Here is a 55,409-nt window from a genome sequence, read left to right as displayed (position 1 = left end):
CGCGTGTGTCTCGCACCCTGCGCGCACGTACCCCGACGGCGCGGTCGCCGGCAACCTCATCGGCTTCGTCGGCTCCGACGGCACGCCGCTCGAGAGCCTCGAGCAGTCGCAGAACGCCTGCCTCGCGGCGACCGACGGCACGCGGACGTACGAGAAGGGCAAGGACGGCGTCGTCATCCCGGGCACCGAGCTGGAGACGCCCGCGACGGACGGCGGCACGCTGCAGCTGACGATCGACCGCGACCTGCAGTGGTACATGCAGCAGCTCATCGCCGAGCAGACGCAGACGATGGCCGCGCAGCGCGGTGCGATCCTCGTCTACGAGGTGAAGACCGGCAAGGTGCGCGCGGCCGCCGAGTATCCGACCGTCGACCCCAACGACTTCGAGGCCGCAGCGGTGAAGGATCGCACGAGCAGCATCTTCACCGACTGGTTCGAACCCGGATCGACTTTCAAGGGCCTCACCGCGGCGACGGTCATCGATGCCGGGGGGCAGACACCGACCTCGACCGTGGTCGCCTCCAGCCTCGAGAACTTCGACGGGGGCGCGCGCGTGCGCGACTCGTTCCAGCACCCGGCCTACACCTACACGCTCACCGGCGTGCTCATCGACTCCTCGAACGCGGGCATCTCGAAGTTCAGCCAGAAGGTGGACAAGCAGACGCGCTACGACTACTTCAAGAGGTTCGGCATCGGCGACGGCACGGCCTCGGGGTATCCCGGTGAGGGCCAAGGCCTCATCTACCCCGCGGACCAGTGGGGCGCGCAGACCACCCTCAACACCTCGTTCGGCCAGGGCGTCACGACCACCATGCCCGAGCTCGCGCGCGCGTACGGCGCGATCGTGAACGGCGGCGTGAAGATGCCGCTGCAGATCATCGAGTCGTGCACCAAAGCGGACGGCACCGTCGTCGAGCCCGAGGTGGCGGAGCCCGAACGGGTCATCAGCGAGGGCACCTCCGCGCAGATGCGCGAGATGCTCGAGAACGTGTTCCTGCAGGCGCCCTACGCCAAGACGGTCGCCATCCCCGGCTACCGCCTCGGCGGCAAGACGGGTACCGGTGAGAAGAGCGACGGCCAGGGCAACTACAAGGCCGGCGTGTACTACACGACGATGGTCGGCTTCGCGCCCGCCGACGACCCCCAGTACGTCGTCGTCGTCACCCTCGACGAGCCGACGAAGGTAACATCGTCTGCGGCCAACGCGACCGCGTTCCAGAAGGCCATGACCCAGGTTCTCAAGACCTACCGCGTCATGCCCTCGACGACGTCGCCGGAGCTGCTGCCCAAGTTCGGGTAGTGTCCCGAGCTTCCGGAGTTCCCCACATGATCGCGCTCAACATCGCCCAGATCGCCCACGCCGTTTCGGGCGAAGTGCACCTCGAGAACGGCGACACCCTCGACACCGTCGTGTCGGGGGCCGTCGACACCGACTCCCGCCTCATCGAACCCGGCGGCGTCTTCGTCGCGAAGCCGGGCGAAGAGACCGACGGGCACCTGTTCGTCGACGCGGCCGTCGAGAGGGGCGCCGCCCTGGCCCTCGTCGAGCGGCGGGTCGAGGCATCCGTCACCCAGATCCTCGTGCCCGACGTCGTCGAGGCGATCGCCGCCCTCGCACGCGAGGTGGTGAAGACGGTGAAGGATGCCGGAGACCTGCGCGTCGTCGGCATCACCGGGTCGAACGGCAAGACGACGACGAAGAACCTGCTCGCCCGGATCCTCGAGGGCGAGGGTGAGACCGTCTCGCCGAAGGCGTCGTTCAACAACGAGGTCGGCGCGCCCCTCACGATGCTTCGCGTCACCGGCACCACGAAGTACCTCGTGAGCGAGTTCGGCGCGAGCGCGCCCGGCGAGATCGCCCGCCTCGCCGGACTCGTCGACCCCGAGGTCGGCGTCGTGCTGATGGTCGGTATGGCGCACGCGGGCGGCTTCGGCGGGATCGAGGCGACCTTCCACGCGAAGTCGGAGCTCGTGCGCGCGTTGAGCGCCGGGGGAGTGGCGGTGCTCAACGCCGACGACGCGCGCGTCGCCGCGATGGCGCCCATCGCCGCCGAGCAGGGCGCGAGCGTGCGCTGGTTCGGCCGCGGTCCCACCGCCACGGATGTGCGCGCCGACGACGTCGTGGTCACGGCATCCGGAACCTCGTTCACGGTGACCGCCGACGGCGTCTCGCTGCCGCTGCGCCTGCGGGTGCTGGGCGAGCATCATGTCATGAACGCGCTGGCGGCGATCGCCGCCGCGACGACCTTCGGGGTCTCGCTCGCCGACGCCGTCGCGCGCCTGGAGACCGTCGAGATCGCCGAGCGGTGGCGCATGCAGCCCCTCGGCTCGGAGCGCGTGCGCATCATCAACGACGCCTACAACGCCAGCCCCGACTCGATGGCGGCGGCTCTGCGCACCCTCGCGCAGATCACCGGCCCCGATGAGCGCACCGTCGCCGTGCTCGGCGCGATGAGCGAGCTCGGCGAGTACGCCGAGGAGGAGCACGACCGGGTCGGCCTGCTCGCAGTGAGACTCGGCATCCAGCGCATCGTCGTCGTGGGCGACCCGGCACGCCGTATGTTCCTCGAGGCCGTCGCACAGGGCTCGTGGGACAACGAGGCCGTCTTCTTCTCGACCGCCGACGAGGCGTTCGACTATCTGCAGGGTGAGCTGCGCGACGGCGACCGCGTGCTGGTGAAGTCGTCGAACTCCGCCGGGCTCCGGTTCCTCGGCGATCGTCTGGGAGAATCGTTCTCGTGAGATCACTCCTTACCGCGGCGGCGATCTCGCTGGCATTCACCCTCTTCCTCACTCCCGTGTTCCTGCGGCTCTTCCGCAAGTGGGGCTGGGGTCAGGTGATCCGGACACCGGAAGACATCCGCAACCCCAACCACCAGACCAAGCGCGGCACGCCCACGATGGGCGGCACGATCTTCATCGTCGGCACGATCGTCGGCTACCTGGTCGGGTGCTACGTCGGCAACAACCCGCCGACCGTCTCGGGCCTGCTCGTGATCTGGATGATGGTCGGGCTCGGCGCCGTCGGCTTCATCGACGACTACATGAAGGTGCGCCAGCAGAAGTTCATGGGCCTGAGCGGCTGGCGCAAGGTCGCCGGTCAGGTCGCGGTCACCGTGCCATTCGGCATCGTCGCGCTGAACTTCCCCAACCAGTTCGACCAGACCCCCGCCTCGCCGTACATCTCGGTGTTCCGCGACGTGCCGGCCCTGGGCTTCATGACGCTCGGGCTCATCATCGGCTGGATCCTTTACCTCGCGTGGATCACGTTCATCGGCGTCGCCTTCTCCAACAGCACGAACGTGACCGACGGCCTCGACGGCATGGCCGCCGGCGCGGCGATCTTCGTCGTCGGCGCCTACAGCCTCATCGCCTTCTGGCAGTTCAATCAGGCGTGCTGGGGCGGCGACGCCCTCGCGGCGGCGGCGAAGGCCGCGTGCTACCCGACGCGTGATCCGTTCGACCTCGCGATCATCTCGGCGTCCTTCGTGGGCGCGCTCGTCGGCTTCCTGTGGTGGAACGCCCCCAAGGCCAAGGTCTTCATGGGGGACGTGGGATCGATGGCCATCGGCGGCGTCATCGCCGCGATGGCGATCCTCACCCGCACCGAGCTGCTCGCCGTGCTGGTCGCCGGCGTCTTCATCATCGGCCCCGGCTCGGTGATCCTGCAGCGCCTCTACTTCAAGATCACGCGCGGCAAGCGCCTGTTCCTCATGAGCCCGTTCCACCACCACCTCGAGCTGCGAGGGTGGTCGGAGGTCACGATCGTCGTGCGCATGTGGATCATCGCCGGCCTCCTGGCGGTGTCGGGCGTCGGATTCTTCTACGTCGAATGGCTCTCTCGCACATGACCTCGGACCGCCTCCGCGCCCTCACCAGCTGGAACGCCGACTGGAAGGGCCTGCGGGTCGCCGTGCTCGGCCTGTCGGTCACCGGCTTCTCCGTCGCCGACACCCTCGCCGAGCTCGGCGCCGACGTTCTCGTCGTGACCGAGAAGGCCGACGAGGAGTACGAGCGCCTCCTGCCCGTCATCGGCGCACGCCTGTGGACCGGCTCGTTGGATTCGCCTCCCGCCGAGCTCATCGAGTTCGCGCCCGAGGTCGTCGTGGCGTCGCCCGGCTTCGCGCCGAGGCATCCGCTCATCGCGTGGGCGCGCGAGAACGACATCGCGCTGTGGGGCGACGTCGAGCTCGCGTGGCGCGTGCGCGACAAGGTGGTGAGGGCCGACGGCAGACCCGCCGACTGGATCCTCATCACCGGCACCAACGGCAAGACCACCACCACGCGGCTGACGGCGACCATGCTCGTCGCGGGCGGCGTGCGCGCAGCTCCCGTCGGCAACATCGGCACGCCGGTGCTCGACGCGGTGCGCGACCCTGACGGCTTCGACGCACTCGTGGTCGAGCTGTCGAGCCACCAGCTCTGGTACCTCGGACTGCAGGACTCGCCCGACCCGCTGTCGCCGCACGCGGCCGTGTGCCTCAACCTCGCCGACGACCACCTCGAGTGGCACGGCTCGTTCGAGGAGTACCGCGCGGCGAAGGCGCACGTGTACGACAACACGCGCGTCGCGTGCGTCTACAACAAGGCGGATGCGGCCACCCAGGCGATGGTCGAGGACGCCGAGGTCGTCGAGGGCGCCCGCGCCATCGGCTTCGACCTGGGCGTGCCCGGCCCGAGCGACCTCGGCGTCGTCGAGGGCATCGTCGTCGACCGCGCGTTCCTCGAGGACCGGCACAAGAGCGCCCTGGAGCTCACGACGGTCGAGGAGCTCGCCTCCCTCGGGCTCGCGGCGCCGCACATCGTCGCCAACATCCTGGCCGCGGCAGCGCTCGCACGGTCGCTGGATGTCGCGCCCACGGCGATCCGGGATGCGCTGCGCGGCTTCCGCCTGGACCCGCACCGCATCGAGGTCGTCGCGCGCCACGAGGGCGTCACCTGGGTCGACGACTCCAAGGCCACCAACCCCCACGCCGCGGCGTCGTCGCTCGCGGCGTATCCCGGCGCCGTGTGGGTCGTCGGGGGGTTGCTCAAGGGCGTCGACATCTCCGAGCTCGTCGCCGGACGCGGAGCGACCGCGAAGGCGGCGATCGTGATCGGCCTCGACCGCGCCGCGGTCGTCGCCGCGTTCGAGCGACACGCGCCGACGGTGCCGGTGTTCGAGGTGCACGCCGATGAGACTGAAGTGGTCATGGCGCAGGTCGTCGAACTGGCGGCAGGGGTGGCGCGTGACGGGGACGTTGTTCTTCTCGCTCCCGCTGCCGCATCCTTCGACCAGTTCGCATCGTACGCGGACCGCGGCCGCAGATTCGCTGCGGCGGTGAGGGATCGGATCGGAACGGAGGACCCGGGTGACCACGACGCAGCCACCGCGGGCCCGGACGACACGCCCCGCTCCGACGACGTCGGCGACGACGACGACCGAGGCTGACAGGCCCGCGCGACGCGGCCTCGCTGCTCGCGTGTCGCTCGGGCGCGTGTTCGCCCCCGTGCCGAGCGAGTTCCTGCTCATCGCCTCGACGACGCTGCTCCTGACGGTCTTCGGCCTCGTGATGGTGCTCTCGGCGACCTCCGCGACGGCGACGGCCGCCGGTGAGGCTCCGTGGGAGATGGTGCTCAAGCAGGTCGTGTTCGCGGTGATCGGCGTCCCGTTGATGTTCATCGCGAGCCGCCTGCCGGTGGCGTTCTGGAAGAAGATGGCGTGGCCGGCGCTCATCTTCGGCGTCGCGTTCCAGCTCCTGGTGTTCACGCCCCTCGGCCACGGCGCCGACGGGAACCGCAACTGGATCACGATCGCGGGTTTCCAGGCGCAGCCGTCGGAGTTCCTGAAGCTCGGTCTGGCGCTGTGGGTGGCATACGTCCTCTTCCGCAAGCGCACGCTGCTCACGAAGTGGCAGCACGTGTTCATCCCGCTCGTGCCGGTGGCAGGCCTCGCGATCGCGACGGTGCTGGCCGGCGACGACCTCGGCACGGCGATGATCCTCGTGCTCATCGTGCTGGGCGCCCTGTTCTTCTCGGGAGTGAAGCTGCGCATCTTCGTCCTGCCCGCGATCGCCGCGGCGGGCGCGGTCGCGTTCCTCGCGGTGACGAGCCCGGACCGCATGCGCCGGTTCATGAGCTTCCTCAACCCGAACTGCCTCGACGACTACTTCAACGACTGCTATCAGCCGCTGCACGGCATCTGGGGCCTTGCAAGCGGCGGGATCTTCGGTCTCGGCCTCGGCAACTCGCGCGAGAAGTACGACTGGCTGCCCGCGGCCGCGAACGACTACATCTTCGCGATCGTCGGTGAGGAGCTCGGCCTCATCGGCTGCGCCGTCGTGCTGGCCCTCTTCGCCCTGTTCGCCGTCGGCGCCTTCCATGTCATCCGCAAGACCGACGACCCGTTCGTGCGCATCGCCGCCGGCGGCATCACCGTGTGGATCGTCGGGCAGGCGCTGATCAACATCGGCGTCGTGCTGCGCGTCTTCCCGGTGCTCGGCGTGCCGCTGCCGTTCATGTCGCAGGGTGGCACCTCGCTGCTGTCGGTGCTGCTGGCGTGCGGGGTGCTGCTGGCGTTCGCGCGATCACTGCCGGCATCCGTCGCGCGACGTGAGGCCGCCATCGCCTCGGCGCGCGCGGCGCGAGAGCGCGCGAAGCTCCACGCCGTCCGCTGACGTCAGGGCTTCGGATCCGGGTTTGGGGCGCGATTTCTTCGTTGGGGCGGAGTTACTGCGCCCCAACGGAGAGAGTGCGCCCCAAACCCGTCGCGCCGGGCCGGATAGGCTCGGGGAGTGACGACGTACCTTCTTGCCGGCGGCGGCACCGCCGGACACGTCAACCCGCTCCTGGCTGTCGCCGACGCGCTGCGCGCCCGCGACCCCGAGGCCGAGGTGCTCGTGCTCGGCACCCGCGAGGGGCTCGAGGCGCGGCTCGTGCCCGAGCGCGGCTACGAGCTGCTGTTCGTCGACAAGGTGCCGTTCCCGCGCCGCCCGAACAAGGCGGCCGCCACGTTCCCGGCGCGCTTCCCCCGCGCGATCTCACAGGTGCGCGCACACATCGCACAGCGCGGCGTCGACGTGCTCGTCGGCTTCGGCGGCTACGCGTCGGCCCCGGCGTACGTCGCGGCACGGCGCGAGAACGTGCCGTTCGTCGTGCACGAGGCCAATGCCCGCCCGGGCCTCGCGAACGTGCTCGGCGCCCGCCGCGCGGCCGGTGTCGGCGTGGCCTTCGAGGGCACGCCACTCAAGCGCTCGAAGGTCGTGGGGATGCCGTTGCGTCGGGAGATCGTGGCGCTCGACCGCGCCGCGCTGCGCGACGAGGCGGCCGCGTACTTCGGACTCGATCCGGCGAAGCCGGTGCTCCTGGTCTTCGGCGGCTCGCTCGGCGCCCAGCGCCTGAACGCCGCCTTCGGCGAAGGGCACGGCGAGGGCTGGCGTGCCGTGCTCGACGCCGGCTGGCAGCTGCTGCACGTCACCGGCGAGCGCTCCGAGCTCGTCGACCCCGGCGCGCCGGGCTATGTCGTCCGCCGCTACGTCGACCGCATGGACCTCGCGTTCGCTCTCGCCGACTTCATCGTCTCGCGCGCCGGTTCGGCCACGGTCAGCGAGATCAGCGCACTGGGCATCCCGACCGCCTACGTGCCCTACGCCGTGGGCAACGGCGAGCAGGCGCTGAACGCCTCCTCTGCGGTCCGCGCCGGCGCGGCGATCCTGATCCCGGATGCGGAGTTCACGGGCGATCGCGTGCGGTCCGAGGTCGTGCCGCTCCTGGTCGATGAGACCCGCCGCGTGGCGATGGCGGCGGCCGCGACATCCGTCGGCACCCGCACCGGAACCGAGAACGTCGTCGCGATGATCGACGACGCGCTGCGCGACTGAGATGCGTGTCGTCGCGGCTCTGCTGAGCGCGCTGTGCGCACTGGCGCTGAGCGGTTGCACGGCCGGCCCGGGTGCGCCGAAAGGCGGGCCCACGCCGCAGGCGTTCCTCGGCCGCGAAGAGCTCCCGGCCTGCGGCACCGTCGAGCTCGATCAGGGCGAAGAGGTTCCGACCGGCGACATCGCGTGCCTCGAGGAGGCTTCCGTCGCCGGCGCGGAGCTGGCGGTGACCCGACCGACCACGGAGGGCGACCCGTTCACGGCGTACTACCGCGTGCTCCCTGGCGGCGGGTGGGAGATCTACACCGACATGACGCAGGATCGCTACGGCGAGGGCTGGTGGCTCGACGAGTGCCCCGACGCCCTCTCGATGACCCAGCTGGGGGAGTGCACCAGCACGCGGCTGTGATCAGGCTCCCGCGGTCGCGGACCCGGGCGCACGCAGCGCAGCAGTGACGACGGCGAGCGCCTCCTCGGCGTCGAGATGCAGGTCGCGAACCTGCGCGGCGAACGCCGCCGCGGCGCGCTGCAGCTGCTGACGGGCGGGGTCGGCGTCGAAAGCGACGAACGTGCCGTTGCGGCCGCGGGTCTCGATGATTCCGGATGCCTCGAGCTCGCGGTACGCGCGGGCGACCGTGCCCGGTGCGACACCCAGGTCTTCGGCGAGGCGGCGCACCGTGGGCAGCCGCGTGCCCGCGGCGAGTTCGCCGGACGCGACCGCGTCGACGAGCCCCGTGCGCAGCTGCTCGAACGGCGGGAGAGGGGAGGACGGGTCGATGACGATCATGCGGGTGCTCCTCCCGACGTGAGTGCCTCGAACGACATCTCGAACTCGCTGGTCATGACTTCGATTGTGTCGCCGTCTGTATCAATGTGTCAACACAAAGCAGTGCGTCGGCGCCGAGCGGCCCCAGCGTGCCGGGGCCGCGGCATCCGCCCGCCAACTTAGACTTGACCGGTCATGATCAGACCCGATCTCAGTCTTCCCATTCCCGACGACATCACGGCCGCCCATTTCATCGGAATCGGCGGATCCGGCATGTCGGGGCTCGCCCGCATGTATCTGGAGCGCGGGATCCGCGTCTCGGGATCCGACCGCGCCGACAGCACGGCGCTGCGCGAGCTCGCGGAGCTCGGCGCCACCGTCTACGTCGGGCACGACGCGTCGAACCTCGCCGACGATGTCGACACCGTCGTGCACACGGGCGCGATCTGGCCCGAGAACCCCGAGTTCGTGCTCGCCAAAGAGCGCGGGCTGCACGTCATACACCGGTCGCAGGCGCTGTACTGGCTGATCGGCGGGCGTCGGCTCGTCTCGGTCGCCGGTGCTCACGGCAAGACCACGTCGACCGGCATGATCGTCACCGCCCTCCGCGACCTGGGCGTCCAGCCGACCTTCGTGAACGGCGGCGTCATCGCCCAGTTGGGTGTGTCCAGCGGCAGCGGCTCGGACGAGCTCTTCGTCATCGAGGCCGACGAGTCCGACGGCACGTTCCTGCTGTACGACACGTCGATCGCGCTCATCACGAACGTCGATCCCGACCACCTCGACCACTGGGGCACCCGCGACGCGTTCTACGCCGCGTTCGCCCGGTTCGCGAACGAGGCGCGCGAGGCGGTCGTCATCTCGTCCGACGACGCGGGTGCGCAGCTCGTCGCCGCACAGCTCACCCACCGGCACGTCATCACCTTCGGCGAGGCCGCAGACGCGACGGTGCGCGTGAGCGACATCGTCACCGACGGACCCGTCTCGTTCCGCATCACGCACGACGGGGTCGCCGTCGACGCGCAGCTGCCGGTTCCCGGGGCCCACAATGCGATCAATGCCGCGGGCGCGGTCGCCGTGCTCCTCACGCTCGGCCACGCCCTCGAGCCCGCGGTCCGCGCGGTCGAGGGCTTCGCCGGCACCGTCCGCCGCTTCGAGCTGCACGGCGTCGAGCGGGGCGTCAGCGTCTTCGACGACTACGCCCACCACCCGACCGAGGTCGCCGCCGCCCTCGCCGCGGCTCGGTCGGTCGTCGGCGACGGACGCCTCATCGCGATCCAGCAGCCGCACACCTACTCGCGCACGCAGGAGATGTACCGCGAGTTCGCCGAGGTGCTCGAGCGGTACGCCGACCACACCGTCATGCTCGACGTCTACGGCGCCCGGGAGGACCCCGTGCCCGGAGTCACCGGCGAGCTCGTGAGCGCGGCCTTCGCAGACCCGTCGCACGTGCACTACGTCCCCGACTGGCAGGAGGCCGCGGACTACACGGCCTCGGTCGCGCGCGACGGCGACTACGTCATCACCCTCGGCTGCGGCAACGTGTACCTCATCATCCCGCAGGTGCTCGAGGCCCTCGCCCACGAGGACTCCGCCCGTCAGACGAGCACGGCGAAGTAGCAGCCGCATGCGCCGCCCGTCGCCGTTGCCGCAGCCGCCGGTCGCCTCGCGCGGCACGGCGGAGAAGGCCGCGCCGACGCGCACGCAGCGTCCCATCGAGGAGTCCGCCGCCACGCGGGCACCGGCGGCACGTCGGCGGGACGAGCCGGCGCCCGACGAGAACCCCACGGCCCCCGTCATCCCGCTGGCGTCGCCGACGCCGCTGCGCGACGCGAAGCCCACCCCCGATTCGACGACGGCCGACGCGGGAACGGATGCTGCGCAGGTGGGCTTCCGCGAGGTGTGGAGTGCCGCCCACGCCCGGCGCAAGGCGCTGCGCGCCGAGATCCGCCGCTTCACCGTGCGCCAGCGACGCCGGCGCGCGGTGTGGTTCGGTGCGGCGGCATCCGTCCTCCTCCTCGCCCTCGGCACGCTCGGCGCCGCGTACAGTCCGCTGTTCGGGGTGGAGAAGATCACTGTGGTCGGTGCGCAGGAGCTCGTTGCCGGCGACGTCAGCGCCGCGCTGTCCGGTCAGCTCGGCACGCCGCTGCCGCTGGTCGACGAGAGCGCCATCAAGGCCGAGCTCGTCGCGTTCCCGCTCATCGAGACCTACGCCCTCGAGGCGCGACCGCCGCACGAGCTGGTGGTGCGGATCGTCGAGCGCACGCCGATCGGGCTGATCGAGACGCGTGCGGGGTACACCCTCGTCGACGCGGCGGGCGTGGCGCTGTCGACGACGGCGACGCCGAGCGCCGGCACTCCCGTGCTCACGATCACGGGTGGCGTGGACTCCGACGCGTTCGCCGCGGCCGGTCAGGTGATGCGCTCGCTGCCCGACGCGATCCGTGCGCAGGTGACGGGGGTCACGGCATCCACCCCCGACGACGTGACGCTCGAACTCGGCGGCACGAACACGCAGGTCGTGTGGGGGAGCGCGGAGGATTCGGCGAAGAAGGCCCTCGCCCTGAACAAGATCATGGCGGCGCGCCCGCCTGCCGACGTGTTCTCGTACGACGTCTCATCGCCGGACGCCGTCGTCGTCCGCTGACGCGCAACGCCCTCCGACGCGACTTCGAGTACCAGATGGCGCGACACGCCGACTCGCTCCGAGCTCGCGCGCGGCATCGGCCTACTTTCGTGACAAAGGAATTGCATACCGGGCAATTCTTTATACCTCTACTAGAGGTTGAAGGTTTCGACAGGTCCAGGGCTACGGAGGCCGGCATGAGCCAGAACCAGAACTACCTCGCCGTCATCAAGGTGGTCGGCGTCGGCGGCGGCGGCGTGAACGCGGTCAACCGCATGATCGAGCTCGGCCTGCGGGGCGTCGAGTTCATCGCCATCAACACCGACGCCCAGGCGCTGCTCATGAGCGACGCCGACGTCAAGCTGGATGTCGGGCGCGAGCTGACCCGGGGGCTCGGTGCAGGTGCCGACCCCGAGGTGGGGCGCCGCGCCGCCGAGGACCACGCGGAGGAGATCGAGGAGGCGCTGCGCGGCGCAGACATGGTCTTCGTCACCGCGGGCGAGGGCGGCGGCACCGGCACCGGCGGCGCGCCGGTCGTGGCCAAGATCGCGAAGTCGATAGGAGCACTCACGATCGGTGTCGTGACGAAGCCCTTCTCCTTCGAGGGCCGTCGACGCCAGCAGCAGGCAGAGTCGGGCGTCGCGCGCCTGAAGGAAGAGGTCGACACCCTCATCGTGGTGCCGAACGACCGCCTGCTCGAGATCAGCGACCGCGGCATCTCGATGATCGAGGCGTTCGCCACCGCCGATCAGGTGCTCCTCGCCGGTGTGCAGGGCATCACCGACCTCATCACGACACCCGGTCTCATCAACCTCGACTTCGCCGACGTCAAGTCGGTCATGCAGGGAGCGGGTTCGGCGCTCATGGGCATCGGCTCCGCACGGGGGGCGGATCGCGCCATCAAGGCCGCCGAGCTCGCCGTCGAATCGCCCCTGCTCGAGGCCTCGATCGAAGGCGCGCACGGTGTGCTGCTGTCGATCCAGGGCGGCTCGAACCTCGGCATCTTCGAGATCAACGACGCGGCGCAGCTGGTCAAGGAGGCCGCGCACCCTGAGGCGAACATCATCTTCGGCACGGTCATCGACGACACCCTCGGCGACGAGGTGCGCGTCACCGTCATCGCGGCGGGCTTCGACGGCGGCGAGCCGCAGGCCCGCATCGAGCCGATCACGGCCACGCGCGTCGTCTCCACGCCCGCGCTGCCCGTGACATCGGCCGACGAGGCCGCGAAGGACCGCGATGTCGTCGAGACGCCCCAGCAGGTGCCGGTTGCGGTCGGCGCCGTCACCGAGTCGTCCTACGACACCGCGTTCGGCGACGACGACCTCGATATCCCCGACTTCCTCAAGTAAGTGGGCGACCTCGCCGATCGTCTCGCGACGATCGATGAGCGGATCGCGGATGCCGCGCGCGCGGCGCGCCGTGATCCGTCCGAGCTCACCCGCATCGTCGTGACCAAGTTCCACCCGGCGTCCCTCGTCGAGGAGCTGTACGGGCTCGGCGTGCGCGACGTGGGGGAGAACCGGCAGCAGGAGTTCAGCCGCAAGGCGGCCGAGGTCGGAGCCCTCGCCGGTCTGCGCTGGCACTTCATCGGGCAGGCGCAGACCAACAAGGCGCGCGCGATCCGGGCGGCAGCATCCGTCGTCCATTCGCTGGACCGTTCCCGCCTGGCAGACGCGCTCGACGCCGCGTCCGAGCCGGGAGACGCCGTCCTCGACGTGCTCCTGCAGGTCAACCTCACCGACGACCCCGGCCGTGGCGGCGTCGCCCCTGACGACCTCGAGGCCCTCGCCGCCCACACCGCCGCGCTGCCCTCGCTGCGCGTGCGCGGGGTGATGGCGGTCGCGCCGCTGGACGAGCCGCCCGCTGCGGCGTTCGAGCGGCTGAACCGCCTCGCCGGCGCCGTGCGCGCGGTCGTCCCGGATGCCGAGTGGATCTCCGCCGGCATGACGGCGGACTTCGCCGAGGCCATCGCGGCCGGCGCGACACACCTACGCATCGGTTCGGCAATCACCGGACCCAGACCAGAACGCGGCTAGCCTCGGAACAGATGAGCACTACGGAGGATCAGATGTCGAACCCGCTCAAGAAGACCATGGTGTACCTCGGACTCGCCGACGAGGAAGAGGTCTACGAAGAGCCGGCCCCTCAGCCGCGTGCTCGCAAGTCCGAGCAGGTCGTCGAGAAGCCGGCCGCTCCCGTGACGCCGATCCACCGTCCCGCCGTCGTGCGTCAGCCGGCGCCCGCGGCGATCAACGAGATCCTTACGGTGCACCCGAAGCAGTACCGCGATGCCCAGGTCATCGCAGAGAACTTCCGCGACGGCATCCCCGTCATCATCAACCTCTCGCAGATGAGCGACGCCGACGCGCGGCGTCTCATCGACTTCGCGAGTGGCCTGTCGCTCGGCCTCTACGGACGCATCGAGCGCGTCACCAGCAAGGTGTTCCTGCTCTCGCCCGAGAACGTCGCCGTGTCGGGCGACGGAGCGGTCGCGCAGGCGGATCCGGAGTCGGTTCCGTTCGCGCAGCCGTAATCTGGCTACGTGGCAGTCGTCCAACTCATCGCAGCGATCCTCAACCTCGCGCTGCTGCTCTATGTCTTCGTGTTGCTCTCGCGGCTGGTCCTCGACTGGATCCCGTTCTTCAACCGGGAGTGGCGTCCGCGAGGCGCGGGTCTCGTCGCCGCGGAGATCATCTACACCGTCACCGATCCGCCGATCAGGCTGTTCCGCCGCTTCATCCCGCCGCTGCGCGTGGGTGCGATCGCGATCGACTTCGGGTTCGCGCTGACGATGCTGCTGTGCTTCATCCTGCTCAGCATCACCCGCACCCTCGCAGGCTGAACCGACTCCCTCCGACCAGGTCGTCGCCTTCGACACTCTCAGAACCGATGACTATGCTTTGCTGATACGAACGGCCGCCAGCCGGCGGCCGCCCCGACATCGGCCAGCGACCAGACGCTCGAAAGAGGAATCACCATGGCATTGTCCCCCGATGACGTCGTCACCAAGCAGTTCCAGCACGTCCGCTTCAAGGAGGGTTTCGACCCGGATGAGGTGGACGACTTCCTCGACGAGATCGTCGTGGAGTGGCGTAAGGCTCTCACCGAGAACGAGGAGCTGAAGGCCAAGCTGGCGGCGTATGAGTCGGGTGCTGCCGCGCCTGCCCCGGCTCCCGCCCCGGCGCCTGTCGCCGAGCCCGCCCCCGCCGCCGGTGGCGCCGCTCCCGCCGCGAGTGCCGGCATCATCGAGCTGGCGCAGCGCCTGCACGACGAGCACGTCGCCGAGGGCATCGCGCAGCGCGACCAGCTCATCTCCGACGCCAAGTCGCAGGCCGCGTCGATCGTGTCCGAGGCCGAGACGCGCGGTCGCGAGGAGCTCTCGAAGCTCGAGCGCGAGCGCACCACGCTCGAGGGCCGCATCTCCGAGCTCCGCAACTTCGAGCGCGACTACCGCGCACAGCTGCGCAGCTACATCGAGGGCAAGCTGCGCGACCTCGAGACCACGGCGACGGCGTCCGGCGCTCAGCCGGTCTCCGCGCTGGGCCTCTAGGCCTTGTCGCGCCGACCACCCCTTCGTCAGGCGGCGGCCGGCACCATCATCGCGGTTCTCGCGGTGCTGGTGCTGGCCGCCGACCAGTTGGCGAAGTACCTTGCGCTCGAGAACCTGCCCTACCAGGAGCCGGTCGAGGTCCTCGGTGACTTCCTGAGCTTCTACCTGACCCGCAACCCCGGCGCCGCCTTCTCGCTCGGTGAGGAGGTCACGTGGATCTTCACGATCGCGCTGGCCGCCGTCGCCGTGGTCATCGCGTGGCTCGCCGCGACGCGCGTGCGCTCGCGCCTCTGGGCGGTCGCCCTCGGGCTCCTCCTCGGCGGCGTCCTGGGCAATCTCACCGATCGGCTCTTCCGCGACCCCGGCTTCGGCGTCGGGCACGTCGTGGACTTCATCAACACGCCGTGGATGTGGTTCTTCCCCGGCATGTCCCCGGCGATCTACAACGTCGCCGACATCTTCATCGTGTGCGACATGATCGCGATCGCACTCTTGGTACTCGTGGGGGTTCACATGGACGGTACGCGCGACCACGGCCGCAAGGACGAGAACAGAAGCGAGGACGACGAGACGCTCCTCGGCGCCGAGGGCGACCAGTTCGCCTCCGGCGGCACCGTGGAAGGCTTCGGCGACGAGTTCCCCGTCGCCGACCCGGACGCGGGCATCCCGGCCGCCGAGCGCGGGCTGCCTCCGCTCAGCGAGGCCGAACAGCACGAGGTCGAGGAAGAGGCCGAGCGCGAGGCGGAGGAGTACGAGGCCGGCCACGATCCGAAGCGGCCCGAGTCCGGCGCCCAGCTCTGACGTGGACTCGCGCAGCCTTCCCGTCCCCGACGGACTCGACGGCGCTCGCGTCGACGCGGCCCTCGCCAAGATGCTCGGCTTCTCCCGGACGTTCGCGGCCGAGGTCGCCGAGGCCGGCGGTGTGACGATGGACGGGCGGACGCTCGCGAAGTCCGACAAGCTCCGCGGCGGCGCCTGGCTCGACGTGTCGTGGGCGCCGAAGGAGGAGCCGCGGGTCGTGCCGGTGGAGGTGCCCGACCTCGGCATCGTGTACGACGACGACGACATCGTCGTGGTCGACAAGCCGTCGGGTGTCGCGGCGCACCCCTCCCTCGGGTGGGAGGGGCCGACGGTGCTCGGCGCCCTCGCCGCCGGCGGCTACCGCATTGCGACGACCGGCGCCGCCGAGCGTCAGGGCGTCGTGCACCGACTCGATGTCGGCACGAGCGGCCTCATGGTCGTCGCCAAGACCGAGCAGGCGTATGTCGCGCTCAAGCGCGCCTTCAAGGAGCGCGAGGTCGAGAAGATCTACCACGCCGTCGTGCAGGGCCACCCCGACCCGCTCGCCGGAACCATCGACGCGCCGATCGGACGGCATCCGTCGCACTCGTGGAAGTTCGCGGTGACTCCCGACGGCAAGGACTCCGTCACGCACTACGAGACGCTCGAGGCGTTCCCGGGAGCCTCGCTGCTCGAGATCCACCTCGAGACGGGACGCACCCACCAGATCCGCGTGCACATGGCGGCGCACCGGCACCCGTGCGTCGGCGATCCGCTCTACGGCGCCGACCCGACCATGTCGGCGCGGCTGGGCCTCACGCGCCAGTGGCTGCATGCCCACGAGCTCTCGTTCGCGCATCCCGCGACCGGGGACTGGGTGACGTTCACGTCGGAGTATCCGGCCGACCTGGCGCATGCGCTCAGCGTGCTGCGCGGTGACTGATCCCGCCGTGCCCGGCTGCGCGAGCGCTCAGCGTCCGCCCTCGAAGCGCGCGGCCCCGTCGCCGAGGAGCGCGGAGTCGATCCGCCGACGCATGTCGGCATCGATCTCGGCGGGCAGCGCGTGGAGGTCGAACCACCCGACTTCGGTCATCTCGCCGTCGGCGGGGTACGGCTCGCCCGACACCCACGCGCACCGGAACGTGAGGTCGAGGTAGTCCGCCTGATCGCCGTTGCCGTAGACGATGCGCGGGATCTGGTGCACCCAGGCAAGTCGCTCGACGCGGCAGACGACACCGGCCTCCTCGCGCGTCTCGCGCACAGCTGCGTCTGCGGGCTCTTCGCCCGGGTCGACGATTCCCGTGATCGGCGTGAGCCAGCCGTTGTCGCTGCGACGGCCCAGCAGCACCGCGCCGTCGCGGATCACGACCGCGGTCACGCCCGACAGGGACAGCGGGTGCGTGCCGACCTTCTCACGCAGCTCGAGGATGAAGTCCGGGGTGGGCATGCTCACACCCTATGCGGCGCGCCGGGTCCCGATCGCAACTGCGCCTGGACGATGTCGGATGCCTCGGGCAGAGTGTCGCCATGTCGATCGAGGTGAGACCCGCGATGGTCTACGAAGACGTCGCGACGATGGTGGGCCCGAAGAACCCGGTGTCCAATGTGTGCTTCTGTCTCAGCTACCGCATCCCCTCGAAGGAGAACCTCGCACTGAAAGGACCGGAGCGCGGAGAGCGCGTGCGCCGGCTCATCGACGAAGAGGGTCCGATCGGCGTTCTCGCGTACGACGGCGACGAGGTCGTCGGGTGGGCCGCGGTGGCGCCGCGCACGCGGACGCACTTCGCGACGTTCCGCAAGATCCCGCACGTCGATGAGCAGGACGTGTGGTCGCTCTGGTGCTTCCGGGTGCGGCCGGGGCATCGCAAGAAGGGCGTCATGCACGCTCTCATCGACGGTGCCGTCGAGTTCGCACGCGACCAGGGCGCCCCTGTGCTCGAGGGCTACCCCGTCGACAACGTCGGTGAGAAGGTCGATCTGACGATGGCGTACGTCGGCACGCGCCGCCTGTTCGAGAAGGCCGGGTTCGTGAAGGCCGCCGACACAGAGTCGGTGCTGTCGGGGTTTCCCCGCGTCCTCATGCGCCTCGAGCTCTAGCGTGGACGCGTGAACGAACTCCTGCGCCACCGCTTCACCCGTGCGAACTCCCTCTACCTCGACTTCGTCGATGCGGTCTCGCCGGAGCAGCTGGGCTCGCACCTGGCGGACCTCCCGTCCGACACGGTGGGGCATCAGCTCTGGTGCGTCCTCGGGGCGCGCGAGAGTTACCCGCGTGCCGCGCGGGCGGGGGAGTGGCAGGGTTTCACGAGCCCGGTCACGGCGGACGAGACGACGGATGCCGCGGCTCTCCGCGCTGCGCTGGCGCAGACCTCATCGGATGTCGATGACTGGATCGCGGGGCTGGACGCCGAGGACGAGGCATCCCTCACATATGCGCTTGCGCTGCTCGAGCACGAGACGCAGCACCACGGACAGCTCATCCGCTACCTGTACGGCCTCGGGATCGAACGGCCCGAGTCATGGCAGCGCCAGTACGCCCTCGACGAGGAGTTCTGAGACCCTGACCTTCACCCTCGAGTCGAGGGTGAAGAGACCTCGTGGCAGGAGTCCGCGACTCACGACGGATGCCGCCGCCGGTGTCGGCGGCCGAACCTAGACTCGATGCGTGGCATCCGATTCCTTCGTCCATCTGCACGTGCACAGCGAGTACTCGATGCTCGACGGAGCGGCCAAGATCGGGGCGATGACGCAGGCGGCGGCCGAGTACGGCATGCCGGCGATCGCCGTCACCGACCACGGCAACACGTTCGCCGCGTTCGAGTTCTACCGCGCGGCCCAGGCCGCCGGCATCAACCCGATCATCGGACTCGAGGCGTACGTCACGCCCGGTACCCACCGCAGCGACAAGTCGCGCGTGGCGTGGGGCACGCCCGAGCAGAAGAGCGACGACGTCTCCGGCTCCGGTGCCTACACGCACACCACGCTGTGGAGCGAGACCACCGAGGGCATGCACAACCTGTTCCGGCTGAGCTCGCTGTCGAGCATGGAGGGCTACTACTTCAAGCCGCGCATGGACCGCGAGCTCCTCCAGACGTACGGCAAGGGGCTCATCGCGACGACCGGCTGCCCGTCCGGCGAGGTGCAGACGCGCCTGCGTCTCGGCCAGTACGACGCGGCGCGCGCGGCGGCGGCCGAGTTCCAGGACATCTTCGGCAAGGAGAACTACTTCGCCGAGATCATGGACCACGGCCTGTCGATCGAGCGACGGATCATGAGCGATCTGCTGCGGCTCGCGAAGGACCTCGACATCCCGCTGGTCGCCACCAACGACTCGCACTACACCCACCAGCACGAGGCCGACGCGCACGCAGCGCTGCTCTGCGTGCAGTCGGGGTCGACCCTCGACGACCCGAACCGGTTCAAGTTCGACGGCGACGGGTACTACATCAAGCCCGCACAGGAGATGCGGCAGCTGTTCCGCGACCACCCCGAGGCGTGCGACAACACGCTGCTGATCGCCGAGCGCTGCAAGGTCGAGTTCAACACCTCGGCGAACTACATGCCCCGCTTCCCCGTGCCCGACGGCGAGACTGAAGACAGCTGGCTCATCAAGGAGGTCGAGCGGGGCCTTCATCACCGGTACCCGGGGGGCATCCCCGACAAGGTCCGCAAGCAGGCCGAGTACGAGACCGGCATCATCCTGCAGATGGGCTTCCCCGGCTACTTCCTGGTGGTCGCCGACTTCATCAACTGGGCGAAGGACCACGGCATCCGCGTCGGTCCCGGCCGCGGCTCCGGCGCGGGCTCGATGGTGGCCTACGCGATGAAGATCACCGACCTCGACCCCCTCGAGCACGGCCTCATCTTCGAGCGGTTCCTCAACCCCGACCGCGTCTCGATGCCCGACTTCGACGTCGACTTCGACGATCGCCGCCGCGGCGAGGTGATCGACTACGTCACCGAGAAGTACGGCTCCGAGCGCGTCGCGCAGATCGTCACGTACGGCACCATCAAGTCGAAGCAGGCGCTGAAGGACGCGGGGCGCGTGCTCGGCTTCCCCTTCAGCATGGGGGAGCGGCTGACCAAGGCGATGCCCCCGCCCGTGATGGGCAAGGACATGCCGCTGGACGGCATGTTCGACCCGCAGCATCCGCGCTACAAGGAGGCTGTCGAGTTCCGCACGCTGATCGAGACCGATCCCGAGGCGAAGACGGTCTTCGACCGTGCGCTCGGACTCGAGGGACTGAAGCGGCAGTGGGGCGTGCACGCCGCAGGTGTGATCATGTCGTCGGAGCCGTTGCTCGACATCATCCCGATCATGCGCCGCGAGCAGGACGGTCAGATCGTCACGCAGTTCGACTACCCGTCCTGCGAGACCCTCGGGCTCATCAAGATGGACTTCCTGGGGCTTCGCAACCTCACGATCATCTCGGACGCGCTCGACAACATCCGTCTCAACCGTGGCGAGGAGCTCGACCTCGAGCACCTGACCCTCGACGACCGCCCCGCCTACGACCTGCTGACCCGTGGCGACACGCTGGGCGTCTTCCAGCTCGACGGCGGGCCGATGCGCTCTCTCCTGCGGCTGATGAAGCCCGACAACTTCGAGGACATCTCGGCCGTCATCGCGCTGTACCGCCCGGGTCCGATGGGCGCGAACTCGCACACCAACTACGCGCTGCGCAAGAACGGGCTGCAGGACATCACGCCGATCCACCCCGAGCTCGAGGAGCCGCTGAAGGACATCCTCGACACGACCTATGGCCTGATCATCTATCAGGAGCAGGTCATGGCCATCGCTCAGAAGGTGGCCGGCTTCTCCCTCGGACAAGCAGACATCCTGCGGCGCGCGATGGGCAAGAAGAAGAAGTCCGAGCTCGACAAGCAGTACGAGGGCTTCTCCGGCGGCATGAAGGAGCGCGGCTTCGGCGATGCCGCGGTGCAGGCGCTGTGGGACATCCTGCTGCCGTTCTCGGACTACGCCTTCAACAAGGCGCACTCCGCCGCGTACGGACTCGTCTCGTACTGGACGGCGTACCTCAAGGCCCACTATCCGGCCGAGTACATGGCTGCGCTCCTCACCAGCGTCGGTGACTCGAAGGACAAGATGGCGGTCTACCTCAACGAGTGCCGCCGCATGGGCATCAAGGTGCTGCCGCCCGACGTCGGGCAGTCGATCCGGTACTTCGCGGCCGTCGGCGAAGACATCAGATTCGGCCTCGGCGCGGTGCGCAACGTCGGCGCGAACGTCGTCGAGGGCATCGTCGCCGCCCGGGCCGACGCGACCTATTCGAGCTTCCATGACTTCCTCTCAAAGGTGCCCGTGCATGTGGCGAACAAGCGGACGGTCGAGTCGCTGATCAAGGCCGGCGCGTTCGACACGATGGGGTCGACGCGGCGCGCACTCATGGAGATCCATGAGGATGCGACCGAGGCCGCCGTGCTCGACAAGCGCCGCGAGGCCAACGGCGAGGTCGGCTTCGACTTCGACTCGCTCTGGGGGGACGACGAGCCTCAGCAGGCGGCCAAGGTGCCCGAGCGGCCCGAGTGGACCAAGAAGGACAAGCTCGCTTTCGAGCGCGAGATGCTGGGGCTCTACGTGTCGGACCACCCGCTGGCCGGCCTCGAGATCCCGCTCGCGAAGCACGCATCGACGAGCATCCACGACCTGCTGGCCTCGGAGGACGTGGGCGACGGCGATCAGGTGACGATCGCCGGCCTCGTCACGAGCGTGCAGCATCGCGTGGCCAAGCAGAGCGGCAATCCCTACGGCATGATCACCGTCGAGGACTTCGACGGCGAGATCACGGTCATGTTCATGGGCAAGACCTACACCGAGTTCCAGCACATGCTGCAGGCCGACTCGATCCTCGTTGTGCGCGGCCGCGTGTCGCGGCGCGACGACGGCATGAACCTCCACGCGCAGTCCGCGTTCTCGCCGGATCTCGGCAGCATGGACGAGTCGAGCGCACTGGTGCTGATCATTCCAGAGCGGCGTGCGAGCGAGGCGCTCGTCGGCGAGCTCCTGCAGACCCTGAACCGCCACGCGGGCGAGACCGAGGTGTCGGTCAAGCTCCACAGCGGCACGGTGGCCAAGGTGTTCGAGGTGCCGCACACCGTACGGATCACCCCGGACCTGTACGGCGAGCTCAAGGGTCTCCTCGGGCCGCAGTGTCTCGGATGACAAGCGGGCGCGCGTGCGTCGGCGGATGTCGCCGCACGTCGCGCCGTCTCATCGGCGTCTCATGCGCCGTAGGTAATATCGGGTCGACGCGGGCCTCGGGAGCCCGCCGGAAGGAACGAACGTGACGGACGAGAAGCAGGACGCCAGCATCGACGAGGCGGTCGCGACCGAAGAGCCGCCGCAGTACGGTGTCGGGCCGTTCTCCATCCGCGAGGTCGCCCTCGCGGGAACGTGGATCGTCGCGTTCGTCGTGTCGTTCTTCCCGATCTACGGCCCATTCGAGTCGGCGCCGTCGGTCTGGACCGGCGGCATCGACTGGATCCTCATGATCGGCGTGCCGACCATCGCGGTGTTCCTCATCGTGCTGCGCCGTCTGTCACCGCAGGGCATCCGCCGCGTCGGCTCCCTCGGCATCGACCAGTTCGCGTCGGTCGCGTTCTCCGTCGCCAGCGTGCTCTGGCTGAGCCTGCTGTGGAACTCGTTCGTCCGCCTGTCGGTGGGGCAGATCTTCCTCGCCTCCTGGGTCGTGTGGGTGGAGTTCTTCCTCATGCTCGCCGGCGTCGTGCTCACGGTCGCCGCGCCGTTCATCGGCCCGTTCGCGCAGGACTTCCAGGGGCGCCCCGAGGTCCCGGCGCACCGCAGCGCCCGTCCGGTGCGGCCCGTGTCGCCGCGCCCAGCGCCCGTGCGCCCCGAGCCCGCCGCCGAGGCAGAGGCGGAATACACGCCCTACGCGCCCGCCGACACCGGCTCCACCGCGACGCCTGAAGCCGCGGCGAACGACGACTTCGCCACGACGGTGATCCCGATCGACGAGCAGGACGCCCCGACGGTCGAGGAGCAGGTCGCGCCGGCCCCGATCGAGCCCGCTCAGGCGCGGGAGTCCTTCGAGCACGTCGAGAACCCCACGTCCACCGTGGAACCCGCCGCGGCGACGGCGCCGCAGCACCAGGCCTTCTGGGCGCTCGTGCCCGAGGAGCGCGACATCGTGGACGAGATCGGCATCCCCGTGTTCCGCATCGGCCCGAGCGCATGGGCTCTCGTCATCGAGGACCGCGGCGAGGTGTTCGTGGTGCGCCACGAGGACGGCCGCATCGGCTACCTGCACGACGTCTCGGGCGTCACGCGCGGCTGACTCCGATCCGCCTCGCGATACCGTAGAAGGATGCTCCGGACGATCGACCTGCGCGGGCGTGCGCTCACGCCCGCGGAACTGCTCGCGACCGTTCCCCGTGCCGAGGCGGCGCGCACAGAAGCCCTCGCGACGGCCGCGCACATCGTGGACGACGTGGCTGCGCGCGGCGAGACCGCCCTCAGGGAGCAGGCGTCGACCTTCGACGGCGTGGCCGGGCACGACATCCGCGTCCCCGCCGCCCACCTCGACGAGGCGCTCGAGACGCTCGATCCCGCCGTGCGCGCCGCGCTCGAGCAGGCGATCGAGCGCGTGCGCGAGGCATCCGCCGCTCAGGTCCCTGCGCCGACGGTGACCCAGCTCGGTCCCGGCGCCCGGGTGACGCAGCGATGGCAGCCGGTGCGCCGCGTCGGCCTGTACGTCCCCGGCGGCAAGGCCGTGTACCCCTCGAGCGTCGTCATGAACGTCGTGCCGGCGCAGGTCGCGGGAGTGTCCGAGATCGCTCTGGCTTCGCCGCCGCAACGCGCGTTCGGCGGCCGTGTGCACCCGGTCATCCTCGGCGCCGCGAAGCTCCTCGGGGTGACCGAGGTGTACGCGATGGGCGGCGCCGGCGCGATCGGGGCTCTCGCCCACGGCGTGGCGTCGCTCGGTCTCGAGCCGGTCGACGTCGTCACCGGCCCCGGCAACAACTTCGTCGCCGCCGCCAAGCGCGCCGTGGCGGGTCTCGTCGGCACGGATTCCGAGGCGGGGGCCACCGAGATCCTCGTGGTCGCCGACGACAGCGCCGACGCGCGCCTGGTCGCGGTCGACCTCATCAGCCAGGCCGAGCACGACGAACAGGCCTCCGCCGTCCTCGTCACGACGTCGGAGCAGCTCGCGGCCGGAGTCCTCGAGGCCATCGCGCCCCGCGCCGCCGCGACACGTCACGCCGAGCGCGTCGCCGCGGCCCTCGCCGGCCCGCAGTCGGCGATCGTGCTGGTCGACGACCTCGCCGCGGCGACGGCGTTCAGCAACGCCTATGCGCCGGAGCACCTCGAGCTGCACCTCGCCGACCCGCGTCCCGAGGAGTTCGTTCACGCCGGCGCCGTGTTCGTCGGCGCGGATTCACCGGTGAGCCTCGGCGACTACCTCGCCGGCAGCAACCACGTGCTGCCGACCGGGGGACAGGCCCGCTACTCGGCGGGGCTCTCCGCCGCCACCTTCCTGCGCCCGCAGCAGGTCATCGAGTACGACCGCGATGCCCTCGCCGCCGTCCACGCCGCGATCGTGACGCTCGCCGAGGCGGAGGCGCTCCCCGCCCACGGCGAGGCCATCACGGCCCGTTTCGAGGACTGAGCCCGGATTCCCGGCGTAGGCTGTCTCTGCCATGCACTGCCCGTTCTGCCGCCACGCCGATTCGCGCGTCATCGACTCGCGCACCAGCGACGACGGTCTCAGCATCCGTCGCCGTCGTCAGTGCCCGCAGTGCGGAGGTCGTTTCACCACGATCGAGACCGCGAGCCTCAACGTCATCAAGCGCTCGGGCGTGATCGAGCCCTTCAGCCGGGAGAAGGTCATGTCTGGCGTGCGCAAGGCGTGCCAGGGGCGGCCCGTGACCGACGCCGACCTCGCGGTGCTCGCGCAGACCGTGGAAGAGAGCATCCGCCAGACCGGCGCCTCGCAGCTGGACGCGAACGAGATCGGTCTCGCGATCCTCGGCCCCCTGCGCGACCTCGACGAGGTCGCCTACCTCCGGTTCGCGAGCGTGTACCAGGCGTTCGACTCGCTCGAGGACTTCGAGACGGCCATCGAGCAGCTTCGGGTCGACCACGGACGCGCTCGCGCGCGCGACGAGAGCGCAACGGCCGCCACGGAGTGACCGGATAGCCTAGGAGGGATGTATCCCCTCCTCTTCCGCACCGTCTTGTCGCGCATGGACCCCGAGTCCGCCCACCATTCGGCGATGGCCGTGATACGGATGCTGGGGGTTCCACCGTTCTCTTGGGCCGCGCGTGCGATCACCCGACCTGCTCCCGAGCTGCGGACCACCGCGCTGGGGCTCGCCTTCGACTCGCCCTTCGGTGTCGCGGCCGGGTTCGACAAGGACGTGAAGGGGGCCTCGGGCCTCCACGCCCTCGGCTTCGGTCACGTCGAGGTCGGCACGGTGACGGCAATCCCGCAGGACGGCAACCCGCGCCCGCGGCTGTTCCGGCTCATCCCGGACCGCGCCGTCGTGAACCGGATGGGCTTCAACAACCACGGCGCGGAGGCCGCGGCCGCGCGTCTGCGGACGCTCCGCAAGCGCTCGCGCCGCACGGTGCTGGGCGTGAACATCGGCAAGAGCCGGGTCGTCGACGTCGCGGATGCGACCGCCGACTACGTCCGCAGCGCGACGCTGCTCGCGCCGCTCGCCGACTACCTCGTGGTGAACGTGTCGTCGCCGAACACGCCGGGGCTGCGCGGGCTGCAGGCCGTCGAGACCCTGCGTCCGCTGCTCGACGCCGTGCGCGACGCCGCGGGCGCGACGCCGCTGCTGGTGAAGATCGCGCCCGACCTCCCTGATGACGAGATCGTCGCGATCGCGCAGCTCGCGGTGGATGCCGGACTGTCCGGGATCATCGCGACCAACACCACGATCTCCCGCGACGGGCTCGTCACCGACCCCGCGACGGTGGCCGCGGCCGGCGACGGCGGGCTCTCCGGAGCGCCGCTGAAGGCGCGCGCGCTCGAGGTGCTGCGACTGCTGCGCCAGTCGGTTCCCGCCCACTTCGCGGTGATCTCCGTCGGCGGCGTCGAGACCGCCGCCGACGTGCAGGAGCGGTTGGATGCCGGAGCCACCCTCGTGCAGGGCTACACGGCCTTCCTCTACCGCGGCCCGCTGTGGGCGCGGCAGATCAACCGGGGCCTGGCGAGGCTCAGGCCGGCTTCTGACCGCGCTTGACCTGCGGCTTCGGAAGGCGGAGGAAGCGCATCTGGACGGTGCGCATGGCGGCGTACCAGCCGAGGCCCTTCTCGACCTTGCCCTCGCCGAACTTCTTCCTGACGGCGCGCTTGACGGTGATCGACGTGATCACCATGTCGCCGATGACGAAGAAGATGAAGATCCAGAGGCCCACGAACGCGTAGTACTGCAGGGCTGCGATCGGCAGGAACGTCGCCAGGATGACGAGCACCATCGCGGGCATGACCGCCTCGCCGAGGTGCCATCCGGCGTCGACCCAGTCGCGCACGAACTTGCGCTGCGCACCCTGGTCGCGCGCGGGGAGGTAGCGCTGGTCGCCGTTGGCCATGCCGATGCGGGCCTTCTCGCGCTGAGCGGCGAGATCCGCCTTGGCGCGTGCCTTCGCCTCCTTGGTGTCGGGCACGAGGGGGCGCTTGCGTGCGGCCTCCTGCTCGGCGCGGGAGGGAGTGGGGCGGCCCTTGTTCGAGGGGCCGGTGGGGACGCCGTTGAGCACGGTGCCCTCCGACGGTGCGTCGTTGGACGAAGGAGCTGCAGGTGTCTTGGCCACGGATGATCCTCGGAGTGCGGAGAAGGGGTGCACTTAAGATTACCCGCATGACCTCTGAGCTCTCCCGACAGGATGCTGTGCGCGAAGCCGCGGCTTCCGGCATCCCTTCCGCCCTCGCCGATCTCGGCAATCTCGTGCGCATCCCGTCCGTCGCGTTCCCCGGGTTCGACCCCGCGCAGGTGCAGCGCAGCGCCGAGGCGGTCGCCGAGCTCGCGCGCGAGACGGGGCTGTTCGAAACAGTGGAGATCCGCACGGCTGCCATCCCGGAGACGGGGGAGCGGGGCAACCCCGCGGTGCTCGCCACGCGGGCAGCGCGCAACGGCCGCCCGACGATCCTGCTCTATGCGCACCACGACGTGCAGCCGGTCGGCGACGAGGCGCTCTGGGAGTCGTCGCCGTTCGAGCCCACCGTCCGCGGCGGCCGGCTCTACGGCCGCGGCGCCGCCGATGACAAGGCGGGCATCATGGCCCACCTTGCGGCGCTGCGCGCGCTCAAGGAGGGCATCGGCGACGACTTCGACCTCGGTGTGGCGCTGTTCTTCGAGGGCGAGGAGGAGGCGGGCTCCCGGTCGTTCGCGCAGTTCCTCTCGGACAACGCCGATGCGCTCCGCGCGGACGTGATCGTCGTCGCCGACTCCGGCAACTGGGACGCCAAGACGCCGGCGCTCACGGTGTCGCTGCGCGGCAATACGCGCTTCACGCTCCGCGTGCGCACGCTCGAGCACGCCTCGCACTCCGGCATGTTCGGGGGAGCGGTGCCCGACGCCATGATGGCGACCGTCAAGCTACTGGCGACGCTGTGGGACGAGGACGGCGCGGTCGCGGTGGCGGGGCTGACCGAACGGGATGCCGAGACCCCGGAGTACAGCGAGGAGACGCTGCGCGACGAGGCCGGGCTGCCGGCCGGCGTCTCGCCCGTCGGCCGCGGCACGATCCTCAGCCGTATCTGGAACAAGCCCTCGATCACGGTGACGGGTATCGACGCGCCGAGCGTCGTGAACGCCTCGAACACGCTCAGCCCCGAGATCTCCGTCGTGATCAGCGCCCGCGTCGCGCCTGGTCAGCCCGCGCGCGAGGCGTACGCCGCCATCGAGGCGCACCTGCGCGCGCACGCGCCGTTCGGTGCGCAGCTGACCTTCAGCGACCAGGACTACGGCGACGCCTTCCTCGTCGACACCTCGGGCTGGGCAGTGGAGGCCGCACGCGAGGCGCTCCATGAGGGCTACGGCGTCGAGTCCGTCGACATCGGCGTAGGCGGGTCGATCCCGTTCATCGCCGATCTCGTACGCGAGTTCCCGGGCGCCCAGATCCTCGTGACCGGCGTGGAGGATCCGCACGCCAAGGCCCACAGCCCCAACGAGTCGCTGCACCTCGAGACCTTCCGCAATGCCGTGCTCTCCGAGGCGCTCCTGCTCGAGAAGCTCGACGCGCGTACGTCGCAGGCGTGGCACGACGGCTCCGGGATCGGCGCGAATGCGCCGCTCCCGGAGCCTTTGGCCAGCGGGCACGCGTAGAATCGTCGCATCCCGCCGCCTGAGTGGATGATCGATCCGGGGCGGCCCTTCCGGAGGAGTGCCATGACCGACACCGCACTGACGACCGAGCAGACCGCCCGCGAACACGGTGTGCTGCTGACCGACGCCGCCGCCGGCAAGGTCAAGAACCTGCTCGAGCAGGAGGGACGCGACGATCTGCGCCTGCGCGTCGCCGTGCAGCCCGGCGGGTGCAGCGGCCTGATCTATCAGCTCTACTTCGACGAGCGCTACCTCGACGGCGACAAGACGGTCGACTTCGACGGCGTCGAGGTGATCGTCGACGACATGAGCGTTCCGTACCTCGACGGCGCCACGATCGACTTCAAGGACACCATCTCGGAGCAGGGCTTCACGATCGACAACCCCAATGCGGCCGGGTCGTGCGCGTGCGGCGACAGCTTCCACTGATCGCTAACGATCCGATACTTTTCCGGCGGGTCCGGCGCGCTTCGATTCGCGCCCGGGCCCGCCTTTTTCCGTCTCCTCGACACGACCCAACCTGAGCGGATGGCCTGAATCGCCTGGGCGGTTGCCCTAGACTGACGTGAGTCCTGTTCGTGATCGGAAAGGTGCACCGTGCCTTCGAAACGCCGTATCCGCTGGGCCGTTCTCCCACTCGGGATCGCAGCGGCTGCAGTCCTCGCCGGATGCACCCCGACCGAGCTGCACGGCTTCCTCCCCGGGTTCACCGAAGACGGCCAGCCGGCCACCAACCACGTCGACATGGTCGCGGGTCTCTGGGTGAACTCGTGGATCGTGCTGCTCGTCGTCGGCGTCATCACGTGGGGCCTCATGGGATGGGCGGCGATCGCGTACCGGCGTCGCAAGGGCCAGATGGGTCTTCCCGTCCAGCTGCGCTACAACATGCCGATCGAGATCTTCTACACGATCGTCCCGCTGATCCTCGTGGTCGGCTTCTTCGCCTTCACCGCGCGCGACCAGGCGATCCTCGAGACGCAGTACGACGAGCCCGATGTGTCGATCACGGCGATCGGCAAGCAGTGGTCGTGGGACTTCCAGTACGACGGCGCCAGCGACGACGAGACCGTCTGGACGATGGGCGTCCAGGCGCAGACCGACGAGCGCGGCGACGTCATCAGCGAGCTGCCGACCCTCGTCCTTCCGGTCAACGAGTCGGTCAAGATCAAGCTGCAGTCGCGTGACGTCATCCACTCGTTCTGGATCATCGACTTCCTTTACAAGAAGGACATGTACATCGGCAGGGACAACTACTGGTCCTTCACGCCGACCCGCGAGGGCGAGTACGCCGGCAAGTGCGCCGAACTCTGCGGCGAGTACCACTCGATGATGCTGTTCAACGTCAAGGTCGTCAGCGCAGCCGAGTACGAGGACTACCTCGCCACGCTGCGCGAGGCGGGCCAGACCGGCGACATCAACGACGCCTACGACCGTCTGCAGAACGCGCCCGGCACGGGCGCTCAGGGCGAGGGATCCGAAGAGGGAGACAACTGATCATGGCGACGACGCTTCCGCTCCAGGAGACGACGCAGGGTCGCCCCACCACCCTGCCGCCGCGTCAGGCCGCACTGCTCAGCGCATCGCGCGTCGAGCAGAAGGGCAACATCATCGTCAAGTGGATCACCTCCACCGACCACAAGACGATCGGGTACCTGTACCTCATCTCCTCCGTCATCTTCTTCCTCCTGGGTGGAGTGATGGCGCTGATCATCCGTGCAGAGCTCTTCGAGCCCGGGATGCAGATCATCCCGACCAAGGAGCAGTACAACCAGCTGTTCACGATGCACGGCACGATCATGCTGCTGATGTTCGCGACGCCGCTGTTCGCGGGCTTCGCGAACGCGATCCTGCCGCTGCAGATCGGGGCGCCCGACGTCGCCTTCCCGCGTCTGAACGCCTTCGCCTTCTGGCTGTTCCTCTTCGGCTCGACGATCGCCGTCTCGGGATTCCTCACCCCCCAGGGTGCTGCCGCGTTCGGCTGGTTCGCCTATCAGCCCCTCGCGAACGCCTCGTTCTCCCCGGGGGTGGGTGGCAACCTCTGGATGCTCGGCCTCGGCATGAGCGGTTTCGGCACGATCCTCGGTGCCGTGAACTTCATCACGACGATCATCACGATGCGCGCGCCCGGCATGACCATGTGGCGCATGCCGATCTTCTCGTGGAACACGCTGATCACCAGCATCCTGGTGCTGATGGCGTTCCCGGTCCTCGCCGCCGCCATCCTCGCGGCCGCTGCCGACCGCGTCCTCGGCGCCCACATCTACGACCCGGCCAACGGCGGTGTGCTCCTCTGGCAGCACCTGTTCTGGTTCTTCGGTCACCCCGAGGTCTACATCATCGCGCTGCCGTTCTTCGGCATCGTGTCGGAGATCTTCCCGGTCTTCAGCCGCAAGCCGATCTTCGGCTACAAGACGCTCGTCTACGCGACGATTGCGATCGCCGCCCTGTCGGTGGCGGTGTGGGCTCACCACATGTACGTCACCGGCGCGGTGCTGCTGCCGTTCTTCGCCCTGATGACGATGCTGATCGCAGTTCCCACGGGCGTGAAGATCTTCAACTGGATCGGCACGCTCTGGCGAGGCTCGGTGACGTTCGAGACCCCGATGGTCTTCGCCCTCGGCTTCCTGGTGTCGTTCGTGTTCGGTGGTCTCACCGGCGTGATCCTCGCGTCGCCGCCGCTGGACTTCGCCCTGTCCGACTCCTACTTCGTCGTGGCGCACTTCCACTACGTCGTGTTCGGCACCGTCGTGTTCGCGATGTTCGCGGGCTTCTACTTCTGGTGGCCGAAGTGGACCGGGCGCATGCTCAACGAGCGTCTCGGCTACGTCCACTTCTGGATGCTGTTCATCGGCTTCCACATGACGTTCCTCATCCAGCACTGGCTCGGCGTCGACGGAATGGTGCGCCGTTACGCGGACTACTCCGAGGCCGACGGGTGGACCTGGCAGAACCAGGTGTCGACGATCGGGGCCATCATCCTCGGCGCCTCGATGATCCCGTTCCTGTTCAACGTGTGGATCACGTCGCGCAAGGCACCCAAGGTCACCGTGAACGACCCGTGGGGCTACGGCGCATCGCTCGAGTGGGCGACCTCCTGCCCGCCCCCGCGTCACAACTTCACGTCGATCCCGCGCATCCGCAGCGAGCGGCCCGCGTTCGACCTGAACCACCCCGAGGCGGGTATCCCGGTCGGCGTCGGTCCTGCGAAGGACGCCCCCGAAGCCCCGGTCTCCGACCTTGCCGATGGAGAGGTGAAGTAAGGTGCGCACGAACACCGGACTCTGGTGGCTGCTGGCGATCTTCTTCCTGGCGGTGGCCGTCGTCTACACCGGGTGGAACATCATCGCCCACCCCGACGTGCCGTGGTACCACGGCATCGAGTGGGTCGGCAGCGTCGCGCTGCTGTTCACCGCACTGATGGGCGCGCTGATCGCGTTCTACATCGGCAAGGTGCACAAGGCACAGGGCGGCGAACTCCCCGAGGACGTCCTCACCTCCGACATCGACGACGGCGACCCTGAGCTCGGCGAGTTCAGCCCGTGGTCGTGGTGGCCGATCGTCCTGGCCTTCTCGGCCGCGCTCGGCATGATCGGCCTCGCGGTCGGCGCCTGGATGATGCCCATCGGCATCGCCGTCTTCGTCGTCGCGATCGTCGGCTGGGTCTACGAGTACTACCGCGGTTATTTCGCCCGCTGATCCGGCGCTGCCGGCCCGAATGGCTCATCGCGTGACGCGCACGGGAGCCCGTCTGTGACGGGTCCCCGTGCGCTTCTGCGTGCGACTGCCTGCTCCGACATCGGCCCGCACCGCCGGACGAATCAGGATGCCGCGTTCACGGCCTCGTGGGGCGCCGCCGTGGCCGACGGCGTCGGAGGGGGACCCGCCGGCGACCTCGCCTCGGCGGCTTTGATCCACCGGTTGGCCGCGGGCCGCCTCGACGGTCTCGAGCCGGTGCAGCTCGCCGATGCGGTGCGGTCGGCCAACTGGGACCTCCGCGCCCATGTCGAGCGCGATCCGTCGCTGAGCGGCATGGCCACCACGTTCACGGGGCTCTTCGCGGCGCGTGACGGCGGGCTTCTGCTGGCCCATACCGGAGACTCCCGGGCGTACCGCCTGCGAGACGGCGAGCTCGCACAGGCGAGCAGGGACGATTCGCTCGTGCAGGCACTGGTCGACCGCGGGATCGTCTCGCTCACGGATGCCGCTTCCCACCCTCGTCGAAACATCATCACCGCCTCGCTGAGCGGCGCCGAACGTGACGCCGCCGCGGTGACCGCTCACGATGCGCGGGCCGGCGACAGGTGGCTGCTGTGCAGCGACGGCCTCACAGACTACGTCCCGGATGCCGAGATCCGCGACCTTCTTCTGGAGTTCCCGCATGCGGGAACGGCGGTCGAGGCGTGTGTGGCGGTGGCCCTCGAAGCCGGTTCCTCTGACAACGTCACCGTGGTCGTCTGCGACGTCGTCCTGTCTGCCGGCGAGGTCGGCGGCGCGCCCGCGCAGACGACGTTCTACGGGGCGGCCGCCGACCGGTTCATGGAAGGGCTGGAGTCGGCTTGAGCCGGGCGCTCAGCCTGCGACGGGCGCGCGGACGACCATCACCTGGGCGTCGAACACGCGGGGGAGTGCGCCCTCATCGTTCTCCGTCGGCTGGCCTTCGCGCACCCAGTACTCGTAGCCACCGATCATCTCCTTGACGGAGTAGCCGAGCTTGGCGAACTCGATGGCGCCCTTCGCACCCGCGTTGCAACCGGGACTCCAGCAGTAGACGACGACGGGGGTCGACCTGTCGATCTCGCGCGGTGCGCGATCGGCGATCTCGCGGTACGGCATGTGGATCGCGCCACGGATGCGTCCCTGCGCCCATGCCTCTCCGCCTCGGACGTCGACGAGGACGACCTGCTCGCCGGCCTTCTGAGCGGCGTACACGTCGGAGGAGTCTGTTTCGAGGGCGAGTTTGGCGGAGAAGTACGAGAGGGCATCGGTCATGCGTCCACGCTAAGTCAGCATCCGTGTCTCGACCGTCGGAAGCGCGGTCAGACGTCGTCTGATTCCTGCCGATCGGCGGCGCCCGCCACGTGCTCGCTGCAGCGGACGACAGATGCCCCGGCACGATCGTGGAGATCGTGCCGGGGCATCCGTCTGCGAGTGCGGCGACCCTACTGGTCGGACTCCTTCTCGCGGTTGCGCGGAGCCTTCGTGCCGGGCTCGGGCTCGGGAACGATGACGTTCGAGGGGCGCACCGGCACCTCGCCGTGCTTCCCGTCGTCGAGCGGCTTGTGCGGGGCGTCCGGGACGCCGGCACGCTCGTGAGCAGCCTGGATCTCGAGGTCTTCCTCGGCCGCGATGTGGTCGAGGTCGTGGTGCTGGTGAGCCAGCGCCGCGTCGAGCTCCGCCTGCGTGACGGGCGTGAGGCGGTCCTCGAAGAACCAGCGCGAGATGGACGCGCGGAGGTTCTCGTGCCACGGGATCTGACCCTTGGCGTTCGGACGCACCACGAGCGGCTCGTAGGTGTCGAAGTCGGCCAGCTTGAAGCGCTCGTAGTCGTCGACAGGCTGGTGCACCTCGATGTACTCGCCACCGGGGAGGCGGACGATGCGGCCCGACTCGTAGCCGTGCAGCGAGATCTCGCGGTCCTTCTTCTGCAGCGCGATGCAGATGCGCTTGGTGACGAAGTACGCGATCACCGGGCCGAGGATCAACAGCGCCTGGAGCGTGTGGATCACGCCTTCCATCGTCAGCCAGAAATGCGTGGCGATGATGTCGGAGGCGGCCGCGGCCCACAGCACCGCGTAGAACGTGACGCCGGCCGCGCCGATCGCGGTGCGGGTCGCGGAGTTGCGCGGACGCTGGGCGATGTGGTGCTCGCGCTTGTCGCCGGTGACCCACGCCTCGATGAAGGGGTAGATCAGGACGAGCACGATGAACAGGCCGAGCACGACGAGCGGCACGATGATGTTGAACGACCACGTGCGGTCGAGGAACACGATCTCCCAGCCCGGCGGAACCAGGCGCAGGGCGCCGTCCGCGAACCCGATGTACCAGTCCGGCTGGGTGCCCGCGGAGACGGGGGACGGGTCGTACGGGCCGTAGTTCCAGATCGGGTTGATCGTGAACAGCGAGGCGATGAGTACGATCACGCCGAACGTGATGAACAGGAACCCGCCCATCTTCGACATGTAGACCGGCATCATCGGGTAGCCCACGACGACGCTGTTCGTGCGGCCGGCGCCGGCGAACTGCGTGTGCTTGTTGATCACCATCAGCATGAGGTGGAGCACCAGCAAGCCGACGAGGATCGCGGGCAGCAGCAGGATGTGCAGCGTGTACAGGCGGCCGACGATCGCGTCGCCAGGGAACTGTCCGCCGAACAGCAGGAACGAGGTCCAGGTTCCGATGATCGGGATGCCCTTGACCATGCCGTCGATGATGCGGAGGCCGTTGCCCGAGAGCACGTCGTCGGGGAGCGAGTAGCCGGTGAAGCCCTCGCCCATCGCGAGGATGAACAGGATGAATCCGATCACCCAGTTGAGCTCGCGCGGCTTGCGGAACGCACCCGTGAAGAACACGCGCAGCATGTGCACGCCGATGCCGGCGACGAACACCAGCGCGGCCCAGTGGTGCATCTGCCGGACGAGGAGACCGCCGCGCAGATCGAAAGAGATCTCGAGGGTCGAAGCCATGGCGGCCGACATCTCGATGCCGCGCATCGGCAGGTAGGCGCCGTTGTAGTGCGTCTCGACCATCGACGCCTGGAAGAAGAACGTCAGGAACGTGCCCGAGAGGAGCACGACGACGAACGCCCACAGGGCGATCTCGCCCAGCATGAACGACCAGTGGTCGGGGAAGATCTTGCGGCCGAGCTCCTTGACGAAGCCGGAGAGGCTCGTGCGCTCATCGATGTAGTTCGCGGTGGCGCCGATGAAGCGGCCGCCCAGCGGACGGTCGCCGTTGCGTGAGACGGGAGCCACAGGAGCCGCAGGCTGCTCAGTGACGGTTGAGGTGCTCAATGACGCTCCCAGAAGCTCGGGCCGACGGGTTCGAGGAAGTCGCTGCGGGCCACCAGGTAGCCCTCGTCGTCGACGGTGATGGGCAGCTGCGGCAGCGGGCGCGCCGCCGGGCCGAAGATGACCTTCGCGTGGTCGGTCACGTCGAACTGCGACTGGTGGCACGGGCACAGCAGGTGGTGGGTCTGCTGCTCGTAGAGCGCGACCGGGCAGCCGACGTGTGTGCATACCTTCGAGTACGCGACGATGCCGTTGTACGACCACTCCTTGCGGTCCTCGGACTCGGTGAGCTGCTCGGGGAGCAGGCGCACCAGGAGCACGAGCGCCTTGGCCTTCTCGTCGAGGTAGCCCTCGCTGTGCGAGACATCGGCGAGTGCTTCGGGGATGACGTGCACCGCGGAGCCGAGGGTGAGGTCGGCCGCCTTGATGGGCTCGCCCGACGGGTCGTGAGCCAGGCGCATGCCCTCCTTCCACATGGTGTGCTCGAGGAGGTACACGGGGTCGCCGGCGTGCGGCTTCTCCGGCGAGTTGAACGGAGCGAGGCCGCGGAAGAGCACGACGCCGGGCACGACCGATGCCACGAGGGCGGCGATCAGCGAGTTGCGGACCATCGCACGTCGGCCGAAGCCCGACTCTGCGTCCGCGTCGGCGAAGGCCTTGATCGCGGCCTCACGCGTCGTGTCGCGGCCGCGCGTCGCGTGACGGGGCTCGACGAACTCCCTGTCGGACATGACGGCCTTCGACCAGTGGATCGCGCCCACGCCGATGGCCAGCAGCGCGAAGGCGATGCCGAGTCCGATGAAGAGGTTGTTGTTGCGGATGTCGACGATCCGCCCGCTCTCGATCGGGAAGAGCATGTAGGCGGCGATCGCCCAGATGCTGCCGGCGATCGACAGGTAGAAGAGCGTGTAGATGGCGCGGACCGCGCGCTTCATCGAAGCGGGGTCCTTGTCGGTCATCCGCTCGCGGTGCGGGGGGAGGCCAGGGTTGTGCACCGGGTCGGTGACCGCCACAGCGAGCCCGGGGGAGGGCTTCCAGGAAGCCCTCTCGTGCTCTAGCGGGTCGTCCTCGTGGGCCATGCTGCTCCTCGTCAAGTCTTACGTGTGTCGTTCGTCGATCAGTTGGACTTCGCCGTGATCCACACGGTGATGGCGATCAGCGAGCCGATGCCGAAGATCCAGATGAAGAGGCCCTCCGAGACGGGGCCGAGCGAGCCGAGCGTGAATCCGCCCGCAGACTCGTTATCCTGCAGGTACAGCAGGTAGGTGATGATGTCGCGCTTCTCTTCGGTGGTCAGCGTCATGTCGTTGAACACCGGCATGTTCTGCGGACCCGTGACCATCGCCGCGTACATGTTCAGCGGGGTAGTGGTGTGAAGGTTGGGGGCGTACTTGCCCTCCGTGAGCGCACCGCCGGCGCCGGCGACGTTGTGGCACATGGCGCAGTTGATGCGGAAGAGCTCGCCACCCTCGGACGCGCTGCCGCCGCCGTCGAGGACCTCGTCGTCGGGGTAGGTCGGGCCGGGCGCGATCGACTGGACGTAGGCGCCGATCGCGGTGATCTGCTCCTCGGTGAACTGCGCGGGCTTCTGCGGAGCCTGCGGGCCCTGCATCTGCAGCGGCATGCGCCCGGTGCTCATCTGGAAGTGCACGGCGAGCTCGCCCACGCCGTAGAGCGACGGGCCGTCCTCGGTTCCCTGCACATCCAGGCCGTGGCACGTGGCGCAGTTGGCCTGGAACAGCTTCTTGCCGTCTTCGACGGTGAGCGCGGAGTTCGTGACGGTCTCGGGAGTCGTGGCCGCCATCGCGGCGGATGCCCCGGCGTAGACGCCGCCCGTGATGAGCAGGCCGATGCCGATCAGTGCGGCTGCAGCCCAGGGGCTGCGGCGGCCTTTCGAGCGGCGCGTGGTCTGTCGTGCCATGTCGGGTTTCAGCTCCGCTCTCACTTGAGGAAGTAGATGACGAGGAAGAGGGCGATCCAGACGACGTCGACGAAGTGCCAGTAGTACGACACGACGATCGAGGACGTCATCTCTTTGCGCCCGAAGTTCTTGACGGCGTATGCGCGGCCGATGACGAGGAGGAAGGCGATGAGGCCGCCCGTCACGTGCAGAGCGTGGAAGCCGGTGGTGAGGTAGAAGGCCGACGCGTACGAGTTCGCGCTGATCGGCATGCCCTCCGTGACGAGCTGGGCGTACTCCCACACCTGGCCCGAAACGAAGATCGCGCCGAGAGCGAAGGTCAGCCAGAACCACTCGACCATGCCCCAGCCGAGCCAGCCGCGCTTCTTCGTCGAGTAGGGCTGGAAGCGCTCTGCGGCGAACACGCCCATCTGGCACGTGACCGAGGACAGCACGAGGATGATCGTGTTGACGGTCGCGTACGGGATGTTCAGCAGCTGCGTCTCCTGCGCCCACAGTTCGGGCGAGGTGTTTCGCAGGGTGAAGTAGATCGCGAAGAGGCCCGCGAAGAACATCACCTCGCTGCCGAGCCACACGATGGTTCCGACAGCGACCGGATCCGGCCGCTTGACGGACCGCATGGCCTGGGAGTAGGTCGCTGTGGAGGTCGTCACGCTCCCCATTATGGCCGATTCGAAGCCGCGATTTTCGCATCGGAGGGCATGACTTCGCCTGCTCCGGAACTTAGGGGAGCCTAAAAGGACACTGCGACTTCGCCGTGAACCCGTGGTGAAGACGCAGAATCGCCCCGCGCGGGCCGCCGTGTCACGAAACGGTTCCGATTCCCGAGCCCGGCTAGGCTTCTCGGTTATGGCGGAGCTGTACACCTGGCCGGGAATCCTCACCACGCTGCTCGAGCGGCGCGACCTCACCGTCTCGGAGTCGACGTGGGCGATGCGGCAGATCATGTCGGGCACCGCCACCCCCTCGCAACTGGCGGGATTCCTCGTCGCGCTGCGGGCCAAGGGCGAGACCGTGGACGAGATCGTCGGCTTCCGCGACGCGATCCTCGAGGCCGCGCTCCCGCTGCCCGTCGACGCGGCCGTCCTCGACATCGTGGGCACCGGCGGCGACCGCTTCGGCACCGTGAACGTGTCGACGATGTCGGCCCTCGTGGCGGCAGCATCCGGGATCCCGGTCGTCAAGCACGGCAACAAGGCGGCCAGCTCCTCATCGGGCTCGTCGGACGTGCTGGGCGCACTCGGGGTCGACCTCGCGCTGTCCCCGGACGCCGTGGCCGAGACCCTCTCCCGCGCGGGCATCACATTCGCGTTCGCGGGCGCGTTCCACCCCGGGTTCAAGAACGCCGCGGCGACGCGGAGCGAGCTCGGCGTCCCCACGGTCTTCAACTTCCTCGGCCCGCTGTGCAACCCGGCGCGTGCCGAGGCGAACGCCGTCGGCGTCGCCCATCTCGACCGGGTGCCGCTCATCACCGGCGTGTTCCGCACGCGCGGCGCGACGGCGCTGGTGTTCCGCGGCGACGACGGTCTCGACGAGCTCACGACGACCGGTCACAGCCGAGTGTGGGAAGTCAGCCGCGGCGACATCCACGAGCACGATCTGGACCCGCGCGACCTCGGCATCCCGCTCGCCGACATCGACGACCTGCTGGGCGGCGACCCGGCCCACAACGCCGACGTGGTGCGGCGGGTGCTCGGCGGCGAGGAGGGCGCGGTGCGCGACATCGTGCTGCTCAACGCGGCCGCGGGCATCGTCGCCTACCGGCTGTTCCGCGACGCCGCACAGGTGCAGCGGCCGATCCTCGAGCGCCTCGCCGAAGCAAGGGACGACGCCGCCGCCGCGATCGACAGCGGCGCAGCGACCGCCACGTTGGACCGCTGGGTCGAGACGACGCGCGCACTCGCCTCCTGAATCCGGCGCCGTGCGGGGGTTTTCTCCGGCGCGCGCTCTTCCGCCGCGCCGCGCCGCGCCGCTAGCGTGTGGCTCAACGACCGCATCCGAGGAGGACGCATGAGTGAGGAAGAGCCCCGCACCACCGACGTGATCGAGCCCCCCGAGAAGAAGGTCGGCCTGGTGAAGGCGGTCGGCATCATCGGGATCATCGGCGGCATCCTGCTGATCGTCGTCGGCATCATCGCGTGGATCGGCGTGACGACCCAGCTCACGGCCGAGAACATCACCATCCCGGACGATGCGGCAGCCTTCCAGGGCCAGCAGGTCACAGGTCCCTTCACCGCGTACGTGCAGGCCGACATCATCAACACCCATGCTCTCGAGGCGTCGGGCGGCAAGACGTACGCCGAGCTCGACCAGGACGACCCGGTGCGGGCGACCGTGATGCAGGCGTCGTTCCTGCGCGCTTCCCTCTTCACCTCGGTCGTCGCCTATGGCGTCGCGCTGTTCGCCGCCGGAATGGGCGTGCTCGCGATCCTGTTCGGCTGGGCCATCCACCGGTTGGCGAGCGTGCCGGTGGTGATCCGGCGCTCCACCGTCGCCTGATCGGCAGCCCCGCCGCACGTGAACCCCTACGACGCGCTCACCGAGATCGCCACGCTCCTCGAGCGTGAGCGCTCGTCCCGGTACAAGTCGAAGGCGTTCCGTGCGGCGGCCGACGCGATCGACGGCTTGAGCGACGCAGAGCTGCGGGACACCGCGGCTCTGCGTCGCCGCAAGGGGATCGGCGACTCCACCTTCGCCGTGATCCAGCAGGCGCTGGCAGGCGAGGTGCCGGGGTACCTCGTCGACCTGCGCGAGCGGGCGGGGGTGCAGCGCACATCGACCCTCCGGCCGCTGCTGCGGGGCGACCTGCACTCGCACAGCGACTGGTCCGACGGCCTCACCTCCATCGACCTCATGGTCGACGCGGCGAGAGCACTCGGCCACGAGTACCTCGCCCTGACCGACCACTCGCCGCGGCTGCGCGTCGCGAACGGGCTGTCGCCCGAGCGCCTGCGCTCCCAGCTCGAGGTCGTCGCGGGCATGAGCGGCGACGGATTCACGCTCCTCTCGGGCATCGAGGTCGACATCCTCGAGGACGGCACCCTCGACCAGGAACCGGACCTCCTCGCCGAACTCGGCGTCGTGGTCGCATCCGCCCACTCCAAGCTGCGCATGGAGCGCGGTCCGATGACGCGGCGCCTGGTCGCGGCGGTGTCGAGCGCCCACATCGATGTGCTCGGACACGTCACCGGCCGCCTCGTCGAGGGGTCGCGCGGAACGCGGCCGCCTTCGACCTTCGATGCGCGGGCCGTGTTCGAGGCCTGCGAGGCCCACGGCGTCGCGGTGGAGATCAACTCCCGGCCGGAGCGGCAGGACCCGCCGGACGACCTGATGGCACTGGCGCTGGAGATCGGATGCCTCTTCTCGATCGATTCGGACGCCCATGCGCCCGGCCAGCTCTCGCTGCTGGACTACGGCGCCGAGCGTGCCGAGCGCATCGGCGTGCCGCCCGAGCGCATCGTCACGACGTGGCCGCTGGACAAGCTGCGCGCGTGGACCGGACGCGACCGCGGCGCCTGAGTCCGTTGTGACGGATCCAGCGCGACAGTCGCGCCCGGGCGCTCACTGGGCCGCGTTCGCGCGGAGCACTTCGAGGCGAGCGCGGTACTCGGTCTCGTCGATGTCGCCCTTTGCGAAACGCTCGGCGAGCGTCGTCTCGGCCTGACGGGCGGGGTTGCGGCCGTACGGACCGTATCCGTTCTCCGCGGCTGAGCGCCGCCAGCGGCGGCCGAAGACTGCGAAGAGGATCGCGAACAGGGCGATCCAGAACAGCGGGATCAGAAGGAACCACCAGCCGAACCCCCACGGGGCGGCGAAGTGGGTGGCCACGATCCCTGAGCCGGCATCGAGCACGGTGGCGAGTGCAATGGACATGCGGATTCCTCTCTCGGAGCCGGCCCCGCCGGGGAGGGCGACCGGATGCCTCGAGTCAACGCGGGTGGCGGCATCCGTGAATCCGACCGTCGGAGCGATCTCGACTGCTCTCGGGGGAGTACCGCAGCCGCGATCACCGGGGTTGTGAGCCGACGAGCCCCGATTCGTACGCGACGATCACGAGACGCACCCGATCCCGGGCGTAGAGCTTCTGCATGATGCGCGACACGTGCGTCTTCGCGGTGAGCGGCGAAAGATGCAGGCGGGCGCCGATCTCGTCGTTCGTCAGCCCTTCGGCGACGAGGCGCAGGACGTCGACTTCGCGCTCGGTGAGGGTCTCGAGGAGCCGGGGATCGGGGATCGCGCGCAGGCCCGACGCGGCCCGGTCGAGCAGCGTGCGGGTGACCCCGGGGGACAGGAGCGCGTCGCCGGCGGCCACGGCGCGGACCGCGCGGATGAGGTCGGCGGGCTCGGTGTCCTTCACCAGGAACCCGCTGGCGCCGGCGAGCACCGCACGGATCACGTACTCGTCGAGTTCGAAGGTGGTCACGATCACGACCCGCACACCGGCCAGGTCAGGGTCGGCGGCGATCTGCTCGGCGGCCCACAGGCCGTCGCCGTCCGGCATGCGGATGTCGACGAGCGCGACGTCGACGTCTGTCGTGCGGAGCGCGCGCAGCAGCTCCTGGCCGCCGGATGCCTCCGCCACGACCTCGATGCCGGGCTCCGAGTCCAGGAGCGCCCGGAACCCTGCCCGCACGAGCTGGTGGTCGTCGGCGAGGGCCACCCGGATCATGCCGCGCCCTGCCAGGGAAGACGCGCGACCACGGCGGTGCCGCGTGTGCCGCTGTCGACGGTCAGGAAGCCGCCCGCGAGCTCGGCGCGCTCGCGCATGCCGCGCAGGCCCCCGCGCTCGGACGCGGTCGCGGGGATGCCGGCACCGTCGTCGGCGACCGTGAGGACGAGGTCGTCGGCGTCGTGCTCGACCGTCACCGTGGCGTGCGAGGCCGCCGAATGGCGGACCACGTTGGTGAGCGCCTCCTGCGCGATGCGGTAGGCCGTCGTCTGCACCGCGCTGGGCGGCGTGTCTCCTGCGAGGCGGTCGTCGAGCGCGACGCTCAGGCCCAGCCCGGTGCGGCCGGCGACGAGGCCGGGCAGCTGCGCGAGCTGCGGCTGCGGCGTGAGCGGCGCGGTGTCGGGCGCGCCGATCTCGTCGCCGCGCAGGAACGCGAGCACGCCGCGCACCTCGTCGAGGCCGGTCGCGCTGAGGGTGCGGATGTTCCCGAGCGCCTCACGTGCCCGCTCCGGCTCGCGGTCGAAGAGGTGCAGCCCCATCCCGGACTGCACGGCGATCTGGCTCAGCGAATGCGCGAGCACGTCGTGCAGCTCCCGGGCGATGCGCGAGCGCTCCTCCTGCTCGGCGGCGCGGCGTCGCGCGACCAGCTGCGTGCGGCGCTCCTCGGCGCCGCGGATGCGCGCCTTCACTCCCTCGCCGACGACGAAGCACAGCGCGAGGCCCACGGTGGCGAAGGCGATGCGCGCGGGGTGCCACGACACACCGACGAAGTCCGCCCCGACGACGACGCCGAGCCAGGCCACGCCGACCGAGACGAGCGCCCATACCCGCGCGCCGCGGACGACGGCGCCGACGATCGCGAAGACCAGGGCGACGGGCGGCGGCCCGCCCACGGGCGCGATCAGCAGGTCGACGCCGCTCAGCGCGGCCACGGCCGCGACGGTGGGCCCGGGCAGTCGCCGCGCCGCCAGGAGGAGGAGAGCGGATGCTGCGGCCAACGTCAGGCTCGTCGCCGCGGCGGCGACGGGCACGCGCTGCCACCACGACAGCGCGATGGTGCCGGGCACCTGCACGAGGAGCGAGACGAAGACCGGGACGAGGAGCACGACGGCCGCCGGTGGGTGAAAGCGCGGGCCGAACTCGTCGGTGCTCGAGGCGCGGAGCCGGTGACGGCTCGCACTCGGATCGTGACGCACGGGCCCGGGCATGCGCACGATGCTACGCCGCGCCCCTCTGTGAGGAATCTGACCGCGGGAGCCCCGCGCGTACTCCCCGGGGAGTACGCGCGGCGCGCGCGAAGGGGTCAGACGGTGTCGAGGGCGTCGATGATGCGGTTCATCGACGCGCCCAGCGCCCACTGCTCAGCGAGGGATGCGGCATCCGCCTTGCCCGGCTCGGTGAGTGGTCGCAGACGCGGGTCGGGCACGTCGAGCGGGAGGTCGCGCACGACGGCCACCACTTGAGGCGCGACGGCGAGATAGGGCAGGCCCGCGAGCAGCTTGGAGCGCACGCCCGCGGACATGCCCTCACCGAGCTCGGCCGCGGCGAGGATCCCGGCGAGATCGCCGTGGGTCGCCAGGAGCCCGGCGGCGGTCTTCTCGCCGATCCCGGCGACGCCGGGCAGCCCGTCGGACGAGTCACCCCGGAGTGTGGCGAAGTCCGCGTACTGCGAAGGAAGGACGCCGTACTTGGCGACCACGGACGCATCGGTGAGCACCTCGAGGTTGCTCATGCCGCGCGCGGTGTAGATCACGCGGACATCGCGCTCGTCGTCGACGAGCTGGAAGAGATCGCGGTCGCCCGTGACGATGTCGACCGGCATGGTCGCGGCGGAGGCGAGGGTGCCGATGACGTCGTCGGCTTCGTGGGCGGTGGCGCCGACGATGCGGATTCCGAGGGTGTCGAGCGCCGCGCGGATGACGGGAACCTGCACCTCGAGCGGATCTGGCACCTCTTCGACGTCGGGTCCGCCCGCGACGACCTCGGCGACGCGATGCGTCTTGTAGGTCGGGATGAGGTCGACGCGCCACTGCGGTCGCCAGTCGTCGTCCCAGCATGCGACGAGGTGTGTGGGGCGGTAGGTCGTGACGAGCCGCGTGATGATGTCGAGGAACCCGCGGACGGCGTTGACGGGTGTGCCGTCCGGCGCGCGGACGGTGTCGGGCACCCCGTAGAACGCGCGGAAGTACAGGGATGCGGAGTCGAGCAGCATGAGGCGGTCGGTCACGCGTTCATCCTGGCATGCGCCGCCGACGTGCACCCGGGCCACGTGAACGCGACGGCCGGTGGCGCGAGCGGCCCGGCCGCAATTCTCACGCGCCCCGCTACCCTCCGTTCACCTGCCGGACCAGCCGCGGTCGCACGGCGGGACCCATCGCGTTCACGTCCGCCGCTCACCGTGGGGAGACAGCGCTGGGCCCGATCGTGAGGCCCAGCCGGGAGGAGGCGCCGCATGGGTCGCGAGGAAGTGCTGGCGTGGGTCGAGTCGCCGCTGCAGCTCGTCGGCGCCGCGGAGTGGGCGGCAGCCCACCGCGTGACGATCCCCGTCGCGGGACGGCTGACCCCGCAGATCTCGGCCACCGCGGACGAGCTGCTGTCGCGCGGCGCGCAGTTCGGCGAGCTCGAGCCGTATCTCGGCATCCCGTGGAGCCTGCTCGCCCGCCACCGTCACTGGCTCGTCGGCGACGGCTTCTCGGGTCAGTTCCGGCTCGCCGCCTCGGTGCTCCGCCCGGGCCGCATCACCTTCCTCGACGACGGCGCCCACGCGGTCGCGTACGCCGACACGCTGCTCGGTCGCCGTCCGTACGCCCGCCCGAACATCGCGGAGCGGGGACTCACCACGATCGTCGCTCCGTTCGCCGCCGAGCTGGTGCATCGCCGCGCCGCCGCGCGTCGCGCGGGGATGTTCACCGCGTTCGACCTCGGCGCCGACCGCCTCGACGCGCTCGCGGACCACGGGTTCGGCATCCGTCGCCACGACTTCTCGTGGACGCGTCGGAGCGCGCCCGCCTCGCCCGAGCTCGGCCGCCGCGTCGTGCTCGGCAGTGCGCTGCCGGTCGATGGACGGATGCTGCTGCTCGACTATGTGCGGTGGGTGCGGGATGCCGCGGCCGACGGCGCCGTGTATCTCCCGCACCGTCGCGAGACGGCCGAGCAGCTGGACGCGGTCTCGACCGTGCCGGGCCTGCGCATCCACCAGAGCGGACTGCCCGTCGAGCTCGTGCTCGCCGGCGCCCGTGGTCCGCTCGACGTGCACACGCTGCCGTCGAGCACCACGACGACGCTCCCGCTCGTGCTCGAGGGCACGGGAGCGACCGTGCACACGGGACGCGCCCGGCGCTCGGCCCGGACGGGGGCGGCATGAGCGAGGTCGTCGCCATCATCCCCGCGCGCGGAGGCTCGAAGGGCGTCCCGCGCAAGAACCTGCAGCGCGTCGGCGGTGTGCCGCTGGTCGCCCGCGCGGTCGACGCTGCGCGGCGCTGCTCCGCGATCGACCGGGTGGTCGTGACGACCGACGACGCCGACATCGCGGCGGTCGCGGCCGAGTGGGGTGCCGAGGTCGTCGAGCGTCCGGCCGACCTCTCCGGCGACCTCGCGAGCAGCGAGAGCGCACTCGTGCACGCCCTCGAGACACTCGAGGCGCGCAAGGTCGACGTCGGCGTCCTCGCGTTCCTGCAGGCGACCTCGCCGTTCATCGACGTCGACGCACTCACCGCGGCCGTGCAGCTCGTGCGCTCGCGCCGCCGCGACAGCGTCTTCTCGGCCGTCGAGACGTACGGCTTCCTGTGGGAGAAGGGCGTCGGCAGTGCCGCTGAGCCGATAGGCCACGAGATCGACGTGCGCCCGCGTCGCCAGGACCGCGAACCGCACTACCTGGAGACGGGCGGCTTCTACGTGATGCGGGCGGCGGGGTTCCGCGCGGCGAACCACCGCTTCTTCGGCAGCGTCGGCATCGCCGAGGTGGCGCCGCGGACCGCGATCGAGATCGACACCCTCGACGAGCTGGAGCTTGCGCGCACGCTCGCGCCCCTCGTCGACCGCGATGCGTTCGGCGCCCGCGCGGGGGCGATCCCCGTCGACGCCGTCGTGACCGACTTCGACGGCGTCCACACCGACGACACCGTGCACGTCGACCAGAACGGCGTCGAATCCGTCACCGTGAGCCGATCCGACGGCATGGGGGTCGGGATGCTGCGAGCCGCCGGCATCCCGTTCCTCATCCTCTCGACCGAGTCGAACCCCGTCGTCACCGCCCGAGCGCGCAAGCTCGGCGTGGACGTGCGACAGGCCGCGGCCGACAAGGCGGCCGTGCTGCGCGAGTGGGCCGACCAGCAGGGCATCCCGCTGGCGCGGATCGCGTACCTCGGAAACGACGTCAACGATCTGCGGTGCCTCGAGCTCGTGGGCTGGCCCATCGCCGTTCCCGACGCACACCCCCTCGTCCTCTCCAGCGCGCGCGTCGTGCTCGACCGCCCCGGCGGCGCCGGCGCGGTGCGCGACCTCGCCGAGCGCGTGCTCACCGGCAGGTCGGCGACGGCGGTCGCCACCGCGCTCCGGCCCTCCGTCGCGCCGGTGCGAGCCGCAGCATCCGATCACCCCGCAGCACCACAGGAGGCCTCATGACCGTCACCATCGGATCCCGCGTCGTCGGGGGCGGACGCCCCGCGTACGTCATCGCCGAGATCGGACTGAACCACAACGGCGACGTCGACCTCGCGAAGCGACTCATCGACGTGGCGGCCGACGCCGGCGCCGATGCGGTCAAGTTCCAGAAGCGCACCCCCGAGATCGCCACGCCCGAGCACATGCGCGACATGCCGCGCGACACCCCATGGGGTCGCATGACATACCTCGACTACCGGCGCCGCGTCGAGTTCGACCGCGAGCAGTACATCGAGATCTCCGATCACGCACTGCTGCGCGGCCTCGAGTGGTTCGCGTCGCCGTGGGACGTGCCGAGCGTCGCGTTCCTCGAAGACCTGGGCGTCGTCGCGCACAAGGTCGCGTCCGCGTCGCTCACCGATGTCGAGCTGCTCCAGGCGCTGCGCGACACCGGCAAGCCGATCATCCTGTCGACCGGCATGTCGACGATCGACCAGATCGACGCCGCGATCGACGTCCTCGGCACCGACCGCCTCGTGCTCCTGCACGCGACCTCGACGTATCCGATGGAGCCGGAGGAGGCCAACCTCCGCATGATCCCGGCGCTGCGTGACCGCTTCCCGGGCGTGCCGGTCGGCTACTCCGGCCACGAGCGCGGCCTCCAGATCTCGCTCGCGGCCGTCGCCCTCGGCGCCGTCGCGGTGGAGCGGCACATCACGCTCGACCGCACCATGTGGGGCTCAGACCACGCCGCCTCGCTCGAGCCCGCGGGCCTGCAGCACCTGGTGCGCGACATCCGTGTCATCGAGGCGGCCCTCGGCGACGGTGTGAAGCGCGTGTACCCGGGCGAGCTCGCGCCCATGGCGAAGCTGCGTCGCGTTCCCGCGTGAGTCCCGGCACGTCAGACGACCGGCGGCCGCGCGTCGTCGCGATCGCCGATACCGACTCCTACGTGAAGTGGGCGGCCGCCCTCCTCGGCGGAGTCGGAGAGCGATGGGATGCCTCGCTCCTCGTGCTCGAGACGCCGCTCGTGGTCAGCGACGCCCAGCTCGCCTCCGCGCTCGGCGGGAGCGGGCTGGGGGAGGACCGCGTCGAGCGGATCGCGTACGCGGTCCTGGCGGCCCGGCTCGCCGAGCTGCGGGCGGACGTCGTCGTGATCGGGGCACGCGGACCGCTCGTGCGCGTGCTCGCCCGCGGTCTCGCGGCTCTCGAGCCGCGGCCGGTCGTGGTGACGGGGCTTCCGGGCATCTCGATCCCCGCAACGCGCAAGGCCGTCGTGTACCGGCTGCAGTCCGACCTGTTCGTCGTGCACTCGCGCCGCGAGGTGCGGGAGTTCGGCGCGCTGTCGGCTCGCACCGGGTACGCGCACCGTTACGCCCTCGCGACGCTGCCGTTCGCCCGGGGTGCCGTGACGGCCGGCGGCACCCGCCCGGATGTCGAGGGCACCGACCTCGTGTTCGCCGCCCAGGCGAAGGTCCCGGCCGAGCGGGAGGACCGGCTGCGCATCTCGCGCATGCTCGTGCGCGCGGCCGCGGCGGATCCGTCACGGCGCGTCGTGGTGAAGCTGCGGGCCGCGTCGGGCGAGCACCAGACGCACGCCGAGCTCGACGGTTACCCCGAGCTGCTCGCCTCGCTCGGGCCGCTGCCGGCGAACCTCGTCACCTCGACGCAGTCGATGGGCACTGCTCTGGCGACGGCCGGGGGACTCGTCACCGTGAGCTCCACGGCGGCGATCGAGGCGATCGCGCGCGGTATCCCCGTCATCGCCCTCGACACGTTCGGCGTCTCACCGCGCCTCATCAACGAGACGCTCGCCGATGCCGACCTGCTCGCGAGCGAGGAGGACGTCGTCGCACGGCGGTTCCGGCATCCGGATCCCGAGTGGCTCGACGAGAACTACTTCCACGCCCCCGAGGCCGACGACTGGACCGCGCAGGTCGACGCGCTGCTCGCGCAGCGGTCGGCGGGGCGGCTTCCGGCGCGCGCGGCTGTGGTGCGCCGCGGCGGGGCGCTGCGCGACGCGTGGGAGCGAAAGGTCGCCCTCGGCCGCAGTGACACGTCCGCCTCGGGCGCCGTCGCCTACGCCGTAGGTGTGCCGCTTCGCGCCGTGGCGCGGCTGGCGAAGCGGGCGCGCCGCCGGCTCGCCGGAGCGGTTCAGCAGCCGGGGCCGGTCGGATCCTCGACGCAGGTGCGGTCCACGAGCGCGGTGCGCACCTCGACGACCCGTACGCCGTAGCCGGCCGCCTCGGCCCGGACCACGCCCGGAACCGTCCGCCACGTGCCGCTTCCGAAATCGACGGATGCCTCGTACTCGACCGTCACCGACACCGGATACGTCCCGCGGGCCCGGTACGCGTGGCTGGTCGCGGTCGGCGTGAACTGCCCCTGCCCGAGCGCCGTCCACGACGCGCCCCCCGTGCTCGCGCGCGTGGTCGTGCCGTCGCCGTTGTCGAACACGTAGGCGACTGGGACGAACCGCACCGTCACGTCCCAGCCGAGGACCGTGCCCGGGATGCGCTGCTCGGATGCCGAGGCCAGCAGGTTCGTCGGCATGCCGACCACGCCGAAGCCGGCGGGCTCGCCGCCGAGCGTCGGCTGCGCGGGCCGGAAGGAGGCGAGATCAGCGAGGGTCACGTCCGGCGGGCCGGCGACGACGTAGTTCTCACACCGGTTGAGCGGGCCGCAGTCCTCCGGCTCCGCAGGCGCTTCGGGCCGGGGGGCAGCGCCTGGGTTGGATCGAGGCTCATTGTCGACTGCTTCACCGCCAGAGCCTTTTTGTGTATCAGTGCCGGACACGACCGCTTCCTTGTCCGTCGTGTACGAGCAGAGGCCCGCTTGCAGCTGGGAGGCTGTGCAGCCGTTGGATGTAGCGGATCCCATGGCTGGCGCGAGTGACAGTGCGAATGTCGTGATTGCCGCAACTATCAGCATGTCTGATCGTCCGCCACGGCGCTCGCGGACACTGCTAGACCGTCGTTGATTGGGGTGAACACGATCTCGAGTGCCAGGACAGGGGGTCTGTCCGAAGGGGTGACGTCGGTGCCGTCAGAATCCACGACGCGAGAGTTGGAGACGTCGAGACATACCACCGCAGTGACCTCACCCAGATCGTTCGCGAAGTTCGTTCCAGCGAATCGGGTCATTTCTGCGTCGCCGACGATCGAGCGTTCTTGCTCCGCGAGGATACTCTGCGTGTCCAGTTCCGACTCCAGTGCCTGCCCGATCAGGAAGTCGGTCGGGGACGGAGTTGCTGCGGGATCCGCATGTCGCGCGTTCAGCGCATCGACGTACGCGCGGTACGTCTCCTCCGCCGCCGCGAACGCTTCTTCCTCGCTCGAGAACGCGGGAGTCGGCGTGGGTTCCACCGGCTCCGGTGTGGTGCACCCGGCGAGGGCGAGTGCGAGCAGCCCGCTGAGCACTGCCGCCGTCACCCGAGTCGTCACGCCCCCACGGTAGCCGCCGGCGTCGACGCTCCGACCGAGTTATCCACAGCGCGTGCGAAGAAGCCGGCGATCGCGTCCGGGGGGTGTCGCGGATCGCCGGCTCCGGGCGGGTCGGTGAGACCGCCCCTCGTGCCCTCCGGGCGTCGGGCACGAGGGGCGGTCCCGGGCGACTCATCGCCTGCAGGGGTTTCGCGGAGGGGACCGGGATTCCCCTTCACCGCGATGCGTCCAGGCTAGAAGGCCGTCCTGGGAGATCCCTATCGCCGGGCCATACGAACGCCGGGCGCTGGCCGTGCAGCCGCTGGGCTGTCATCATGACGCCATGCGCCTCGCCGGACCCGTCGCCTCGTTCGTGCTCGTCGCCTCGCTCGCCGCGCTGAACGGCTGCGCGTCGTCCCAGCCCGTGATCGCGCCGGTCACCCGCGAGGTAGGCGACCTTCAGGGCCAGACCGTCGAACTCGAGGTCGGGCAGGTGCTGAACATCGACACCGGCGACCTCGCCGTCGACAGTTACAGCGGCGTCGTCTCCGATCCGTCCGTCGCGGAGTTCACAGCTGGTCGCGAGGAGGGCGGTGCGACGTACAACCCGGGGGTCGAAGGGCTCGCCGAGGGATCGACGAAGGTGGTGCTGTCGAACGAGGACGGCGGCATCCAGGACGTCACCTTCACCGTGGAGGTCGCCGGCTGATGCGGCACGGCTACGGCCGGGAGCCGGCATCCGGGCGTAGTCTCATGCGATGACCTCCGCCGCGAGCCGGACCGAGCTTCGTGGGCTCCTGGACGAGCTGCACGACGCGGCCATGGTGCGCATCGCCGCGATCGACGAGACCCTCGAGGAGCTGCGCGCCGATCGGGGCTCCGACGTCGCCGACGACGAGCACGACCCCGAAGGCGTGACCCTGTCGGGGGAGTGGTCGCGGGCCGTCGCCCTCGAGGAGGCCGCACGCCGGGAGATCGCCGAGATCGACGAGGCCGTCAGGCGCTGGGAGGACGGCACCTACGGCGTCTGCGTCGACTGCGGTCGCGGGATCCCGATCGCGCGTCTTCGCGTGCGTCCGTTCGCGACCCGCTGCGTGTCGTGCGCCGAGAAGGCCGGCGTCTGACGTGTCGTTCGGCGCCGCGGCATCCCGTGCTGCCCGTGACGGCTTCCCGCGCGTCGCGGATGCGGATCCCTGTCCGTGCGGCAGCGGCGATCGCTTCGACGGATGCTGCGCCCCCGCGCTTCGCGGAACACCGGCTCCGACCGCTGAGCGCCTGATGCGCTCGCGCTACACGGCATTCGTCGTCGGCGACGCCGTGTATCTGCACGACACCTGGCACCCGGGCACGCGCCCCGCAGAGCTGACGCTCGACCCGCAGCAGCGCTGGAGCGGGCTCGAGATCGTCGACGCCGTGGATGGGGGCGAAGGCGACCAGCGAGGTGTCGTCGAGTTCCGCGCTGCCTGGCGCCACGGCCGCGACCGCGGCGTGCTGCGCGAGCGGAGCCGCTTCGTGCGGCAGGACGGGCGCTGGTGGTACCTCGACGGCCGGATCGATCCGACCTGACCCGTCCCGAGGGTCCCGAGCGCCGATAGCGTGGCAACCATGACCACTCAGGCTGAGAAAGCACAGACCCTCGCCCGACTGCACGCCGCCCCCGAGATCCTGCGCGTGGTGAACGTGTGGGACGCGGTGTCGGCCCGCACCGTCGCCGCCCTCCCCGAGACCCGCGCCATCGCGACGGCCGGCCACTCGATCGCCGCGACCTTCGGCTACCCCGACGGGCAGATCCCGCTCGAGACGATGCTCGACATGGTCGGCCGCATCGTCGAGGCCGTCGGCGACCTGCCGGTGAGCACCGACCTCGACGCAGGGTACGGCGATCCGGGCGAGACCGTGCGTCGCGCCATCGGCAAGGGCGTCGTCGGCGCCAACGTCGAGGACCGCCTCGTGCCGCTCGCCGAAGCCGTCGCCAACGTCGAGGCGATCATCGCGGCCGGTGCCGCGGAGGGCGTGCCCTTCGTCCTGAACGCCCGCACGGACGCGTTCGTGCGCGCCGGCAAGCGCCCGCTCGAGGAGTCGATCGCCGACGCGATCGAACGCGGCCGCGCCTACCTCTCCGCCGGTGCCGACCTCGTGTTCGTGCCCGGCATCCTCAACGCCGACATCACCCGGCAGCTCGTCGAGGGGATCGGCGAGCGCAAGATCAGCGTGATCGGCCTGCCCGGCGCCCTGTCGGCGAGGGAGTACGAGGCGCTGGGTGTCGCCCGCATCTCGTACGGCCCCATGACGCAGCGCGTCGCCCTGACAGCGCTGCAGGATGTCGCCGCCGAGCTCTACGCGGACGGCGTCATCCCCGCCTCCACGCGCGCGCTGAACTGACCCGTACCTCGTCCGATCGGCCCGCGGGAATCCCCGCGGGCCGATCGCCGTTGTGCCCGGCATGGAGGCCGCACCCGTCGACGTCGTCGTGATCGGCGCGGGGCAGGCAGGACTTTCCGCCGCCTATCATCTGCAGCGCCGCGGCTTCGTCCCGCTCGAGCGCGCGGACGCCACGGATCAGACCTTCCTCGTGGTCGACGCGAACCCGGAGCCCGGGGGAGCGTGGCAGCATCGCTGGCCCTCGCTGCGCATGGCGACGGTGAACGGCATCCACGAGCTGCCCGGGTTCGCGGTGCCGCCGGCGGATCCGGCGGCCGCGAGCCGCGACATCCTTCCCGCGTACTTCGCGGAGTACGAGGACCGCTTCGCTCTCGACGTGCTCCGGCCGGTGCAGGTGAAGGCGGTGCGCCGCGCCGACGACGACCCCAGCGGCCGGCTGGTGGTGGAGACCGACCGCGGCGCGTGGGCCACGCGCTTCGTGATCAACGCGACGGGTACGTGGACGCGTCCGTTCTGGCCGCGGTACCCCGGTCAGGAGCGGTTCCGCGGACGGCAGCTGCACGTCGGCGACTACGTCTCGGCCGAGGAGTTCCGCGGCAAGCGCGTCGTCATCGTCGGCGCGGGAGTCTCTGCGGTGCAGCTGCTGGACGAGATCTCCCATGTCGCCGACACCTTCTGGGTGACGCGCCGCGAACCGGAATGGGCCGAGGAGGACTTCGACATCCCGGCCAGGGTGGCCGCCATCGCCGGCGTCGAGGATCGCGTCCGCCGTGGCCTCCCGCCCGGCAGCGTCATCTCGGTGACCGGCATGCACTGGACGCCGTGGGCGCGGGCCGCCGAGGCGCGCGGCGTGCTGGTACGGCATCCGATGTTCGCCTCGATCGAAGAGGACGGGGTCCGCATGCCCGACGGCGCGTTCGAGCGCGCCGACGTCATCCTGTGGGCCACCGGGTTCCGGCCCGCGCTCGACCACCTCGCGCCGCTGCGCCTGCGCACGCCCGAGGGCGGATTCCGTGTCGAGAACGGGCGCTCGATCGACGAGCCGCGCCTGTTCCTCATCGGCTACGGCCCGTCGCAGTCGACGGTGGGTGCGAACCGCGCGGGCCGTGACGCGGTCCGTGCGATCGTCGCCGATCCCGTCGCGCTCGCCGCCTAGGCTCGAGGGTGTGACGCTGCTCGCCGTACTGCTGTTCCTGAACGCCGCCTTCAACATCCTGGTCTGGCCGACGTTCTACCGCCGGGTCGCGAAGGACCCCCGCGCCCACGATGCGCAGGGCAAGGCGACCCGCTTCCTCGTCGTGCACGCGGTGCTCATCGCCATCGCGCTGGCGCTGGCGGCGGCGTCCGTCATCGCGGGCATCGCCGCGCTCGTCGCGTGATGCGCGACACAGCGGCCGCGGCGTAGCGTGGAGCGCACGACGAAGGGGGACTCATGGCCCGCATCCTGATCTTCGGCGGCCACGGCCGGGTCGCGCTGCTGCTGGAACCGCTGCTCGCGGCGCAGGGGCACACCGTGACGGCCGTCATCCGCAACGCCGACCACGAGGCCGATGTCGCCGCGACCGGCGCGCAGCCGCTCGCGGCCGACATCGAGGCGCTCGATGTCGGCCAGCTCACGAACATCGTCGCCGGCAACGACGTCGTGATCTGGTCCGCGGGGGCCGGCGGCGGCAACCCGCTGCGCACATATGCGGTCGATCGCGATGCCGCCATCCGCTCGATGGAGGCCGCTCTGGCCGCCGACGTGCTGCGCTACGTGATGGTGTCGTGGATCGGCTCGCGGGCCGATCACGGCATCGCGCCGGACGCGTCGTTCTTCCCGTACGCCGACGCCAAGTGGGCGGCCGACGCACATCTCGCCGCGAGCGCGCTCGACTGGACCATCCTCGCGCCGGGTACGCTCACGCCGGATCCGCCCACCGGGCGCATCGCGCTCGATCCGGATGACGGCGGCGCTGTCGCGCGTGCCGACGTGGCCGCGGCGATCGCCGCGACCATCGCGGACGACACGACGATCGGTCGGACCATCCGGTTCGGCGGCGGCGACGAGGTCATCGGCCACGCGATCGCGGGCTGAATCAGTCCTCGCTGGAGTGCAGGCCGCGGCGGGCCGAGAGCAGGGTCACCTCGGGGTGGTCGGCGACGAGGCGCTCGGCGTGGTCGAGCACGTCGCGCACGTGCGACGACCCCGACGCCACGATCGAGACGCCGATCCTGGCTCGGCGATGCAGGTCGTGCTCGCCGACCTCGGCGGCGGCCGCCTCGGTGCGCCTGCTCAGCTCGGCGATGAGCGGGCGCAGCACGCTGCGCTTCTCTTTGAGCGAGCGGACGTCGCCGAGCAGCAGGTCGAACTCCATCCATCCGATCCACATGGGTCCATCGTGCCAGCGGCCTTCGGCAGGCGCCCGCCGTTCTAGGCTCGTGTCATGCGCGCCACCGTCATCCACGCTGCCCGGGACATCCGTGTCGAGGACGTCCCCGACCCCGCCCTGTCCACCGGCGCCGACGCGATCGTGCGCGTCGTGGCCGCCTGCGTGTGCGGCTCCGACCTGTGGCCGTACCGCGGCGTCACGCCCACGCCCGAACCGCACCGCATCGGCCACGAGTTCGTCGGCATCGTCGAGGAGGTGGGCGCCGACGTCGAGGTGGTGCGCCCCGGCGACTTCGTGATCGCGCCGTTCTACGTATGCGACGGCACCTGCGCGAACTGCCGCAACGGCGTGAGCACGTCGTGCCTGAACGGCGGATGGTGGGGCAGCGACGACCGCTTCGGCGGCTTCGCCGACGGCGGCCAGGGCGAGCGCGTGCGCGTCCCGCTCGCCGACGGCACCCTCGCCGTCGTTCCGGGGCCCGTGGCCGATGCCGAGGTCCCGGGCCTGCTGACCCTCAGCGACGTCATGGGGACCGGCCATCACGCCGCGGTCTCCGCGGGCGTCGGTCCGGGCGATTCGGTCGCCGTCGTGGGCGACGGCGCAGTCGGCCTCTGCGCGATCATCGCGGCCAAGCGCCTCGGAGCCACCACGATCATCGCGATGTCGCGGCACCCGCAGCGGCAGGCGCTCGCGCGCGAATTCGGCGCCACGCACGTCGTCGAGGAGCGTGGCGACGCCGGCGTCGAGGCGGTGCGCGCGCTCACCGGCGGCATCGGGGCCGACCGCGTGCTCGAGTGCGTCGGCACCAAGGAATCGATGGACCAGGCGCTGCGCTCGACGCGCCCCGGCGGGATGGTCGGCTACGTCGGCGTGCCGAACGGCGGACCCGAGCTGCCGGTACGGCAGATGTTCAACCGCAACGTGGGCGTGAACGGCGGCGTCGCACCGGTGCGCGGCTACATCGAGGAGCTGCTCCCCGACGTCCGTTCGGGCGCGATCGAACCGGGCCGCGTGTTCGACCTCGAGCTCCCGCTCGAGGACGCCGCGGAGGCCTATGCTGCGATGGACGAGCGCCGCGCGACGAAGGTGCTGCTGCGGCCCTGAGTGCGTCTCGCGGCCCGTCGGCACACGGGGCCGC

At 70.2% G+C, this 55,409-nt stretch carries 59 protein-coding genes (1 of these 59 only partly in view); 44 read left to right on the top strand and 15 right to left on the bottom strand.

The window, feature by feature from the left end:
- The 7 genes from RS82_RS10140 to RS82_RS10110 all read left to right on the top strand — a co-directional run.
- A protein-coding gene (locus tag RS82_RS10140) for a peptidoglycan D,D-transpeptidase FtsI family protein (protein WP_045298976.1) crosses the window boundary here: on the top strand, positions 1-1,300 show its 3' portion. 485 nt of this gene lie to the left of the window's left edge; the window shows 1,300 of its 1,785 coding nt (coding positions 486-1,785); the start codon falls outside the window, past its left edge; it ends in the stop codon at positions 1,298-1,300.
- A 26-nt stretch (positions 1,301-1,326) separates the two neighbouring features.
- Positions 1,327-2,742 carry a UDP-N-acetylmuramoyl-tripeptide--D-alanyl-D-alanine ligase gene (locus RS82_RS10135; protein ID WP_045298974.1) on the top strand — a complete coding sequence of 472 codons (1,416 nt, stop codon included), beginning with the start codon at positions 1,327-1,329 and terminating at the stop codon, positions 2,740-2,742.
- On the top strand, positions 2,739-3,851 hold the full coding sequence (gene mraY / locus RS82_RS10130) for a phospho-N-acetylmuramoyl-pentapeptide-transferase (RefSeq protein WP_045298971.1): 1,113 nt from the start codon (positions 2,739-2,741) through the stop codon (positions 3,849-3,851). Before RS82_RS10135 ends, mraY begins: the two co-directional genes overlap by 4 nt.
- Positions 3,848-5,431 (top strand): UDP-N-acetylmuramoyl-L-alanine--D-glutamate ligase, encoded by a 1,584-nt coding sequence (murD, locus tag RS82_RS10125; RefSeq protein ID WP_045298969.1) that lies wholly within the window; start codon positions 3,848-3,850, stop codon positions 5,429-5,431. Before mraY ends, murD begins: the two co-directional genes overlap by 4 nt.
- Positions 5,352-6,656: a putative lipid II flippase FtsW gene (gene ftsW / locus RS82_RS10120; RefSeq protein WP_045298967.1), complete on the top strand. Its 1,305-nt coding sequence runs from the start codon at positions 5,352-5,354 to the stop codon at positions 6,654-6,656. The genes murD and ftsW overlap by 80 nt, the downstream gene beginning before the upstream one ends.
- Before the next feature lie 117 nt (positions 6,657-6,773).
- Positions 6,774-7,859, top strand: a complete 1,086-nt coding sequence (locus RS82_RS10115) for a UDP-N-acetylglucosamine--N-acetylmuramyl-(pentapeptide) pyrophosphoryl-undecaprenol N-acetylglucosamine transferase (RefSeq protein ID WP_045298964.1) — start codon at positions 6,774-6,776, stop codon at positions 7,857-7,859.
- Between the two features lies 1 nt (position 7,860).
- Complete coding sequence (locus tag RS82_RS10110) at positions 7,861-8,265, top strand: hypothetical protein (protein ID WP_045298962.1); 405 nt, start codon at positions 7,861-7,863, stop codon at positions 8,263-8,265.
- Here RS82_RS10110 and RS82_RS10105 read toward each other — a convergent pair whose 3' ends face one another.
- A complete protein-coding gene (locus RS82_RS10105) occupies positions 8,266-8,643 on the bottom strand; it encodes a GntR family transcriptional regulator (protein ID WP_045298960.1) in 378 nt (125 codons plus the stop codon). It lies immediately after the preceding gene.
- Between the two features lie 174 nt (positions 8,644-8,817).
- Between RS82_RS10105 and murC the strand changes: the two genes are divergently transcribed.
- The 9 genes from murC (at position 8,818) to RS82_RS10060 (ending at position 16,524) form a co-directional block, all read left to right on the top strand.
- Positions 8,818-10,242, top strand: a complete 1,425-nt coding sequence (gene murC / locus RS82_RS10100) for a UDP-N-acetylmuramate--L-alanine ligase (RefSeq protein ID WP_045298958.1) — start codon at positions 8,818-8,820, stop codon at positions 10,240-10,242.
- A gap of 7 nt (positions 10,243-10,249) precedes the next feature.
- Positions 10,250-11,269 carry an FtsQ-type POTRA domain-containing protein gene (locus RS82_RS10095; RefSeq protein ID WP_045298957.1) on the top strand — a complete coding sequence of 340 codons (1,020 nt, stop codon included), beginning with the start codon at positions 10,250-10,252 and terminating at the stop codon, positions 11,267-11,269.
- A gap of 176 nt (positions 11,270-11,445) precedes the next feature.
- Entirely contained in the window at positions 11,446-12,600 is a 1,155-nt protein-coding gene (gene ftsZ / locus RS82_RS10090; protein WP_045298955.1) for a cell division protein FtsZ, read from the top strand.
- Positions 12,601-13,287, top strand: a complete 687-nt coding sequence (locus RS82_RS10085; protein WP_045298953.1) for a YggS family pyridoxal phosphate-dependent enzyme — start codon at positions 12,601-12,603, stop codon at positions 13,285-13,287. It begins immediately after the preceding gene.
- Between the two features lie 32 nt (positions 13,288-13,319).
- Complete coding sequence (locus RS82_RS10080; RefSeq protein WP_045298951.1) at positions 13,320-13,784, top strand: cell division protein SepF; 465 nt, start codon at positions 13,320-13,322, stop codon at positions 13,782-13,784.
- Between the two features lie 9 nt (positions 13,785-13,793).
- Positions 13,794-14,093, top strand: coding sequence for a YggT family protein (locus RS82_RS10075; protein WP_045298949.1), 300 nt, complete (start codon positions 13,794-13,796; stop codon positions 14,091-14,093).
- A 135-nt stretch (positions 14,094-14,228) separates the two neighbouring features.
- A complete protein-coding gene (locus tag RS82_RS10070) occupies positions 14,229-14,801 on the top strand; it encodes a DivIVA domain-containing protein (RefSeq protein ID WP_045298948.1) in 573 nt (190 codons plus the stop codon).
- Positions 14,802-14,804: 3 nt separating this feature from the next.
- Positions 14,805-15,602: a signal peptidase II gene (lspA, locus tag RS82_RS10065; RefSeq protein WP_396653202.1), complete on the top strand. Its 798-nt coding sequence runs from the start codon at positions 14,805-14,807 to the stop codon at positions 15,600-15,602.
- 1 nt (position 15,603) lies between these two features.
- Positions 15,604-16,524, top strand: a complete 921-nt coding sequence (locus RS82_RS10060; RefSeq protein ID WP_045298947.1) for an RluA family pseudouridine synthase — start codon at positions 15,604-15,606, stop codon at positions 16,522-16,524.
- A gap of 27 nt (positions 16,525-16,551) precedes the next feature.
- On the opposite strand, the gene RS82_RS10055 is transcribed toward RS82_RS10060, so the two are convergent.
- The gene (locus tag RS82_RS10055; protein ID WP_045298946.1) at positions 16,552-17,028 is read right to left on the bottom strand and encodes an NUDIX hydrolase; all 477 of its coding nucleotides are present in this window, start codon (positions 17,026-17,028) and stop codon (positions 16,552-16,554) included.
- An 80-nt stretch (positions 17,029-17,108) separates the two neighbouring features.
- Between RS82_RS10055 and RS82_RS10050 the strand changes: the two genes are divergently transcribed.
- From RS82_RS10050 to RS82_RS10020, 7 genes are all read left to right on the top strand, one after another.
- Positions 17,109-17,678 (top strand): GNAT family N-acetyltransferase, encoded by a 570-nt coding sequence (locus tag RS82_RS10050; protein WP_045298945.1) that lies wholly within the window; start codon positions 17,109-17,111, stop codon positions 17,676-17,678.
- A gap of 9 nt (positions 17,679-17,687) precedes the next feature.
- Positions 17,688-18,137 (top strand): hypothetical protein, encoded by a 450-nt coding sequence (locus RS82_RS10045; RefSeq protein ID WP_045298944.1) that lies wholly within the window; start codon positions 17,688-17,690, stop codon positions 18,135-18,137.
- Between the two features lie 157 nt (positions 18,138-18,294).
- Positions 18,295-21,765, top strand: a complete 3,471-nt coding sequence (gene dnaE, locus RS82_RS10040) for a DNA polymerase III subunit alpha (RefSeq protein ID WP_045299187.1) — start codon at positions 18,295-18,297, stop codon at positions 21,763-21,765.
- Between the two features lie 121 nt (positions 21,766-21,886).
- Complete coding sequence (locus RS82_RS10035) at positions 21,887-22,897, top strand: hypothetical protein (protein ID WP_045298943.1); 1,011 nt, start codon at positions 21,887-21,889, stop codon at positions 22,895-22,897.
- 30 nt (positions 22,898-22,927) lie between these two features.
- On the top strand, positions 22,928-24,229 hold the full coding sequence (hisD, locus tag RS82_RS10030) for a histidinol dehydrogenase (RefSeq protein WP_045298942.1): 1,302 nt from the start codon (positions 22,928-22,930) through the stop codon (positions 24,227-24,229).
- A gap of 31 nt (positions 24,230-24,260) precedes the next feature.
- Entirely contained in the window at positions 24,261-24,752 is a 492-nt protein-coding gene (nrdR, locus tag RS82_RS10025; protein WP_045298940.1) for a transcriptional regulator NrdR, read from the top strand.
- A gap of 18 nt (positions 24,753-24,770) precedes the next feature.
- Complete coding sequence (locus RS82_RS10020; RefSeq protein WP_045298938.1) at positions 24,771-25,814, top strand: quinone-dependent dihydroorotate dehydrogenase; 1,044 nt, start codon at positions 24,771-24,773, stop codon at positions 25,812-25,814.
- Here RS82_RS10020 and RS82_RS10015 read toward each other — a convergent pair.
- Entirely contained in the window at positions 25,789-26,382 is a 594-nt protein-coding gene (locus tag RS82_RS10015; protein WP_045298935.1) for a DUF3043 domain-containing protein, read from the bottom strand. The two genes, RS82_RS10020 and RS82_RS10015, sit on opposite strands and share 26 nt — an antisense overlap.
- A 47-nt stretch (positions 26,383-26,429) precedes the next feature.
- Between RS82_RS10015 and RS82_RS10010 the strand changes: the two genes are divergently transcribed.
- The 6 genes from RS82_RS10010 to RS82_RS09985 all read left to right on the top strand — a co-directional run bounded on the left by RS82_RS10010 (position 26,430) and on the right by RS82_RS09985 (position 32,456).
- Positions 26,430-27,896 (top strand): dipeptidase, encoded by a 1,467-nt coding sequence (locus tag RS82_RS10010; protein ID WP_245619575.1) that lies wholly within the window; start codon positions 26,430-26,432, stop codon positions 27,894-27,896.
- A gap of 63 nt (positions 27,897-27,959) precedes the next feature.
- Positions 27,960-28,325: an iron-sulfur cluster insertion protein ErpA gene (gene erpA, locus RS82_RS10005; protein ID WP_045298933.1), complete on the top strand. Its 366-nt coding sequence runs from the start codon at positions 27,960-27,962 to the stop codon at positions 28,323-28,325.
- Positions 28,326-28,493: 168 nt separating this feature from the next.
- On the top strand, positions 28,494-29,390 hold the full coding sequence (gene ctaC / locus RS82_RS10000; protein ID WP_045298931.1) for an aa3-type cytochrome oxidase subunit II: 897 nt from the start codon (positions 28,494-28,496) through the stop codon (positions 29,388-29,390).
- A gap of 2 nt (positions 29,391-29,392) precedes the next feature.
- Complete coding sequence (gene ctaD / locus RS82_RS09995) at positions 29,393-31,156, top strand: aa3-type cytochrome oxidase subunit I (protein ID WP_045298929.1); 1,764 nt, start codon at positions 29,393-29,395, stop codon at positions 31,154-31,156.
- Between the two features lies 1 nt (position 31,157).
- Positions 31,158-31,592 (top strand): cytochrome c oxidase subunit 4, encoded by a 435-nt coding sequence (locus tag RS82_RS09990; protein ID WP_045298927.1) that lies wholly within the window; start codon positions 31,158-31,160, stop codon positions 31,590-31,592.
- Positions 31,593-31,646: 54 nt separating this feature from the next.
- Positions 31,647-32,456, top strand: coding sequence for a PP2C family protein-serine/threonine phosphatase (locus tag RS82_RS09985; protein ID WP_211255903.1), 810 nt, complete (start codon positions 31,647-31,649; stop codon positions 32,454-32,456).
- A 9-nt stretch (positions 32,457-32,465) separates the two neighbouring features.
- Here RS82_RS09985 and RS82_RS09980 read toward each other — a convergent pair whose 3' ends face one another.
- From RS82_RS09980 to ctaE, 5 genes are all read right to left on the bottom strand, one after another.
- On the bottom strand, positions 32,466-32,885 hold the full coding sequence (locus RS82_RS09980) for a rhodanese-like domain-containing protein (RefSeq protein ID WP_045298924.1): 420 nt from the start codon (positions 32,883-32,885) through the stop codon (positions 32,466-32,468).
- A 170-nt stretch (positions 32,886-33,055) separates the two neighbouring features.
- Positions 33,056-34,867 carry a cytochrome bc1 complex cytochrome b subunit gene (gene qcrB, locus RS82_RS09975; RefSeq protein WP_157005507.1) on the bottom strand — a complete coding sequence of 604 codons (1,812 nt, stop codon included), beginning with the start codon at positions 34,865-34,867 and terminating at the stop codon, positions 33,056-33,058.
- Between the two features lie 35 nt (positions 34,868-34,902).
- Entirely contained in the window at positions 34,903-35,982 is a 1,080-nt protein-coding gene (gene qcrA / locus RS82_RS09970) for a cytochrome bc1 complex Rieske iron-sulfur subunit (RefSeq protein ID WP_045298920.1), read from the bottom strand.
- 38 nt (positions 35,983-36,020) lie between these two features.
- Positions 36,021-36,824, bottom strand: a complete 804-nt coding sequence (gene qcrC / locus RS82_RS09965; protein WP_045298918.1) for a cytochrome bc1 complex diheme cytochrome c subunit — start codon at positions 36,822-36,824, stop codon at positions 36,021-36,023.
- 20 nt (positions 36,825-36,844) lie between these two features.
- On the bottom strand, positions 36,845-37,486 hold the full coding sequence (gene ctaE, locus RS82_RS09960) for an aa3-type cytochrome oxidase subunit III (protein ID WP_045298916.1): 642 nt from the start codon (positions 37,484-37,486) through the stop codon (positions 36,845-36,847).
- Positions 37,487-37,673: 187 nt separating this feature from the next.
- Here ctaE and trpD point away from each other — a divergent pair, with 187 nt between their 5' ends.
- From trpD to RS82_RS09945, 3 genes are all read left to right on the top strand, one after another.
- A complete protein-coding gene (trpD, locus tag RS82_RS09955; RefSeq protein ID WP_045298914.1) occupies positions 37,674-38,735 on the top strand; it encodes an anthranilate phosphoribosyltransferase in 1,062 nt (353 codons plus the stop codon).
- Positions 38,736-38,834: 99 nt separating this feature from the next.
- A complete protein-coding gene (locus RS82_RS09950) occupies positions 38,835-39,323 on the top strand; it encodes a hypothetical protein (RefSeq protein ID WP_045298912.1) in 489 nt (162 codons plus the stop codon).
- A gap of 18 nt (positions 39,324-39,341) precedes the next feature.
- Positions 39,342-40,343 carry a PHP domain-containing protein gene (locus RS82_RS09945; protein ID WP_045298909.1) on the top strand — a complete coding sequence of 334 codons (1,002 nt, stop codon included), beginning with the start codon at positions 39,342-39,344 and terminating at the stop codon, positions 40,341-40,343.
- A gap of 42 nt (positions 40,344-40,385) precedes the next feature.
- Here the strand turns inward: RS82_RS09945 and RS82_RS09940 are convergent, their stop codons facing one another.
- The 4 genes from RS82_RS09940 to RS82_RS09925 all read right to left on the bottom strand — a co-directional run bounded on the left by RS82_RS09940 (position 40,386) and on the right by RS82_RS09925 (position 43,720).
- Positions 40,386-40,697 (bottom strand): SHOCT domain-containing protein, encoded by a 312-nt coding sequence (locus RS82_RS09940; protein ID WP_045298907.1) that lies wholly within the window; start codon positions 40,695-40,697, stop codon positions 40,386-40,388.
- A 133-nt stretch (positions 40,698-40,830) separates the two neighbouring features.
- Complete coding sequence (locus RS82_RS09935; protein ID WP_045298905.1) at positions 40,831-41,493, bottom strand: response regulator; 663 nt, start codon at positions 41,491-41,493, stop codon at positions 40,831-40,833.
- Entirely contained in the window at positions 41,490-42,701 is a 1,212-nt protein-coding gene (locus tag RS82_RS09930; RefSeq protein ID WP_052676775.1) for a sensor histidine kinase, read from the bottom strand. The genes RS82_RS09935 and RS82_RS09930 overlap by 4 nt, the downstream gene beginning before the upstream one ends.
- A gap of 95 nt (positions 42,702-42,796) precedes the next feature.
- Positions 42,797-43,720 (bottom strand): 5'-3' exonuclease, encoded by a 924-nt coding sequence (locus tag RS82_RS09925; RefSeq protein ID WP_045298903.1) that lies wholly within the window; start codon positions 43,718-43,720, stop codon positions 42,797-42,799.
- 225 nt (positions 43,721-43,945) lie between these two features.
- Between RS82_RS09925 and RS82_RS09920 the strand changes: the two genes are divergently transcribed.
- Genes RS82_RS09920 through RS82_RS09905 form a run of 4 tightly spaced genes read left to right on the top strand, consistent with a single transcriptional unit; the run spans position 43,946 to position 48,331 of the window.
- Positions 43,946-44,857: a hypothetical protein gene (locus RS82_RS09920; protein WP_045298901.1), complete on the top strand. Its 912-nt coding sequence runs from the start codon at positions 43,946-43,948 to the stop codon at positions 44,855-44,857.
- A complete protein-coding gene (locus RS82_RS09915; protein ID WP_045298899.1) occupies positions 44,854-46,116 on the top strand; it encodes an acylneuraminate cytidylyltransferase in 1,263 nt (420 codons plus the stop codon). The genes RS82_RS09920 and RS82_RS09915 overlap by 4 nt, the downstream gene beginning before the upstream one ends.
- On the top strand, positions 46,113-46,985 hold the full coding sequence (locus RS82_RS09910; protein ID WP_045298896.1) for an N-acetylneuraminate synthase family protein: 873 nt from the start codon (positions 46,113-46,115) through the stop codon (positions 46,983-46,985). Before RS82_RS09915 ends, RS82_RS09910 begins: the two co-directional genes overlap by 4 nt.
- Positions 46,982-48,331 carry a DUF6716 putative glycosyltransferase gene (locus tag RS82_RS09905; protein ID WP_052676774.1) on the top strand — a complete coding sequence of 450 codons (1,350 nt, stop codon included), beginning with the start codon at positions 46,982-46,984 and terminating at the stop codon, positions 48,329-48,331. Before RS82_RS09910 ends, RS82_RS09905 begins: the two co-directional genes overlap by 4 nt.
- Here RS82_RS09905 and RS82_RS09900 read toward each other — a convergent pair.
- Positions 48,250-48,729: a hypothetical protein gene (locus tag RS82_RS09900; protein ID WP_052676773.1), complete on the bottom strand. Its 480-nt coding sequence runs from the start codon at positions 48,727-48,729 to the stop codon at positions 48,250-48,252. The two genes, RS82_RS09905 and RS82_RS09900, sit on opposite strands and share 82 nt — an antisense overlap.
- Positions 48,730-49,019: 290 nt before the next feature.
- On the bottom strand, positions 49,020-49,538 hold the full coding sequence (locus tag RS82_RS09895; RefSeq protein ID WP_157005505.1) for a hypothetical protein: 519 nt from the start codon (positions 49,536-49,538) through the stop codon (positions 49,020-49,022).
- Positions 49,539-49,860: 322 nt separating this feature from the next.
- On the opposite strand from RS82_RS09895, the gene RS82_RS09890 reads away from it, so the two are divergent.
- From RS82_RS09890 to RS82_RS09860, 7 genes are all read left to right on the top strand, one after another.
- Positions 49,861-50,226, top strand: coding sequence for a hypothetical protein (locus tag RS82_RS09890; RefSeq protein WP_045298891.1), 366 nt, complete (start codon positions 49,861-49,863; stop codon positions 50,224-50,226).
- Positions 50,227-50,275: 49 nt separating this feature from the next.
- Positions 50,276-50,641 carry a TraR/DksA family transcriptional regulator gene (locus RS82_RS09885; RefSeq protein WP_084695559.1) on the top strand — a complete coding sequence of 122 codons (366 nt, stop codon included), beginning with the start codon at positions 50,276-50,278 and terminating at the stop codon, positions 50,639-50,641.
- A 1-nt stretch (position 50,642) separates the two neighbouring features.
- Positions 50,643-51,083 (top strand): YchJ family protein, encoded by a 441-nt coding sequence (locus tag RS82_RS09880; RefSeq protein ID WP_045298888.1) that lies wholly within the window; start codon positions 50,643-50,645, stop codon positions 51,081-51,083.
- Positions 51,084-51,122: 39 nt separating this feature from the next.
- Entirely contained in the window at positions 51,123-51,899 is a 777-nt protein-coding gene (locus RS82_RS09875) for an isocitrate lyase/PEP mutase family protein (protein WP_045298886.1), read from the top strand.
- A gap of 61 nt (positions 51,900-51,960) precedes the next feature.
- Positions 51,961-53,055 carry an NAD(P)-binding domain-containing protein gene (locus RS82_RS09870; RefSeq protein ID WP_045298884.1) on the top strand — a complete coding sequence of 365 codons (1,095 nt, stop codon included), beginning with the start codon at positions 51,961-51,963 and terminating at the stop codon, positions 53,053-53,055.
- Between the two features lie 10 nt (positions 53,056-53,065).
- A complete protein-coding gene (locus RS82_RS09865) occupies positions 53,066-53,278 on the top strand; it encodes an SCO4848 family membrane protein (protein WP_045298882.1) in 213 nt (70 codons plus the stop codon).
- A 53-nt stretch (positions 53,279-53,331) separates the two neighbouring features.
- On the top strand, positions 53,332-53,976 hold the full coding sequence (locus tag RS82_RS09860) for an NAD(P)H-binding protein (protein ID WP_045298880.1): 645 nt from the start codon (positions 53,332-53,334) through the stop codon (positions 53,974-53,976).
- Between the two features lies 1 nt (position 53,977).
- Here the strand turns inward: RS82_RS09860 and RS82_RS09855 are convergent, their stop codons facing one another.
- Positions 53,978-54,271, bottom strand: coding sequence for a DUF503 domain-containing protein (locus RS82_RS09855; RefSeq protein WP_045298878.1), 294 nt, complete (start codon positions 54,269-54,271; stop codon positions 53,978-53,980).
- 54 nt (positions 54,272-54,325) lie between these two features.
- Between RS82_RS09855 and RS82_RS09850 the strand changes: the two genes are divergently transcribed.
- Entirely contained in the window at positions 54,326-55,375 is a 1,050-nt protein-coding gene (locus RS82_RS09850) for a zinc-dependent alcohol dehydrogenase family protein (RefSeq protein WP_045298876.1), read from the top strand.
- Positions 55,376-55,409 lie beyond the last annotated feature (34 nt).

Origin of the sequence: Microbacterium trichothecenolyticum, assembly GCF_000956465.1 — a bacterium.
Classification (GTDB): Bacteria; Actinomycetota; Actinomycetes; order Actinomycetales; family Microbacteriaceae; genus Microbacterium; species Microbacterium trichothecenolyticum.
The sequence above is the reverse complement of the archived record's forward strand: the minus strand, read 5'-3'. Positions and strand labels throughout refer to the sequence as shown.

What these genes read in the sequence shown, in the direction of transcription:
- RS82_RS10095 (WP_045298957.1), top strand. Translation starts at nt 10,250, where the DNA reads ATGCGCCGCCCGTCGCCGTTGCCGCAGCCGCCGGTCGCCTCGCGCGGC.
- RS82_RS09930 (WP_052676775.1), bottom strand. Translation starts at nt 42,701, where the DNA reads ATGCCCGGGCCCGTGCGTCACGATCCGAGTGCGAGCCGTCACCGGCTC.
- murC (WP_045298958.1), top strand. Translation starts at nt 8,818, where the DNA reads ATGATCAGACCCGATCTCAGTCTTCCCATTCCCGACGACATCACGGCC.
- RS82_RS10020 (WP_045298938.1), top strand. Translation starts at nt 24,771, where the DNA reads ATGTATCCCCTCCTCTTCCGCACCGTCTTGTCGCGCATGGACCCCGAG.
- qcrC (WP_045298918.1), bottom strand. Translation starts at nt 36,824, where the DNA reads ATGGCACGACAGACCACGCGCCGCTCGAAAGGCCGCCGCAGCCCCTGG.
- ctaD (WP_045298929.1), top strand. Translation starts at nt 29,393, where the DNA reads ATGGCGACGACGCTTCCGCTCCAGGAGACGACGCAGGGTCGCCCCACC.
- RS82_RS10105 (WP_045298960.1), bottom strand. Translation starts at nt 8,643, where the DNA reads ATGATCGTCATCGACCCGTCCTCCCCTCTCCCGCCGTTCGAGCAGCTG.
- hisD (WP_045298942.1), top strand. Translation starts at nt 22,928, where the DNA reads ATGCTCCGGACGATCGACCTGCGCGGGCGTGCGCTCACGCCCGCGGAA.
- RS82_RS09850 (WP_045298876.1), top strand. Translation starts at nt 54,326, where the DNA reads ATGCGCGCCACCGTCATCCACGCTGCCCGGGACATCCGTGTCGAGGAC.
- RS82_RS10080 (WP_045298951.1), top strand. Translation starts at nt 13,320, where the DNA reads ATGTCGAACCCGCTCAAGAAGACCATGGTGTACCTCGGACTCGCCGAC.
- ctaE (WP_045298916.1), bottom strand. Translation starts at nt 37,486, where the DNA reads ATGGGGAGCGTGACGACCTCCACAGCGACCTACTCCCAGGCCATGCGG.
- RS82_RS09875 (WP_045298886.1), top strand. Translation starts at nt 51,123, where the DNA reads ATGACCACTCAGGCTGAGAAAGCACAGACCCTCGCCCGACTGCACGCC.
- RS82_RS10055 (WP_045298946.1), bottom strand. Translation starts at nt 17,028, where the DNA reads ATGCCCACCCCGGACTTCATCCTCGAGCTGCGTGAGAAGGTCGGCACG.
- RS82_RS10050 (WP_045298945.1), top strand. Translation starts at nt 17,109, where the DNA reads ATGTCGATCGAGGTGAGACCCGCGATGGTCTACGAAGACGTCGCGACG.
- RS82_RS09910 (WP_045298896.1), top strand. Translation starts at nt 46,113, where the DNA reads ATGACCGTCACCATCGGATCCCGCGTCGTCGGGGGCGGACGCCCCGCG.
- RS82_RS09855 (WP_045298878.1), bottom strand. Translation starts at nt 54,271, where the DNA reads ATGTGGATCGGATGGATGGAGTTCGACCTGCTGCTCGGCGACGTCCGC.
- RS82_RS09860 (WP_045298880.1), top strand. Translation starts at nt 53,332, where the DNA reads ATGGCCCGCATCCTGATCTTCGGCGGCCACGGCCGGGTCGCGCTGCTG.
- RS82_RS09890 (WP_045298891.1), top strand. Translation starts at nt 49,861, where the DNA reads ATGCGCCTCGCCGGACCCGTCGCCTCGTTCGTGCTCGTCGCCTCGCTC.
- RS82_RS09920 (WP_045298901.1), top strand. Translation starts at nt 43,946, where the DNA reads ATGGGTCGCGAGGAAGTGCTGGCGTGGGTCGAGTCGCCGCTGCAGCTC.
- trpD (WP_045298914.1), top strand. Translation starts at nt 37,674, where the DNA reads ATGGCGGAGCTGTACACCTGGCCGGGAATCCTCACCACGCTGCTCGAG.
- RS82_RS10070 (WP_045298948.1), top strand. Translation starts at nt 14,229, where the DNA reads ATGGCATTGTCCCCCGATGACGTCGTCACCAAGCAGTTCCAGCACGTC.
- RS82_RS10010 (WP_245619575.1), top strand. Translation starts at nt 26,430, where the DNA reads ATGACCTCTGAGCTCTCCCGACAGGATGCTGTGCGCGAAGCCGCGGCT.
- erpA (WP_045298933.1), top strand. Translation starts at nt 27,960, where the DNA reads ATGACCGACACCGCACTGACGACCGAGCAGACCGCCCGCGAACACGGT.
- murD (WP_045298969.1), top strand. Translation starts at nt 3,848, where the DNA reads ATGACCTCGGACCGCCTCCGCGCCCTCACCAGCTGGAACGCCGACTGG.
- RS82_RS09915 (WP_045298899.1), top strand. Translation starts at nt 44,854, where the DNA reads ATGAGCGAGGTCGTCGCCATCATCCCCGCGCGCGGAGGCTCGAAGGGC.
- RS82_RS09935 (WP_045298905.1), bottom strand. Translation starts at nt 41,493, where the DNA reads ATGATCCGGGTGGCCCTCGCCGACGACCACCAGCTCGTGCGGGCAGGG.
- RS82_RS10110 (WP_045298962.1), top strand. Translation starts at nt 7,861, where the DNA reads ATGCGTGTCGTCGCGGCTCTGCTGAGCGCGCTGTGCGCACTGGCGCTG.
- RS82_RS09940 (WP_045298907.1), bottom strand. Translation starts at nt 40,697, where the DNA reads ATGTCCATTGCACTCGCCACCGTGCTCGATGCCGGCTCAGGGATCGTG.
- RS82_RS09980 (WP_045298924.1), bottom strand. Translation starts at nt 32,885, where the DNA reads ATGACCGATGCCCTCTCGTACTTCTCCGCCAAACTCGCCCTCGAAACA.
- qcrA (WP_045298920.1), bottom strand. Translation starts at nt 35,982, where the DNA reads ATGGCCCACGAGGACGACCCGCTAGAGCACGAGAGGGCTTCCTGGAAG.
- nrdR (WP_045298940.1), top strand. Translation starts at nt 24,261, where the DNA reads ATGCACTGCCCGTTCTGCCGCCACGCCGATTCGCGCGTCATCGACTCG.
- RS82_RS09885 (WP_084695559.1), top strand. Translation starts at nt 50,276, where the DNA reads ATGACCTCCGCCGCGAGCCGGACCGAGCTTCGTGGGCTCCTGGACGAG.
- RS82_RS09950 (WP_045298912.1), top strand. Translation starts at nt 38,835, where the DNA reads ATGAGTGAGGAAGAGCCCCGCACCACCGACGTGATCGAGCCCCCCGAG.
- dnaE (WP_045299187.1), top strand. Translation starts at nt 18,295, where the DNA reads ATGCTCGACGGAGCGGCCAAGATCGGGGCGATGACGCAGGCGGCGGCC.
- RS82_RS09870 (WP_045298884.1), top strand. Translation starts at nt 51,961, where the DNA reads ATGGAGGCCGCACCCGTCGACGTCGTCGTGATCGGCGCGGGGCAGGCA.
- RS82_RS10135 (WP_045298974.1), top strand. Translation starts at nt 1,327, where the DNA reads ATGATCGCGCTCAACATCGCCCAGATCGCCCACGCCGTTTCGGGCGAA.
- ftsZ (WP_045298955.1), top strand. Translation starts at nt 11,446, where the DNA reads ATGAGCCAGAACCAGAACTACCTCGCCGTCATCAAGGTGGTCGGCGTC.